The organism is Mesorhizobium sp. C372A (assembly GCF_030323245.1).
Classification (GTDB): Bacteria; Pseudomonadota; Alphaproteobacteria; order Rhizobiales; family Rhizobiaceae; genus Mesorhizobium.
Window position 1 is genome coordinate 519,044 of sequence record NZ_CP100475.1, and the last position, 56,189, is coordinate 575,232.

General features: G+C 61.4%; 52 protein-coding genes and 3 pseudogenes (1 of these 55 cut by a window edge). 28 read left to right on the top strand and 27 right to left on the bottom strand.

The genetic code is table 11. The features are described from left to right. Positions 1-39: 39 nt before the first annotated feature. From NLY42_RS02400 to NLY42_RS02420, 5 genes and pseudogenes are all read left to right on the top strand, one after another. On the top strand, positions 40-1,755 hold the full coding sequence (locus NLY42_RS02400; RefSeq protein ID WP_286440852.1) for a type I secretion system permease/ATPase: 1,716 nt from the start codon (positions 40-42) through the stop codon (positions 1,753-1,755). After that, positions 1,730-1,960: pseudogene (locus tag NLY42_RS02405) on the top strand (HlyD family type I secretion periplasmic adaptor subunit); the annotation flags it as partial. The gene NLY42_RS02400 and the pseudogene NLY42_RS02405, both read left to right, overlap by 26 nt. A gap of 369 nt (positions 1,961-2,329) precedes the next feature. Next, complete coding sequence (locus NLY42_RS02410) at positions 2,330-3,121, top strand: calcium-binding protein (RefSeq protein ID WP_023673926.1); 792 nt, start codon at positions 2,330-2,332, stop codon at positions 3,119-3,121. Between the two features lie 447 nt (positions 3,122-3,568). Beyond that, positions 3,569-5,104, top strand: a complete 1,536-nt coding sequence (locus tag NLY42_RS02415) for a type I secretion system permease/ATPase (RefSeq protein ID WP_502881992.1) — start codon at positions 3,569-3,571, stop codon at positions 5,102-5,104. Then, positions 5,091-6,404 carry an HlyD family type I secretion periplasmic adaptor subunit gene (locus tag NLY42_RS02420; protein WP_023755072.1) on the top strand — a complete coding sequence of 438 codons (1,314 nt, stop codon included), beginning with the start codon at positions 5,091-5,093 and terminating at the stop codon, positions 6,402-6,404. Before NLY42_RS02415 ends, NLY42_RS02420 begins: the two co-directional genes overlap by 14 nt. A gap of 1,881 nt (positions 6,405-8,285) precedes the next feature. Here the strand turns inward: NLY42_RS02420 and NLY42_RS02425 are convergent. The 3 genes from NLY42_RS02425 to NLY42_RS02435 form a co-directional block, all read right to left on the bottom strand. Then, on the bottom strand, positions 8,286-8,639 hold the full coding sequence (locus NLY42_RS02425; protein ID WP_156934600.1) for a hypothetical protein: 354 nt from the start codon (positions 8,637-8,639) through the stop codon (positions 8,286-8,288). 40 nt (positions 8,640-8,679) lie between these two features. Further along, on the bottom strand, positions 8,680-8,871 hold the full coding sequence (locus tag NLY42_RS02430) for a hypothetical protein (RefSeq protein ID WP_023672259.1): 192 nt from the start codon (positions 8,869-8,871) through the stop codon (positions 8,680-8,682). Between the two features lie 134 nt (positions 8,872-9,005). Continuing rightward, positions 9,006-9,215: a hypothetical protein gene (locus tag NLY42_RS02435; RefSeq protein ID WP_023756188.1), complete on the bottom strand. Its 210-nt coding sequence runs from the start codon at positions 9,213-9,215 to the stop codon at positions 9,006-9,008. 145 nt (positions 9,216-9,360) lie between these two features. On the opposite strand from NLY42_RS02435, the gene NLY42_RS31985 reads away from it, so the two are divergent. Together NLY42_RS31985 and NLY42_RS02440 are read left to right on the top strand one after the other, a co-directional pair. Beyond that, positions 9,361-9,474: a Y4oE-related protein gene (locus tag NLY42_RS31985; protein ID WP_502882206.1), complete on the top strand. Its 114-nt coding sequence runs from the start codon at positions 9,361-9,363 to the stop codon at positions 9,472-9,474. A gap of 524 nt (positions 9,475-9,998) precedes the next feature. After that, positions 9,999-11,040, top strand: a pseudogene (locus tag NLY42_RS02440) (IS256 family transposase); the annotation flags it as partial. Between the two features lie 581 nt (positions 11,041-11,621). On the opposite strand, the pseudogene NLY42_RS02445 reads toward NLY42_RS02440, so the two are convergent. Beyond that, positions 11,622-11,888: pseudogene (locus tag NLY42_RS02445) on the bottom strand (Crp/Fnr family transcriptional regulator); the annotation flags it as partial. Further along, the gene (locus NLY42_RS02450) at positions 11,857-12,009 is read right to left on the bottom strand and encodes a hypothetical protein (RefSeq protein ID WP_245263610.1); all 153 of its coding nucleotides are present in this window, start codon (positions 12,007-12,009) and stop codon (positions 11,857-11,859) included. The pseudogene NLY42_RS02445 and the gene NLY42_RS02450, both read right to left, overlap by 32 nt. Positions 12,010-12,371: 362 nt before the next feature. On the opposite strand from NLY42_RS02450, the gene NLY42_RS02455 reads away from it, so the two are divergent. Continuing rightward, positions 12,372-12,644: a hypothetical protein gene (locus NLY42_RS02455; RefSeq protein WP_023756182.1), complete on the top strand. Its 273-nt coding sequence runs from the start codon at positions 12,372-12,374 to the stop codon at positions 12,642-12,644. A gap of 660 nt (positions 12,645-13,304) precedes the next feature. Here NLY42_RS02455 and NLY42_RS02460 read toward each other — a convergent pair. The 3 genes from NLY42_RS02460 to NLY42_RS02470 all read right to left on the bottom strand — a co-directional run bounded on the left by NLY42_RS02460 (position 13,305) and on the right by NLY42_RS02470 (position 15,553). Further along, entirely contained in the window at positions 13,305-13,679 is a 375-nt protein-coding gene (locus NLY42_RS02460; protein WP_245260896.1) for a VanZ family protein, read from the bottom strand. 733 nt (positions 13,680-14,412) lie between these two features. Further along, positions 14,413-14,655: a hypothetical protein gene (locus NLY42_RS02465; protein ID WP_155922525.1), complete on the bottom strand. Its 243-nt coding sequence runs from the start codon at positions 14,653-14,655 to the stop codon at positions 14,413-14,415. A 664-nt stretch (positions 14,656-15,319) separates the two neighbouring features. Next, a complete protein-coding gene (locus NLY42_RS02470) occupies positions 15,320-15,553 on the bottom strand; it encodes a hypothetical protein (RefSeq protein WP_050591009.1) in 234 nt (77 codons plus the stop codon). 752 nt (positions 15,554-16,305) lie between these two features. Between NLY42_RS02470 and NLY42_RS02475 the strand changes: the two genes are divergently transcribed. Then, positions 16,306-16,491 carry a nuclear transport factor 2 family protein gene (locus NLY42_RS02475; protein ID WP_023756180.1) on the top strand — a complete coding sequence of 62 codons (186 nt, stop codon included), beginning with the start codon at positions 16,306-16,308 and terminating at the stop codon, positions 16,489-16,491. A gap of 68 nt (positions 16,492-16,559) precedes the next feature. Here the strand turns inward: NLY42_RS02475 and NLY42_RS02480 are convergent, their stop codons facing one another. Continuing rightward, positions 16,560-16,769: a DUF3072 domain-containing protein gene (locus NLY42_RS02480; RefSeq protein ID WP_031244790.1), complete on the bottom strand. Its 210-nt coding sequence runs from the start codon at positions 16,767-16,769 to the stop codon at positions 16,560-16,562. 242 nt (positions 16,770-17,011) lie between these two features. Here NLY42_RS02480 and NLY42_RS02485 point away from each other — a divergent pair, with 242 nt between their 5' ends. The 4 genes from NLY42_RS02485 to NLY42_RS02500 all read left to right on the top strand — a co-directional run bounded on the left by NLY42_RS02485 (position 17,012) and on the right by NLY42_RS02500 (position 19,077). Continuing rightward, positions 17,012-17,929, top strand: coding sequence for an NADP-dependent oxidoreductase (locus NLY42_RS02485; RefSeq protein WP_023827378.1), 918 nt, complete (start codon positions 17,012-17,014; stop codon positions 17,927-17,929). A 205-nt stretch (positions 17,930-18,134) separates the two neighbouring features. Continuing rightward, positions 18,135-18,365: a hypothetical protein gene (locus NLY42_RS02490; RefSeq protein ID WP_023669678.1), complete on the top strand. Its 231-nt coding sequence runs from the start codon at positions 18,135-18,137 to the stop codon at positions 18,363-18,365. Further along, a complete protein-coding gene (locus NLY42_RS02495; RefSeq protein ID WP_023756487.1) occupies positions 18,365-18,607 on the top strand; it encodes a DUF982 domain-containing protein in 243 nt (80 codons plus the stop codon). Before NLY42_RS02490 ends, NLY42_RS02495 begins: the two co-directional genes overlap by 1 nt. A gap of 185 nt (positions 18,608-18,792) precedes the next feature. Then, complete coding sequence (locus NLY42_RS02500; RefSeq protein ID WP_286489046.1) at positions 18,793-19,077, top strand: PilZ domain-containing protein; 285 nt, start codon at positions 18,793-18,795, stop codon at positions 19,075-19,077. A 397-nt stretch (positions 19,078-19,474) separates the two neighbouring features. Here NLY42_RS02500 and NLY42_RS02505 read toward each other — a convergent pair whose 3' ends face one another. The 4 genes from NLY42_RS02505 to NLY42_RS02520 all read right to left on the bottom strand — a co-directional run bounded on the left by NLY42_RS02505 (position 19,475) and on the right by NLY42_RS02520 (position 23,761). Continuing rightward, positions 19,475-20,221 (bottom strand): Crp/Fnr family transcriptional regulator, encoded by a 747-nt coding sequence (locus NLY42_RS02505; RefSeq protein ID WP_023703403.1) that lies wholly within the window; start codon positions 20,219-20,221, stop codon positions 19,475-19,477. A 1,261-nt stretch (positions 20,222-21,482) separates the two neighbouring features. Then, a complete protein-coding gene (locus tag NLY42_RS02510) occupies positions 21,483-22,670 on the bottom strand; it encodes a helix-turn-helix domain-containing protein (protein ID WP_023755075.1) in 1,188 nt (395 codons plus the stop codon). A gap of 167 nt (positions 22,671-22,837) precedes the next feature. Further along, positions 22,838-23,437: an SOS response-associated peptidase gene (locus tag NLY42_RS02515; RefSeq protein WP_023755076.1), complete on the bottom strand. Its 600-nt coding sequence runs from the start codon at positions 23,435-23,437 to the stop codon at positions 22,838-22,840. Positions 23,438-23,497: 60 nt separating this feature from the next. After that, positions 23,498-23,761, bottom strand: coding sequence for a DUF982 domain-containing protein (locus NLY42_RS02520; RefSeq protein ID WP_023669675.1), 264 nt, complete (start codon positions 23,759-23,761; stop codon positions 23,498-23,500). Positions 23,762-23,950: 189 nt separating this feature from the next. Here NLY42_RS02520 and NLY42_RS02525 point away from each other — a divergent pair, with 189 nt between their 5' ends. Continuing rightward, on the top strand, positions 23,951-24,409 hold the full coding sequence (locus tag NLY42_RS02525; protein ID WP_023669674.1) for a hypothetical protein: 459 nt from the start codon (positions 23,951-23,953) through the stop codon (positions 24,407-24,409). A gap of 91 nt (positions 24,410-24,500) precedes the next feature. Here NLY42_RS02525 and NLY42_RS02530 read toward each other — a convergent pair whose 3' ends face one another. From NLY42_RS02530 to NLY42_RS02540, 3 genes are all read right to left on the bottom strand, one after another. Further along, on the bottom strand, positions 24,501-24,710 hold the full coding sequence (locus NLY42_RS02530) for a DUF768 domain-containing protein (RefSeq protein WP_023755077.1): 210 nt from the start codon (positions 24,708-24,710) through the stop codon (positions 24,501-24,503). A gap of 28 nt (positions 24,711-24,738) precedes the next feature. Then, entirely contained in the window at positions 24,739-24,900 is a 162-nt protein-coding gene (locus NLY42_RS31770) for a hypothetical protein (RefSeq protein ID WP_023669672.1), read from the bottom strand. 185 nt (positions 24,901-25,085) lie between these two features. Further along, a complete protein-coding gene (locus tag NLY42_RS02540; protein ID WP_023755078.1) occupies positions 25,086-26,153 on the bottom strand; it encodes a hypothetical protein in 1,068 nt (355 codons plus the stop codon). Positions 26,154-26,233: 80 nt separating this feature from the next. Here NLY42_RS02540 and NLY42_RS02545 point away from each other — a divergent pair, with 80 nt between their 5' ends. Then, a complete protein-coding gene (locus NLY42_RS02545; protein ID WP_023755079.1) occupies positions 26,234-27,427 on the top strand; it encodes a cytochrome P450 in 1,194 nt (397 codons plus the stop codon). An 11-nt stretch (positions 27,428-27,438) separates the two neighbouring features. On the opposite strand, the gene NLY42_RS02550 is transcribed toward NLY42_RS02545, so the two are convergent. Then, positions 27,439-29,019, bottom strand: a complete 1,581-nt coding sequence (locus NLY42_RS02550) for a GH3 family acyl-acid amido synthetase (protein ID WP_023755080.1) — start codon at positions 29,017-29,019, stop codon at positions 27,439-27,441. Beyond that, positions 29,009-29,746 carry a hypothetical protein gene (locus tag NLY42_RS02555; RefSeq protein WP_023755081.1) on the bottom strand — a complete coding sequence of 246 codons (738 nt, stop codon included), beginning with the start codon at positions 29,744-29,746 and terminating at the stop codon, positions 29,009-29,011. The genes NLY42_RS02550 and NLY42_RS02555 overlap by 11 nt, the downstream gene beginning before the upstream one ends. Before the next feature lie 175 nt (positions 29,747-29,921). On the opposite strand from NLY42_RS02555, the gene NLY42_RS02560 reads away from it, so the two are divergent. Continuing rightward, positions 29,922-30,674, top strand: coding sequence for a pseudouridine synthase (locus tag NLY42_RS02560; protein ID WP_023755082.1), 753 nt, complete (start codon positions 29,922-29,924; stop codon positions 30,672-30,674). Between the two features lie 22 nt (positions 30,675-30,696). Here NLY42_RS02560 and NLY42_RS02565 read toward each other — a convergent pair whose 3' ends face one another. Both NLY42_RS02565 and NLY42_RS02570 read right to left on the bottom strand, forming a co-directional pair. Further along, positions 30,697-31,278, bottom strand: coding sequence for a histidine phosphatase family protein (locus NLY42_RS02565; protein WP_023681915.1), 582 nt, complete (start codon positions 31,276-31,278; stop codon positions 30,697-30,699). Positions 31,279-31,413: 135 nt separating this feature from the next. Continuing rightward, on the bottom strand, positions 31,414-32,748 hold the full coding sequence (locus tag NLY42_RS02570; protein ID WP_023681916.1) for a dicarboxylate/amino acid:cation symporter: 1,335 nt from the start codon (positions 32,746-32,748) through the stop codon (positions 31,414-31,416). A 232-nt stretch (positions 32,749-32,980) separates the two neighbouring features. Between NLY42_RS02570 and NLY42_RS02575 the strand changes: the two genes are divergently transcribed. From NLY42_RS02575 to NLY42_RS02585, 3 genes are all read left to right on the top strand, one after another. Continuing rightward, complete coding sequence (locus NLY42_RS02575) at positions 32,981-34,840, top strand: sensor histidine kinase (protein ID WP_023755083.1); 1,860 nt, start codon at positions 32,981-32,983, stop codon at positions 34,838-34,840. Continuing rightward, positions 34,837-36,186, top strand: a complete 1,350-nt coding sequence (locus NLY42_RS02580; protein ID WP_023669667.1) for a sigma-54-dependent transcriptional regulator — start codon at positions 34,837-34,839, stop codon at positions 36,184-36,186. Before NLY42_RS02575 ends, NLY42_RS02580 begins: the two co-directional genes overlap by 4 nt. 184 nt (positions 36,187-36,370) lie before the next feature. Next, a complete protein-coding gene (locus NLY42_RS02585; protein ID WP_032885862.1) occupies positions 36,371-36,718 on the top strand; it encodes a hypothetical protein in 348 nt (115 codons plus the stop codon). 17 nt (positions 36,719-36,735) lie between these two features. Here the strand turns inward: NLY42_RS02585 and ggt are convergent, their stop codons facing one another. The 3 genes from ggt to NLY42_RS02600 all read right to left on the bottom strand — a co-directional run bounded on the left by ggt (position 36,736) and on the right by NLY42_RS02600 (position 42,114). Next, complete coding sequence (ggt, locus tag NLY42_RS02590; RefSeq protein ID WP_023755084.1) at positions 36,736-38,475, bottom strand: gamma-glutamyltransferase; 1,740 nt, start codon at positions 38,473-38,475, stop codon at positions 36,736-36,738. Between the two features lie 136 nt (positions 38,476-38,611). Continuing rightward, a complete protein-coding gene (gene rhaI, locus NLY42_RS02595) occupies positions 38,612-39,904 on the bottom strand; it encodes an L-rhamnose catabolism isomerase (RefSeq protein ID WP_023755085.1) in 1,293 nt (430 codons plus the stop codon). Positions 39,905-40,011: 107 nt separating this feature from the next. After that, positions 40,012-42,114, bottom strand: coding sequence for a bifunctional rhamnulose-1-phosphate aldolase/short-chain dehydrogenase (locus NLY42_RS02600; protein ID WP_023755086.1), 2,103 nt, complete (start codon positions 42,112-42,114; stop codon positions 40,012-40,014). Between the two features lie 182 nt (positions 42,115-42,296). On the opposite strand from NLY42_RS02600, the gene NLY42_RS02605 reads away from it, so the two are divergent. From NLY42_RS02605 to NLY42_RS02635, 7 genes are all read left to right on the top strand, one after another. Then, complete coding sequence (locus tag NLY42_RS02605) at positions 42,297-43,100, top strand: DeoR/GlpR family DNA-binding transcription regulator (RefSeq protein WP_023755087.1); 804 nt, start codon at positions 42,297-42,299, stop codon at positions 43,098-43,100. A gap of 48 nt (positions 43,101-43,148) precedes the next feature. Next, on the top strand, positions 43,149-44,144 hold the full coding sequence (gene rhaS / locus NLY42_RS02610) for a rhamnose ABC transporter substrate-binding protein (protein ID WP_023669661.1): 996 nt from the start codon (positions 43,149-43,151) through the stop codon (positions 44,142-44,144). An 84-nt stretch (positions 44,145-44,228) separates the two neighbouring features. Then, positions 44,229-45,770: a sugar ABC transporter ATP-binding protein gene (locus tag NLY42_RS02615; protein ID WP_023736115.1), complete on the top strand. Its 1,542-nt coding sequence runs from the start codon at positions 44,229-44,231 to the stop codon at positions 45,768-45,770. Further along, positions 45,767-46,744 carry an ABC transporter permease gene (locus tag NLY42_RS02620; protein WP_023699531.1) on the top strand — a complete coding sequence of 326 codons (978 nt, stop codon included), beginning with the start codon at positions 45,767-45,769 and terminating at the stop codon, positions 46,742-46,744. Before NLY42_RS02615 ends, NLY42_RS02620 begins: the two co-directional genes overlap by 4 nt. Further along, positions 46,741-47,736 (top strand): ABC transporter permease, encoded by a 996-nt coding sequence (locus NLY42_RS02625; protein WP_023699530.1) that lies wholly within the window; start codon positions 46,741-46,743, stop codon positions 47,734-47,736. The genes NLY42_RS02620 and NLY42_RS02625 overlap by 4 nt, the downstream gene beginning before the upstream one ends. After that, positions 47,736-48,053 (top strand): L-rhamnose mutarotase, encoded by a 318-nt coding sequence (gene rhaM / locus NLY42_RS02630; RefSeq protein ID WP_023681927.1) that lies wholly within the window; start codon positions 47,736-47,738, stop codon positions 48,051-48,053. The genes NLY42_RS02625 and rhaM overlap by 1 nt, the downstream gene beginning before the upstream one ends. Further along, positions 48,050-49,426 (top strand): FGGY-family carbohydrate kinase, encoded by a 1,377-nt coding sequence (locus NLY42_RS02635; protein WP_023755088.1) that lies wholly within the window; start codon positions 48,050-48,052, stop codon positions 49,424-49,426. Before rhaM ends, NLY42_RS02635 begins: the two co-directional genes overlap by 4 nt. Here NLY42_RS02635 and NLY42_RS02640 read toward each other — a convergent pair whose 3' ends face one another. Beyond that, positions 49,427-51,253, bottom strand: coding sequence for an alanine racemase (locus NLY42_RS02640; RefSeq protein ID WP_023755089.1), 1,827 nt, complete (start codon positions 51,251-51,253; stop codon positions 49,427-49,429). Positions 51,254-51,399: 146 nt separating this feature from the next. On the opposite strand from NLY42_RS02640, the gene NLY42_RS02645 reads away from it, so the two are divergent. Next, positions 51,400-51,609 (top strand): hypothetical protein, encoded by a 210-nt coding sequence (locus NLY42_RS02645; RefSeq protein ID WP_023755090.1) that lies wholly within the window; start codon positions 51,400-51,402, stop codon positions 51,607-51,609. 7 nt (positions 51,610-51,616) lie between these two features. Here NLY42_RS02645 and NLY42_RS02650 read toward each other — a convergent pair whose 3' ends face one another. Then, a complete protein-coding gene (locus NLY42_RS02650) occupies positions 51,617-52,867 on the bottom strand; it encodes a D-amino acid dehydrogenase (protein WP_023669653.1) in 1,251 nt (416 codons plus the stop codon). 104 nt (positions 52,868-52,971) lie between these two features. Beyond that, positions 52,972-53,967, bottom strand: coding sequence for a UDP-glucose 4-epimerase GalE (galE, locus tag NLY42_RS02655; RefSeq protein ID WP_023703423.1), 996 nt, complete (start codon positions 53,965-53,967; stop codon positions 52,972-52,974). A 279-nt stretch (positions 53,968-54,246) separates the two neighbouring features. Between galE and hemA the strand changes: the two genes are divergently transcribed. Next, the gene (gene hemA / locus NLY42_RS02660; RefSeq protein ID WP_023703424.1) at positions 54,247-55,524 is read left to right on the top strand and encodes a 5-aminolevulinate synthase; all 1,278 of its coding nucleotides are present in this window, start codon (positions 54,247-54,249) and stop codon (positions 55,522-55,524) included. Between the two features lie 18 nt (positions 55,525-55,542). Here hemA and NLY42_RS02665 read toward each other — a convergent pair whose 3' ends face one another. After that, positions 55,543-56,189: the 3' portion of a pyridoxal phosphate-dependent aminotransferase gene (locus tag NLY42_RS02665; RefSeq protein WP_023669650.1), read on the bottom strand. The gene runs 520 nt beyond the window's last position; the window shows 647 of its 1,167 coding nt (coding positions 521-1,167); the start codon falls outside the window, past its right edge; it ends in the stop codon at positions 55,543-55,545.

Below are 56,189 nucleotides of genomic sequence, written 5' to 3' on the forward strand. Positions count from 1 at the left end.
GGAGACTTACGTGACAACCATTCCTTAAAGGATTCAGCTTTGAGACCCTTCCCTCTGACTTCCGCGATTTGGGGCATTGTGTTGATCAGCGGCGTGGTCAACGTGCTTGCGCTCATCTCGCCGCTGTTCATGCTTCAGGTCTATGACCGCGTTCTGGCAAGTGGCAGCGTATCCACGCTGGTGGGGCTCGTCGTGCTTGCTGCGGGGCTTTATGCGTTCCAATGCCTGCTCGACATTTTGCGCGCCCGCGTGCTGCTGCGGATTGGCGAGCGTTTCGATGGACAGTTTTCCGGACGCGTTCACGATGCGATCGTTCGCCTTCCGCTTTCAACGCGCATGCCGGGCGACGGCTTGCAGCCGCTTCGCGATCTCGACAATGTTCGCGGCTTCTTAGGTGGAAACGGTCCGACAGCGTTCTTCGATCTGCCATGGATGCTGTTTTATCTTGGCATTTGCTTCCTCCTTCATTTCTGGATCGGCATGACGGCACTTATCGGGGCGGTCGGTCTCACATCTCTGACACTCCTTGCCAACACTCTCTCGCAAGGGCCGATAAGCGATACCGTTGCCCACAACATGGCACGCAATGGTCTGCTGCAAGCAGCGCGTTGCAATGCCGAGGTCGTGCAAGCTCTCGGTCTTGGAAAGCGGATCGCTGCCCGATGGCAAAAGGCCAATGCCAAGTGTCTGGCCGCCAACCGGAAAGCTGGGGACGTGGCAGGTGGGCTGGGTGCCATTTCAAAGTCGCTGCGCGTGCTGCTGCAATCGGCCATTCTTGCCGTCGGTGCGTACCTTGTCGTCAGGGAAGAGGCTACGGCCGGGGTCATGATTGCCAGTTCGATCATGATGGGGCGTGCGCTGGCTCCGGTCGACCTCGCCATTTCAAGCTGGAAACCCTTCCTCATGGCGCGCCAGGGTTGGGCGCGGCTGGAGGACCTCTTGGAAAAGGTTCCTGAAACCGCTCCTGTTATGCTAATGCCTGCACCTGAACGCGAACTGCGCCTCGAAAGCGTGACAATCGTTCCGCCCGGCGAAAGCAAGCCGACGGTGACCGGCCTTGCGTTTGCCATTCAGGCGGGAAGCGCACTCGGGGTCATCGGCCCGTCGGGCTCGGGCAAGTCGACACTCTCGCGCGCCATCGTCGGCGCATGGACGCCGGTCGCCGGGAAGGTTCGCATCGACAGCGCAAGCCTCGATCAATGGGACCGGGAAGCACTAGGCCGTCACATCGGCTATCTGCCACAAGGTGTTGAATTGTTCGATGGCACCATTGCCGAAAACATCGCTCGTTTTGAAGATGATCCTGACCCTGAGGCTATTGTCGCCGCGGCGAAAGCAGCGGGCACGCACGAACTGATCCTCCGATTTGAGCACGGATACGAAACTCCGATTGGTGAGGCCGGATCGGCACTTTCCGCCGGGCAGCGTCAGCTTATCGGTCTTGCCCGGGCCCTTTATCGAGACCCTTTCCTTGTCGTGCTGGATGAACCCAATGCCCATCTCGACGCGGAAGGCGAAGCTGCAGTCGTTAATGCGATCGCCTCCGTGCGCGAGCGCAAGGGCATTGCGGTTGTCGTCGCCCATCGGCCGAGCGCCATCCGCGCCGTCGATTTGGTGTTGGTGATGGAAGGTGGACGGCAGCGATCATTCGGTGCGCGTTCCAAAGTCCTGAAGGCCATCGAGTCTACACAGGATCACGTGGCAGAGCGCGCTGACATGGAGGATCCCGGTGTCCGGCATTCATCAGAACAATGACGTTTCGAGTCCATTCGCCGGCACCTGGTGGCGGGCCTTCTGGCGAGCGTGATCTTTGTGGGAGGAGCCGGAGCCTGGGCGACCTTCACGAATCTCTCCGGTGCGGTTGTAGCGTCCGGACACTTTGTCGTCGTTTCCTAGTGAGAAGATACAGCACCCGACTAGCGGGGTGGTCGGAGAAATCCTGGTGAACCCGGCATTTCGTACTACCTGGTGCGCCTGTCGGTTCCGATCTCGGCTCGCGCGAACGCGCTCCCTAACGTTCCATTGCTCGCAATGGGCAGTGCCGGCGCGACTCGGCAACACAGCCCCATGCCCGTTCTTCCGAGGGCGGCCCAACCAGGACGACCGGTTGCCAAGTTTTCCTGGACCGTTCTTTGAGTGTGAATGTTCGGGCCGATTGCCTGGGGCGTGTCCCCGCCGCCTGCGAGCCCGCAACTGCTCAGCAGAAGGGCGAAGTGAACGAGAATGCATCCATTTCGTAAATGTATGCCTATCCAAGCAATCGATTTCTCCAATTGTCCGATGACGAATATGAACGACTCAGGCAGGGGCATCATTAGGAGTATTTTCAATGGCAAAGATTATCGAAGGTGGCCCGGGTTCCGAAACACTCCTCGGCACCGAGGGTGTTGACTGGATCGAGGGTTACCAGGGCGGTGACTGGCTTGACGGTCGTGGCGGCAACGACGAGATCTCGGGTGGCGCGGGCAGTGACCGAGCCATCGGCGGCGAGGGTAACGACCGCATCTTCGGCGGAGATGGCTGGGACGATCTCTCCGGCGACAACGGCCGCTTCAACGCGCGCGTCTCCGGTGAGGACAATGACAGGCTCAGCGGCGGACCCGGCCAGGATGTCCTCTACGTGGGTGACGGCCAGGACACGTTGACCGGGGGCAGCGACAGTGACACGTTCGTGTTCCAGTTCCACAATCCGGTGCCTGGGGTTGTCGGGTCGACGTCGGACATTACCACTATCACCGATTTCAACCCGGCGGAGGACAAGTTCGCCTTCGATGCGGTAGGCCTCTACAACGACGGTTTTGGCGCGAACTTCGTCAACAACGCCAGCATACAGTCCGGCTACCCGGTGAGCAGCTTCTACAGCGGTGCGGCGTCGGGTGCGAACGGCGAACACGTCGTGGTGATCACTGGTGAATCTTTCAACTCTGCTAATGAGGCGGCGAGTGCGATCTCCGGCGAGCACGCCGGCGACATCATTGTCTACCAAAGCAGCTACACTGACAGAGTTGCAACTCTGGCCTATGTCACCGCCGACGGCAGCGCGCACGAGTTCGCCCACCTGGGCGGTGTAGTCACCGTGGCCGACCTAGGCCTGACCGCGTCGGACTTCACCTTCGTTTGATCCAGAAAACCCATGCGGAACCGCGCCCGCCCCGCCCCCCCGGGCGGGCGCTTTCCCGTCCGTTTCCGCTACTTGCCATGGGCCGGGGCGCCTGGGAGCAGTCAGCGTGTACAGTGACGAAGCCCTGCGCGTCGCGCTGGTCGTGGACCGAAATCTCCTGAAGGTGTGGAGGCGGAAGCCTGTTCGGGCCCTTGCGGCCGACCACGATGAATCCCTTCCAAACCTTCAGCCGGACGGTGTTGTTGACGCGCTCCATTAAACGCCGGGACCAAACATATTCGGCGGGAGCACTGATCCTGAACCAGCGAGCGGATGCAGTCGGTTGCCGGTCGGGGAGCAATATAGGGAGCTGGGTCGCCAGCCTCCGGAGACTTACGTGACAACCATTCCTTAAAGGATTCAGCTTTGAGACCCTTCCCTCTGACTTCCGCGATTTGGGGCATTGTGTTGATCAGCGGCGTGGTCAACGTGCTTGCGCTCATCTCGCCGCTGTTCATGCTTCAGGTCTATGACCGCGTTCTGGCAAGTGGCAGCGTATCCACGCTGGTGGGGCTCGTCGTGCTTGCTGCGGGGCTTTATGCGTTCCAATGCCTGCTCGACATTTTGCGCGCCCGCGTGCTGCTGCGGATTGGCGAGCGTTTCGATGGACAGTTTTCCGGACGCGTTCACGATGCGATCGTTCGCCTTCCGCTTTCAACGCGCATGCCGGGCGACGGCTTGCAGCCGCTTCGCGATCTCGACAATGTTCGCGGCTTCTTAGGTGGAAACGGTCCGACAGCGTTCTTCGATCTGCCATGGATGCTGTTTTATCTTGGCATTTGCTTCCTCCTTCATTTCTGGATCGGCATGACGGCACTTATCGGGGCGGTCGGTCTCACATCTCTGACACTCCTTGCCAACACTCTCTCGCAAGGGCCGATAAGCGATACCGTTGCCCACAACATGGCACGCAATGGTCTGCTGCAAGCAGCGCGTTGCAATGCCGACTTGCGCCTGCAGGTGCAATCGGCCATTCTTACCGTCGGTGCGTACCTTGTCGTCAGGCAGGAGGCTACGGCCGGGGTCATGATTGTCAGTTCGATAATGATGGGGCGTGCGCTGGCTCCGGTCGATCTGGCCATTTCAAGCTGGAAACCCTTCCTCATGGCGCGCCAGAGTTGGGCGCGGCTGGAGGACCTCTTGGAAAAGGTTCCTGAAACCGCTCCTGTTGTGCCTATGCCTGCACCTGAACGCGAACTGCGCCTCGAAAGCGTGACAATTGTTCCGCCCGGCGAAAGCAAGCCGACCGTGACCGGCATTGCGTTTGCCATTCAGGCGGGAAGCGCACTCGGGGTCATCGGTCCATCGGGCTCGGGCAAGTCGACACTCTGGCGCGCCATTGTCGGCGCATGGACGCCGGTCGCCGGGAAGGTTCGCATCGACAGCGCAAGCCTCGATCAATGGGACCGGGAAGCACTAGGCCGCCATATCGGCTATCTGCCACAAGGTGTTGAATTGTTCGACGGCACCATTGCCGAAAACATTGCTCGTTTTGAACATGATCCTGACCCTGAGGCTATTGTCGCCGCGGCGAAAGCAGCGGGCACGCACGAACTGATCCTCCGATTTGAGCACGGATACGAAACTCCGATTGGTGAGGTCGGATCGGCACTTTCCGCCGGGCAGCGCCAGCTTATCGGTCTTGCCCGTGCCCTTTATCGAGACCCGTTCCTTGTTGTGCTGGATGAACCCAATATCCATCTCGACGCGGAAGGCGAAGCTGCAGTCGCTAAGGCGATCGCCTCCGTGCGCGAGCGCAAGGGCATTGCGGTTGTTGTCTGCCATCAGCCGAGCGTCATCCGCGCCGTGGATTTGGTGTTGGTGATGGAAGGTGGACGGCAGCGATCATTCGGTGCGCCTTCCAAAGTCCTGAAGGCCATCGAGTCTACACAGGATAACGTGGCAGAGCGCGCTGACATGGAGGATACCGGTGTCCGGCATTGATCAGAACAATGACGTTTCAAGCTCCATTCGCCGGCACCTGGTGGCGGGCCTTCTGGCGAGCGTGATCTTTGTGGGAGGAGCCGGAGCCTGGGCGACCTTCACGAATCTCTCCGGTGCGGTTGTAGCGTCCGGACACTTTGTCGTCGTTTCCTATGTCAAGAAGGTGCAGCACCCGACTGGCGGGGTGGTGGGAGAAATCCTGGTGCGCGAAGGCGATAAGGTAAAAGCCGGCGACATCCTCATGCGGCTCGATGCCACCCAGGCGCGCGCTAATCTCGCCATAGTCACCAAGCGGCTCGATGAGCTGGCCGCCTACTTGGCACGACTCGATGCTGAGCGTGACGATCTCGCGGAAATCCCCTTCCCGGACTGGCTACTCGCCCGAAGAGATGTTCCGGACGTAGCTTCGGCAATAGATAGCGAGACGTTGCTGTTCGAATTCCGCAGGCAATCCCGCGACGGGAAGCAGGCGCAATTGGCGGAACGCATTACTCAATATCACCACGAGATCGAAGGACTCAAGGCGCAGGAAATTGCCTGTGAAAAAATGATCGAGGTTCTCCAAAAGGAAATTGCTGTTCTAAGTGGGCTGCGCAACCAAGGCATTGTCTCGGACCAACGGTTGAACAGCCTGAAGATCCAGGTTGCCACTTTCGGTGGCGAACGCGGTGAGAAGATCGCAGATCAGGCACAGACGGCAGCCCGCATAGCCGAAACGCGCCTGCAGATCCCGCAGATCGATCAGGATTTCAAGTCGGAAGTGGGCCAGGAGCTCAGAGAGGTTCAGGCGCAGGTCGGGGAGTATGTTGAGCGCAAGGTGGCGGTTGAACAGGAACTGCGGCGGATCGATATCGTCGCGCCGCAGTCAGGCACCATTCAACAACTCGCAATTCATACGGTCGGCGGAGTGATCACGCCCGCCGATCCGATCATGCTAATCGTGCCGGAAGGCGACGATCTTGCGCTTGAAGTACGAATCACCCCGAAGGACATCGACCAAATCCAGCTTGGTCACAAGGTTGTGCTGCGGATGTCAGCCTTCAATCTGAGAACCACGCCGATATTGAACGGATATGTCAGCCGGATCGCAGCCGATCTGGCGACGGATGAAAAAAACGGCATTTCGTACTACCTGGTGCGCCTGTCGGTTCCGCAGGCGGAACTGACGAAGCTCAAGGGCCTGACGCTCGTGCCCGGTATGCCGGCCGAAGCGATGGTCCAGACGGGTGAGCGTACGGCGCTTTCCTATTTCGTGAAGCCGCTGTCGGACCAAATCAGTCGGACATTCCGGGAGGAATGAAATAACCCACAGGAATCTATTGTTGCCATTTCTGTTGGTTGTCCGCATGCTATGTGCGTGGTAAGATCTGAAAGCACAGACATTTCTACTTGCCTCTGGGCACCGCTTGTTTCTGTAATATTCAGCCCATGTTGCAACTGAGTATCCTTGGTTTCCAACGGTTTTTACTGGTGCGCGGCTGATGGACGCGACATGAAACGCGACATGAAAAACCCGCCACCAGCCGCAGCGGGCTGTTCGTTTCTCTTCTGCGGAATGAAAGTCAGTCAGTGCCGCGTGGCTGACATCGCCTCGAACATATCCCAAGCCGCATCTCGGTTTCGGTGCTTGCCGGATTGACGGCAGCATTTCTACTCGGCTGCACCGCTTCCGCATACGCTGATTGCTTGGGTGAAAGCGACTACAGGGTCTGCACAGATTCCTATTCCGGTAAAAATGGGGATCAACATGTGAGATCGTAGGATACCGAAGGGAATAACTATTCGATTGACACCGAACTCTTCGCTTTCCGAACGGAGGCCAAGAGATCACCAGTAGCGATAGCGAAGGAAACTCCACTCCATTCGCTCCTGGACAGACAGCACCGGAACTCATTCCGTGGACACTGAAGGCAACGAATGCACCATCACGCCATCAGGTACTATGATGGAATGCGGGGAATAGGTGCGATGCGATGAAGAAGTTCGGCGTCTTTGGCTGCACTGGTTGCGTAGCCGCCATTATCATAGGGTGGCTGCTCGGTGTGCGCATATTGGTAGTTCAACCGATCGGAGCCATTCCTGAGGGTGTAACTGCCATAGTATATGGGGTTCCGGATCTGCATCTCGTTGACAGTCCGGATGCCATCTGCCAACGAACCCAAGGGGGCGTCAGTCTCCTATGTAGAGGAATGACAGCTGCGGCAATTGCTAACCACGGCAAGATCCTTGCTCGGCTACCCTACAGCGAGATGCTTTTTCGTCTTAGCGGCGCTCTCGTTCTTGACCGGTAAGCCGGACGGCTTTCGATTTGCGCATATGTTGTTGTTGCACATCAGGGTATACTTGGAAGTGACACCAAAGCGTCGGGTTCAGCAGGGTTGCGCTGGGCAGCCCGGTCAGCCTCCGACACTTGCGGACGCTCCGTTATAAGACATTCCCTCTTCCTCTCGGGGGCGCGCGCGCCACTGTTCGACCCGCTCGTCGACCCATCCTACGGATGGAGCCCAGGACTTCGACTTGCTGGCCGTTTATGGACCGGCCGCTGGGTTGCTTTTCGGCATCGGCACACCAAGAAGCTTTGGACGCCTACGAGGTAGTGGCAGCTCGCTGAAGCGCCTAGCTCGCCTAATCACTTCGGATAAGATCGTCGTAAAGCGAGAGATATACGAAGCTCCGCCAAACGGGGGGTGCGGCTCGCAGCAGCAACAAATTTGCGTCAGGCTTCACGGAAGCTCTTGAAAAGATATGCCGAGCGCAAAGACCATACCCAGCCGTGGGACATGGCCGGTGCAGTTGGGGGTGCTTGTGGGGCTTAACCGCACCGGCCACTGCGGGAAGATATGAGACCCCCACTCCTCTGCCTAAGATATAGGCATATTAGCAAGCGAGCAAATTATCTCGCAATGCCACCTTGAAGGCTCAACCGCGAAGCCAACTTAATTCCGAGAGAGCGGACGGAACTGGTGAGCGCTTTGTCGAACCCCGGAAGCAGTGAGCATCTTTGGGCATTGGACCTTGCCGACCTGCGCAAGGAGTTTGGAAAGTTTCGTCAAGAGCGCGGGACAACGCCCCTTGAGTGGGACGAGCACACCGAAGCTGTTCGTTGAAGAACGACGGGAACGCCGCCGGGAACCGGATTTGTCCGAGCCGTTGGGGAATGGCTAGGCTAGCGTCGCGATCATCATTCACCTTCCGGCGTGGGGGTCTTGTTGTCAGCCTTCCAACGCATGCACACACACCCCCCGGAACTTTTGCCGGGTCGCCGTGTTCGTTGGTGATGACGAAAATTGTTGACCTTGGACCGCCTAAGCCCGGCAAGCCACATGACGCTGAATGGCCGGAGCATTTCCATGCGTGCCCCATCTGCGGCCAGCAGGTAGACCGACACGACTTCCGGCAGGTGATGTGGCACGAGCAGCCCGATCACGAGCCGCTCGATCTCAACCAATAAAAAGCCTGCCGCCCTTCCGGCCGCGCGGGCGGACGACAGAGACGTCACACCGCAAGCCTCACCAGCAATGGAACAATCGGCCATCACCGTCGCGGCCCTGAGGGTACCCAGCCGCAGGAGGGTCCTAAAGCCGCACAACCTTGTCGAGATGCAGGCGTATCCGCTGGCCTTCTGCGAAGGCCAGTGCGAACGATTCCAGGGCGAATGAGCGTGTAATTTCCTGGTCAGTTTCAATGATGCGGACGACCCATTCGCCACTGGCTCCGACCACTTCCACGCAAGGCGCGGCCTTGCAGATTGGCACCACGTTGCCCATCACGTCCTCCCTACGAAAAGCAATGGCGAGTCGACTTAAAACCGTCGTAGCCGGTAGATCAATAACAATTGCTTGTTCGGATCGGACGAACCAACCTGGATGGGCAATACGACCGGGGGCTAATGCCACTTCGGTCAGGCGAACCCTCCGGGGAACCTACCGTGAGATAACCTCTGCTTCAAGTCGTTGGCATTCAGGATGGCGCCCAGCTCTTCGGCATACTCCATGTCGGGAAGGTCGACAGATGGGTGGCCCGCTACAATAGCCGGGAGCCCGGTGAACACGTCGAATACCGTCCACGTCCCATCCGGTTCCTGCCTTTCGTCGTACCGCAGAGTTGCCATGAGGGGATCATATAGTCACCCTTAGGTGTTGGGAATATTTGGTCCACGGAGGCTCGCGATCCGGAGCGCTGATTTCGCCGCTTTGAAGATTGCCGATCTCGTCGACAGAGATCAGGCCGCTCAATCTGCGATCGAACTTTATGGGATGGAAGCACCGACCGCCGTGGCGCACTGCGCTTTGGAGGCGCATTTCGACGGTCGACCAGATGACTACCGCTTTTGGTGCGATGTCTTTCACCAACTGAGAAAACCAAACTGACGGAACTTTGCCGCAGCATCTTGTTCGGTCGCGCATGGCTAGAATAGCCGACCTTGGACCGCCTATCCCCGGCAAGCCACACCAACCGCAGGACTGTGACGATCGATTTCACGCATGCCCGATCTGCGGTCAGCAGGTCGACAAACGCGATTTCCGCCAGGTGATGTGGCACGAGCAACCAGATCACGATCCAATTGAACTGGATCAGTGAGGCAGGAACAACTTGGCAGCCTTCAGGGCCACGTCACACTAGGAATGAAAGCGCGGGCCGGACCCTTTGCCGCCGGCCGGCAGCGGTAAGGCATCCTCACGAGCGCTGCGGTGGACCAACTTTTCCATTTACGCGTTGTTCCTAAAGCAAATGAAAGGTCATGTCCCATCAGGTGGTGTAGCTCGGCGGTAGCGAAGCCGCTCACGAGCGCGCCGTTAGTAGCTCTGTAGCGAGCGAGCGGCGTGTGGGTGGTCATCGGCGCTTTCCGGTAGGGTTTGGTTGTTGACCCCAACCCATTTCGGAAGGACCACTGATGACCGACGACATGATAAACCTGCGCACGCTCGTGGAGAAGACCCCGGATGCCGATCTGCTGCGGGAGATGATCGGCTTTGCCGCCGAGCGACTGATGGAAATGGAGGTGGGCGCGGCCACCGGCGCCAGCTATGGCGAGAAGAACCCGCTGCGGCTCGCCCAGCGCAATGGCTAGCGCGACCGGGATTGGGAGACGCGGGCCGGCACGGTCGAGCTGCGCATCCCGAAGCTCAGGAAGGGAAGCTACTTCCCAGGTTTCCTCCAACCGCGCCGCATGGCCGAGAAGGCGCTAACCGCCGTCATCCAGGAAGCTTATGTGCAAGGCATCTCGACCCGGTCGGTTGACGACCTGGTCAAGCCATGGGTATGAGCGGCATATCCAAGAGCCAGGTCAGCCGGCTGTGCGAAGAGATCGACGGCAAGGTCAAAGCGTTCCTTGAAAGACCCATCGAGGGCGACTGGCCATATCTGTGGATCGACGCCACCTACCTGAAGGTGCGCCGCGGTGGGCGATCGTCTCGGTCGCCGTTATCATCGCTGTCGGCGTCAATGCGGACGGCCGACGCGAGGTGCTGGGCATGGAGGTCGGCACGTCTGAGGCCGAGCCGATCTGGACGGAGTTCCTGCGCAAGCTGACCCGCCGTGGCCTGCGCGGCGTCAAGCTCGTCGTCTCCGATGCCCATGAAGGCATCAAGGCGGCCGCCACCAAGGTGCTGTGCGCGACATGGCAGAGGTGCCGCGTCCACTTCATGAGGAACGTGCTGGCCCATGCCGGCAAGAGCGGGCGCCGCGTCGTCGCCGCTTTCATCGCCACCGCCTTCGCCCAGGAAACGCCCGGGGCCGCAAGTAGGCAATGGCGCGCCGTCGCCGACCAGATCCGGCCGAAGGTGCCCAAGCTGGCGACAATCATGGACGACGCCGAGCCCGACGTGCTGGCCTACATGACCTTCCCCAAAGAAGATCGCGCCAAGCTCCACTCGACGAATCCGATCGAACGTCTCAACGGCGAGATCAAGCGGCACACCGAGGTCGTCGGAATCTCAGGCCGAAACGATTGTCAACCAGAGGCGCTGAGGGAGCTATACCTCACGTTTGAGTGTTGCTCTTGCGCAATAGCTAAGTCGGCAAACGAAAGAAGTCGCTCGGCTTTCAATAGCCGGGCGCTCTTGCTCATGGAACAATCAGACTCAGCGCGAGTTTGAATGCGACGATGAGCAAAGATTACGCAATACAATCATCCGTTTGTATCGAAATGGCACGTTCGCTCCGATCATGTCTGGCGGAAGAGCGAGCGCTCATGCATCATTTCCGGGAGGAACTCACCTCGGTACGGAGTGACAGTGTTTACTCCCGCCAGGACCGCATCAGATCCGAACAGCAAAAAGCCCCTGCCGTGGGGCTAGGGCTTGATGGGATGGCCCGCGCCTGCTTCCGAGGCTGCGCGGGCCGACCATGACGAGTGAGGGACGCATCTTGGTCACCGGCACGGACCGCTGAAGAACGAGCCGGTTGTAGCCAAACAGCCTCAGAGCGGGAATGTTCCCGCCTGACGCAAAAACACCCGTGGCTCAGCCGGCGGGCTCTGTTGCAGGGGCACTGTGCACGCGGGCGGCGTCTGCCGTCAATGCAGTTTGCCGACTAGCCGAGCGTATTCGGCTTCAGCCCTGCCATATGACCCATCAGCCAGCGCAATTAGACGCGCGCGATCAAGAATGACTACCTCTCCTCGCATTGAGCGTATCAGACCTTGGCCCTCCAAGGTTTGCAGCGCTATGGTGACGCCGGGCCGCCTGACACCGAGCATAACTGATAAGAACTCGTGCGTAATCGCAAAGCTGTTCCCGTCGACGCGATCATCACACATCACCAGCCATCTTGAGAGCCTGTCGACTATGCCGCCTGCTCGTCATCCGCCGCGCAGCACGCGCCAGATAGACCAACAGGGCGTAACTAAGCGAGGCGAGCGCCGCCGCTGCCATGCCAGTGACGCCCAATGCGCCGAGGCCCATCAACTTCCACAGGGTCACCTCGGCAGTGGCCGCCTCACCCCGGTCATGTCTTCGCTGAAGGATTTCACCGCGTCTTCAGCCTTGGCAAAACGCTGCACCAGCTTGTCGGTCTTGGCGTACATCTTCGATCGGCTGGCGGCTGGGCGCTGCTCGGATTGCTCGTAAGAGAGCGCGGCTCAAGCATCGCTGTCGTTTAATGTCGCGCCGGATCTCGGTTGCGTCTCGCTGAACGCCCTCCATGGACGCCCTTCATCGTTGGGCCACCATCTTGTTGTTTGAATAGCCGCCTTCGTGCGCGAGCACTTTGGCAGGCGCTTTCTTTTCGCGCGAAATTGCCACCGTTTTAAAGCGGGAGGGTCGGGATGCAGGTTTTCGATGACATCGAGGCGCTGCTGGATGCGGGTGAAGCCTCGACGGCACTTAAGGAAGTGCTGGCGCTGGTGCATCAATTTGGGCCCGGGTCCAATGTCTTGGCGGGCGCGGTCGGTGACCTCATTATTGACCTGTCGACGCTATCATTCGTCGCCGATGCTTACGGAGGCCGCATCGCAGAGGCGGCGCGCATCTTGGCCCGAAAAAGACTATTGAAAATCAAGTTGCTCGCACCTCGTCAAAGCGTTGAAGCGGTCAGCTAGAGATTGGTGGTCGCTACGAAAAACGTGTAGACCTGCTCGGTGCTCCGACGCATCGAAACCTCTCGCCGTCATCGGTTCCGTACGGACGAAAGAGCCGCCTGACCCTGCGACCAGATGAAAGCTTGGACTTGCGGCAGACCGCAAGCAGTTGGAGCTTGAATTGCCGACACACTCTCAGGAACCGTTGCCGGGATCGCACTCCATTGGTCGTCGGCCCAGATCCGGCGCGCCTCGCTTAAGGTGCCGGTCGAATATGGCCAGCTTCTCTTCGTAGCCGAGCCGCACTCTGGACCTGCAGCTATCGCATTTGAAACCGGCAATCGTTTTCAGCCAGGATCCCCTTCTCACCATAGGGCGTGAACAGGAGGGGCATTGGAATTCTAAAGGTACGTCGCGCAGTTCATTTGATAGAGGCACTGTGCATGTTCTCCTCAGCGGCACGGCCACTGCAACAAAGTAGAAGGAGAAATGTTTCCGGCTTCGGCCATTTGCGCGAAAGAATCGGACCTAAGTCTAAATGGTGAGCGGCCTGAAACCCCATTCGCCTTGCTATCGGCCTTTGCGTCGGAAATTGAAATAGCGAGGGTGATCGAAGGCGGCCCGGGCGTGAGGCTGGCAAGTGGGGCCAAGACGGCGGCGGTAAAGCGGAGCCTGTGGCGATCAAATAACCGGTTCGCCCAGAATCTCGTTCACCCAGCTCATAGTTCTCAGCCCGTATGCCATTCCGGCGCAGTCGGCAAACCAGTCGAAGACACTCATGTCACGCCCTGTGACGCATTGAAGGATTTCGATCGCTGCGCCCGTTAAAGCAAGTAGAACCGCCAGCCGGACCACCTGTTGGGGCCAGCCGAGGCTACCCAAAGCCGACAAGGTGGCGAACGCGGCGGCGTGGTTGAGCTTGTCGTGATGAGACGTAAAGGCCAATCCGAGGGCGTGCAGCAAGTGGTCTGGCAATAGCGCGAGCAGCAGGACGACTGCCAACGTGGAGAGAAAGGCAGCCCTTGCCATGCTCTGATAAAAGCTCGACTGCGGCAATCTATTCGTAGCACTCCCGGTTCCTAGTTCTCGCTTGCCATACTGGTGCAGTAGGCAGAGCTCCAACCTGCATCTGAGCTTCGAGCGCGAACAACTGGCATGCTTAACAGGCCTCCTGATGTCATCAGGAAGTTCCATGAAACAGCCTATGTCACTCTGGATGGTTCCATAGGGCGCTGCGAATGTCGCCCTCCATTGTGATGAGGCCGAGGGTTTCCTGCCGAAAAGGCGCGGCGGAATAGGCGAGCCATTGGTACCGCTTGCGCCCAGGTGCGATGCGTATCGTGCTGGGCACGGCTGGGCTGGAGCGGAACTCTTTCCAGCCTTGCCCGGCTGTCTTTTGCACCCTGATGTTGGGCAGCCGGGCCGACTCCCTTCTGAATTCAATTATCGTCGGCGTGGCGGCTAACAGACGAAACCGTTATTTAGTCTGGTCATCCCTGCCTTGGTGATCTCGCCTTTACAGATTCCAATCCTGGACGCTAAGCCAGCAGCGGCCACTCGCTGCTGTCCAATCAACAAGCCCCAAACATCAGGTCGCGCTTATATACAAAAAAGCCGGCCACCTTTCGGCAGCCGGCCAGTGCAAACAAGGAAGGGAACGTTGCACTGATGGGGCAGTGCACCGTCCGAAGCGTTTCCAGGCGACAATGTTCCACCGATGAGAGAACAAAGAAGGCTTCACCGCCAGCGCACATCCCCTTAGCCGCGCTGTGTTGCCGTCGCCTAGTGTCTAAAGGCCTTTGACCAGCCACGGATCGGTGTCGTATCCGAGGCGCGGCTTTTCCGGCGTTCCACCGGCCGGCAATTTGGCGGTTCCGGTCGGCCTGCAGTCCAGCTCGAGCACCTGCTTCTTGGCCGAGTGCTTCGTAGAGCAAAGGTCCGTGGCGTCACTCACCACCACCTTCTTCTCCTTGGCAACAGCGACACCAGTCCCAGCGATCACGATCGCCGCGCAAAACACAGCAACTCTCATCATACTCCCCACGTTGTGCCTCCCCAAAAAGGCTGAGCCTGACGTTACGGCACATTTAAATTAGCGCAAGCGAATATTAGCTGCCTAGTCCCTTCACATCGGCTCTGGTCGCCTCCCCCTTGCTGCCGGCGCCTTGCGATACCGGCAGCGCGATATGGTAGGATGGGCGCATGCCTGCTCATGATCGGAGGGCCGATGTTCATGACTTGAGCTCGACATGGCAGAGGACTGCAACCGTCAAGTTTCCCAGGTCGTCGTGGCGATGAACGATCGCGTCGAGGATCGCTTAATAAGCGGCGTTTACTAGGTTCCGCTGGTCTAGCCCTACGCGATCACACCATAACCACGTGATGACAAATCAGCCATGTGTGTGGCGCGGCGGGCCTGTTCCGCTTGTGGCCGGCGCCTACCCACCCGGGTTCCCCAACCATGGCGTCGGCCATTTTCGTTCTCTCAGCGATTATAAGCCTTTGCTATAGGCCTATGTGTTGGCTGGATGGTGAGATCGCTGTTAGATCGCCTCGTTCGTTTGGATGTTTCGCTGGCGTTGGCAGGAGGCGCATATGTTCGCCAGCCGGCGGATACCACACCGCCCCACCGGTCAGGCCCAGCGCGCCCGCTGCAAAGTCCCGCAGACGGCTGCTGGGCCGCTGGCGGGCAGCGGCTACTTGCTGACGATCCAATCCACCAAGCCAGTTTCGATCAGCTCGAACCAATCGTGCACCAGGGCCTTGGCTAAATCGCGCCATTGACACTCAGGCGTACGGGAGACGGCAACAGTAGAAGGGTCGGCATCTTCCCAGCCTCGCGCCACGTCATCGCGATGACGTTGACGAAGGCGCATCAGCAAGGTGGCCGTAGTGGCCGCTTGAGCGATATCTATGGGCGTTGCAACCATCGCAGCCTCCCTCAAAGCGATGGCAAACCCCTCACTAGTAAGCCCGCTCAGACTCTCTCTGCAATCAAAAAAAGAGTTGTCCTCGCTCCCTGTTCTGTCATCGCAATGAAGGACGACATCTTCGAGCACCCGCAGCACACCTGTCGCATGGAAAAAGCTGTAGGCGTTTATAGGTGCTTGGGGAATCCGCCGTTTGTTTGCGTTGTGGAGCGGGACAAAGCAAGTTACTCACTCAGGCTGGCTACCGTGAAGCGGGGCACCAGCCCGACTTCCACGCGTTGCCGTGGGAAGCTGAACACAGGGCCGTCAAAGAAAGGCAAGGTGGACGCGACGGCGCTCGCTGAACGCATTCGGGAGCCGGCTGCGTCGCGTTCACACCCGGCGCTATGTCGCTTCTAGGCCCGCTCTGTCGCTACTTTGTGCGCAGCATATTGTGGGAACTCTGCCTCGGCCCACGCACTCAGTGGCTGACCAGAACGAGCGCATCATCGGCCTAACCGTTTAGGCTGTAGAATTTGTGTGTGCGCTCGTATCGAGATGCAGGTGATGTCGCAGCCGAAACGCGCTGCTTCCTTCTCGATCCGCCCCATCAGTTTGGCGCCGATACCAGCACTGCGCATCTCGGCGTCGACACCCACATGGTCGGCCTACGCCCACTTTCCGCCCATACCCGGTTTGCTGATAGAGCGGGTAGATAGCCGCGATCTCTTCGAGCTCCATGGCTGAGTGTCGATGCCTATGTCGGCGAGGTGATGAGTGCGACCTTGCCGCCGAACACCAGCCCCAACTGGGCAGTCGCATCGCTCGACATTACGGGCGATGCAGCTACTGCGAAGGTCGAGCACGAATTTGGAACCACAAGGTTCACCGACGATCTTTCTCTGCTCAAGATCGCAGGAGAATTGAAGATCCTTAGCAAACTCTACCACCTCCACTAATACGACCGTCCAGATCAGAGGCCAAATACCGCAAAACTGACCAACCTGTCGTAGGTCTCCCAGCGCCTTTAGAGCTTGAGCTCAGTCCTTAGCGCGTCGATTCGCTTCGAGGCCTCGGCTTTGCTTAGATCTTCGGCGTAGCCTCTGTCGTCGCCCGCCTGCTCACATAATGTTTTCAAGTAGGAAGCTTGCGACGGAGTCATTGGCTCGTCTCCCGTCGTCCATTCGTCAGGATCCTTGCTGATAGCTTCGCCTTTGGCTCGGGGTGTAGTTTGCATGACGCTCTCCATGTTGGGAACGGCACAACGTATTTGATCTGCTTTTGTTCCACATGCTTGAAGTGTCTGAGATTGCGATGGCAGGGGTGTTCACGAACGCAAGTTTACCCGTGCTGGAAGAATCCGACGAGATTGCTTAGCTTCCGCTCGCGGTCGCCAACGATGAACTCAACGCCAACTCTGCGCGAGACATCGAAGACCCTCCGCGCCCGCAATTTACCCCAACGGTGAGGAGACGCCCAATGAAAGCAATCGTAGCGACGGACCAGACTGCAGGAACGGCCGGGATGAAGTTGGTGGAATTGCCCGAGCCTCGGGCGGCAATTAACGACGTGGTCGTACAGGTTCATGCGGCAGGATTCGTCAACACCGAACTGGAGTGGCCCTCGACGTGGGCCGACCGAGCCTTCCGTGACCGGACCTCTTCGATCCTCGGCCACGAACTGGCTGGTGTGGTCACTGCGCTCGGCTACGGCACTACGGGGCTTTCTATAGGTCAGCGGGTGTTCGGCCTCGCGGACTGGCATCGCGACGGCACCCTCGCCGAGTATGTTGCCATGGAGGCCCGTAACCTCGCGCCGCTGCCCGGCGATGTCGACTTTACGGTGGGCGCTAGCCTGCCGATCTCCGGCCTAACCGCATGGCAGGGGCTGTTCCAGCATGGCCGCATCAAGGCCGGGCAGAGCGTTCTCGCGCATGGCGCTGCCGGTGCCGTCGGTTCGATGGTGGCGCAGCTTGCCAGGGAGGCCGGAGCCTATGTGATCGGCACCGGGCGGGCCGCCGACCGCCAGAAAGCGCTCGACTTCGGTGCAAATGAATTCCTCGACCTCGCAAAAGACACCCTTGAAGATGTCGGCGGCGTCGATCTGGTGTTCGATGTCATCGGCGGCGATGTCCAGAAGCGATCCGCAACGCTCGTCCGGGCCGGAGGTATCCTTGTCACAGTCGTCGGACCAACGGATATTCGACCTGCAGACGGCCTGGCGGTTGACTTCGTCGTCGAGGCTGATCGAGCCCAGCTTTCTGAGATAGTGCAGCGGATCCGCGATGGACGACTGCGGACGAACATCGGCAAGGTTTCGAGCTTGGATGATGCCATCGGCACCTTCAACTCAACGGACCGACGCGCGGGCAAGACCGTTGTCCGCGTTCGTCCGTGAGAACTTGGGAGAGAGGCGGGCCCTCGCTCCTTATGGTCGCGTCGGCAGCTGACACGGTGAGGTGCAAATCAGCGCCTGTCGCGGGATTTAGCCATCGTAGGGCGGTGTTTGCGGGAACCTACTTTGTACGTTTCCGACTCTTGCCTTTTTCGGAAAGTGACCCACAGAATAGCTGATTGAGGTTCTATCTCTCTGGGAGGATGGGATGGACATTCAAGCACCTGTTCGGCCTACGCAGCAAACGGCCAAGGAGCTGGTCCGCGAGGTCCTGTTGGGCTCTCAACCCGGCGACATTATTTCCGTCAAAGCGACCATTGTAGCGGTCCGTGAGCGCGGCGGCGATCTTCTCGAAACTGACTGCCAGTTAGTCGAAATGATCGTCAAATCAGCCTCCGTTTGGGGACTGTTCATCGCCTTTGACGTTCGAGAGGCGTGATGCCCCACCGTTGGTTCAACCCTCCGGTTTATGTGAAGACTGAGCGCCCGGGGCTTCGCCTTGGTGTCAACCGGGTTGATGCCGCCGCCGAGGAGCTCCTAAAGTGGTCCAATCGTGGCCCCAAGTGGCGGCTGCCGGCCGAGGCTTGCCTATCTGCGATGGATGGCAAAATGCCGGGTAATGACTTCCGGCTGCTGTTCGAAGCCGCGGCCGATGAAGAGGAGATGCTGCTGCCGGATTAACAACGCTATACGACGAGCCCATTCGGGTCTGTTCGCGTTGCGAATTCACCGGCGTAACGGGCATTTATGCTGTCCGTCTCCGTCGTCAAACTTTAAAGTGAGACACTAACGAGCGACGACCTAGATGGACAGTTATTCGCCGGTGCGCGTACCATATAGGGCCGCGGGTGACCGATGGAGGTCACATGGTTGATGAAGAGCATCGCCGCGAACGGAGGCAGCGGGTGCTGAAAGGCGCCTCAATCATCAGCGGAATCACAAACTCCGAGATCAGTTGCACCATTCGGAACCAAAACAGTGGCGGAGCTGAGCTCAAAGTCCCGGTGGAATCGCGTGTCCCTGAGCGGTTCGTGGTTTACGTGCCGACCGACGGCGTTGCCTACCAGGCAGTCCTGCGGTGGCGCAGGAACGACCGAATTGGGGTTCAATTTATAGGAACGTTGCCAATGCCGCGTCTTCACTATGGCTGAGCTTGTGCCCGGGATGCACAGACCGGGGAATTGGACACTCTCCGGCGCTCGGCACGTGTTCCATGGCAGTCGCACTTTAGAGATTACCGCCCGGCGAAACTTCGCTTCAGGTCGACACGGTCAGAAGGCTTACAAAATCGCGGGAATATTCCTCGTCCAGATATTCAGCCGGAGCGCCCCACGCCTCGGCTGGTTGGCCAGTGAACGCGTCAAACACCGCTCAGGTTTCGTCGAGTCCCTCCTGAGGTCGAATCTTTGAGAAGCCATGCCGTCGCTAGGTAAGTCTGCGGTCCAGTTCTCAAGCGGTGATCGACATTCCTGTTGGAGTGCGGGTTCTACAGGAGATTCGGTTTTGAGGATCGCGAGGGCTCAACGGATCATGAGCGACCCAGCAGGATCAGAAACCGGCACCCGTCTGCGCAGCCCTTTGATGAAGATAGGTAGAGTCAAAATCTGCGGCGCGAACGAGCCCTGCCCAGTCGGTCGCATGAAAACGCGAGCCAACGGTGGATATCAGACCGTCGCGTCTAAGGTCCTGAAGCACTCGGTTCACGTGCACGGTAGAGAGGCCAAGTGCGTCGCCAAGTGCAGCCTGCGTTATGGGGAGATAGGCCACATGATCTTCAATGCGGCCTACCGAGCGAAGGCGAACAATGAGTTCGCAAAGAATGTGAGCCATACGCGAGTAGGCGTCGCGCCTACCGACGTTGGTGACCCACTCTCGATAGATCGCCGCATCGATCACAGTGGAGCGCCAAAACACTCTCGTCATCGAAGAGTGCTGGTCGCAAACGGCGCGAAGTTCGTCGTGCCGCATGAAGCCCACCCTAGCGGGCATCAGAGGGGTGAAAGTGCAATCCATGACCGACAAATGCAAACCATGCAGGTCGGGAATGTCGCCCGGAACAAAAAAGGAGGAGATTTGACGCTTCCCCTCCCCGGTTAGTTTGATCGACCCTATTAAGCCTTCAAGAACGACGAACGAAAGGCTCGGCTTATCGCCCTCGCGCAGAATGTCTTCGTTGGCCTGATATCTCTTCTCCTGAATCGAGATGTTCCCCAAGGTCGCAATGTCTGATTCTGCGAGTTCCGAGATGGCTTGGAGCTTGCGGATCAACATTTTGAAAGAATGATCATGTGCCATCAAGAACCTGTTCGTGTTTGCTCCCAACTTTTAGTTGGCGCTAATGTTCCCGCTGCCTAGAGGAGACGAAGGCCAATGGTCAGTGCGTCGATGATGCGCGCAAAGTTCAGCTGTCCTCAATCCTTTTCGCCTGCCGCAACCTGTTCGAAACGGCTGGATCACAACCTGCTTTCCACCGGATTAACGAGTGCTATTGCGCGCCAGGAACCTTAAGAGTTCGCAGCCGTTCAACTGTTGGGGCGCACGAAGCAGGCTTTCAATGTCATCGGGTTCCGTGCTGATCGTGGAGACGTCGAGAACTCTCTCCGGGAGGCCGGGTTCGAGGTGGTCGCCGGCTTAAAAGGGCCTTCAAGCGATTGCGACTTTCGATCGTGAGCCGGAGCGAGTTGTGGCTCTCCTGACAGATATCAGACTTGGGGACGGCCCAAGCGGGTGGGATGTGGCCCGGCACCTCCGAGGCGCCGATCCTACTATGCCAGTTATATGACAGCGTTGGTCGATGCCATGGCCTGCTACGCAATTGACCGACATCAAATCGACATCCTGTCTTCGGCTGCGTTGAATTGGAGTTCGCCTTCACCAAGGGCCAAATCGCCAAGGGCGGTATCAGGCACTGGCGCGAGATCATCTCTGCCGCCATGCGCCTGCAAAGCCAGAATGCACTGGGCCAAGCTGGGCTGCTGGTAGGACGAGACCGTCTACTACGCGTCGACGGAGCACCTATGAAGTCTAATCCGATCGACCTCGACGACTACACCGGTCCGCCGCAGAGTTACCTGTTATTGCTGCCTCACTGGTCAAGCAACATGAGGAACGGCTGGCCGCGCTTTTCGCTGCGCCGCGTCCACCCTACAAAGCGGTGTATGGGCCAAGGTCTCAGGACCCGTAAATAGCCACCTGTTCTTCGCACGATGTCGGCTTTCAGAAACCGCCTAAAGCGATCCCGATATTGAGCGCAATGGCCATCCGTTCTGATTAAGTCGTCTTGGCCAGCCGTGGTCTTCACTCGACCCGGCATGATGAGGTATGACCAAGAAGGATGTAGACTAAACCGGAAGAGACAAGGTACAGGTGCAAGGCATTGAGAGAAATAGCAGGAACCGAACCAATCCACAGGAATATTTTGTTGGTATTTATGTTGGTAGCAGATGCGGCTAACATTCCCCTAAGTATCTGAAAGCAAAACGGGATTTTCTTCACTTGAATTCCGCCTCTGGGCACCAGTTTTCTCTGGGTCCATTCCGGACACATAGGTTACGGTTTATATCGGAGACATGGGTAACACTTTTGGCCCGAAGGGGTTTTGGAGTGGTTCGAGCCTGCATGTCTCATCATCGAAGTAGCCCAAATCATAATCCATGAAGGAAGCCAGCCAGATATGGTCCTCGACCTGTTTGATGCCGACGGTCTGGCCGGCAAAGACGAGGCTGAGGTTGATCTTCTTGCGATTGTAGCAGATGCGGCCGCAGGTGGTGACGGTGACGGCCTTGTCGTGAAACGGATAATCGAGATCCGGCAGGCCGGCATAGATGCGCGGTGACGGCGTGTAGCGCTCGGCTGGACAGGCCATGTCGAGCGCCTGATGTGGGCGTTCTGAGTTGAACTCATTGATGAAGTCATCGAACCTGGCCTGCTGCTGCAGGAAATTGGAGCCAGCCGGTTTGGTGGTTTCCTTCTTGAGAGTCAGGTGCATGCGCTCATGGCGCCCGTTCTGCTGCGGACAGCCCGGCTGGATGCGCTCGATGTCGATGCCCAGGCGCAGCCACCAGACCGACAGTTTGCTGAGATTGAACAGCGCGTTTGGGCTGGCAAAGGGAACGCCATTGTCGGTCCTGATGGCGCTGGGCAGGCCGAACTCTTTGAAAACGCTCTCGAACACCGTGAAGGCATAGGCTTCCTTGGTAGTCGACAACGCCTCGCAGGCGATGAGATAGCGGCTGGCGAAGTCGGTGATCGTCAGCGGATAGCAATAGCGCCGATCGGCGAGCATGAACTCGCCTTTGTAGTCGGCACACCACAGATCGTTGGGCCGATAGCCGTTTGAAAGTGGTGTTCCCATCGCCCTGTTGCGCCTTCGCTTGCGGCGCTCGACCAGGCCATGGCTGTCGAGAACCGCATGCACCGTCGAGATCGCAGGCCGGTGAACGTCAGGATACAGCCGGGCCAACCGTTCGCGTATCTTTGGCGCACCCCAGGTCGGCTTGTCTTGCTTGAGGCGCACAATCAGCTTCTCGATTTGAAACGGAAGCTGATTGGCGTGGCGGTAGGGTCGGCGTGATCGATCCGTCAGCCCCTCAAGGCCACTGTCATTGTAGCGTGTGAGGATCTTGTAGCCGGTCTTGCGCGAGATATCGAACTCACGGCAAAGCACCGCCATCTTCTCGCCGTCCAGCAGCCGGGCAATGAACTTCAGCCGCTCTTCCATGACGTTACACTCCTTCCAAGGCACCTTGCTCTCCTTGCAAAGGGCCGAAAGTGTAACCCATGTCTCCGGAATGAACTGTCACCCATCTCTCGGGAAGGGCACTGAACATCAAGGGCTTGACTTCCTGGCGCCGCACCGACGGATTCCTGATTTCGGCCTGCCGGCTGTGCCGGCAAGCCTGCGCAACCGAGTTATGAACTTTCGGGGCGCACGGTCTCCACGCGCAGCGAGCCGGCTGGAAGCGGCTGCAGCAGTTCGGGTTCCGGCTTCGTCAGACTGAGCCAAGCCGCCCAATCGCCGGGCCGAAGCACCACGACGTGCCGACTGTGATAGGGCGCAATATCCGGTCCAGGCTCGGTTGTCAGCATGGTGAAGGTTGGCGGCTTGTTGCCGGCAGCTTCACGCCAAAGCCCTGCGATGGCCATGAACGGCGAGCCGTTGAGCGTGAAGCGATGCTTTGCCTTCGGATACTTCGTGCCCGTGAACTCGAAGAAGGCGGATGCCGGAACGAGGCAGCGTTTGCTGCCGGCGAATTGCCTGCCTTCGGAGCGGAAGTTGAACACTGGTCCGCCTTTCGGGCCGGCCGGCGGAAATCCAAACGTCATCGACGTCAGTTCAACGACGCCAGTGTCGCCGGCGGCGCGCATGATCGGGGCTGGATCGTTGATATGGATGTCATCAACCCGCGGCAGGTCAAGTTCGGTCTGATGGGTCGGGATCTCAAGTGCCAGCGACTCCAGCATCCGGCAATATTCAGCCCAGAGAATATGCTGCTCATAGTCGTTGCACATGGAAGGCTCCCGACCGGTCTGCCAGTTTACCTCACGCCAAACAAAGAGGCGATGGACCGCTCAACCCTCGCGGTCGCGCTCGACCAGTATATCGGCCTCGATCGCCGCGTTGACGAAGGCGGCGCGGGCATAGCGCGCCTCTTGAAGGCCTTCCAGAACGCCAAGGCAGGCTTTGCGGGCGGCGACGTGATAGCCGCCTGTCTTCACGGGCCATCGGTTCATCAGGATATCGGCGGCCTGCGCGACACGCTCCACCTTGTAGATCTTGTTTCTGGATCTGCCGAGCGCCACGCGAACCGGCTCATCGAAATGCTGATCTTGCATGCTTCCCCTCCCGAACGCGATCGCGAGTCAATTCGGGGAGGCAAGTTCGGTTCCACGGGAGCGATCTGCCAACGCAATAAACCCGCCTTCTGAAATCACTTTGCGCGCATCGGCCAAATGGCGGATTTGATTTGCTTGGTGATCCCCTCTCCCTGGGGCAAACTGCCTGCCGGGGCTGCAGGAGGAGAAATGCGAGCACGCGCAGCTACGATCGGCGATCTCGAAAGTGTCTTCCGCGATCTGTCCACGCGGATGTCGGACGAGTATGTGGCCGCCGGCAAGGACAGCAAGGTCGCCTACGACAATCTGATGATGAATTTGAAGGAAGGCCGGGCGCACGCGCTGGTCGAGGGCGACAAGACGGTGGCGATCGTCGCCTGGCACGAGAACAGCGACGCCGCCGACACGCTGTTTGCCGCGCAGGAGGGTTTCTTCAGCGCCGCGACGGTCCGCTTCTGCAGGCGCCACATCCGCCACATTCAGGCGCTGGCCGGCAACCTTCCCATCCACTCGCGCAGCTGGCTGCAGCGGGCCGACGTCGGCAAATGGTTCCGTGTCATCGGTTATGTCGAACGCGGCCGAGAGAACGGCGCCACTGTGTTCGAATTGCCGCCGGCACGGGGAGCGTCAGCTGCGCGGGCTGCCTAGGGCTGCGCACCCACGGCTGCCATCACGGAAAAGCCCACCGCCAGGATGGCGATGGGCCGATATTCGCCTGCGATGGGCTCATATCGGGGGCTCAGATATCGGGCTGATCGAGTGCCTCGAAAATCACCCCTTCCAACGAACCGAACTCCTCTTCGATCTCGCTGATCTCAAGGCCTAAATGCCGAGCATCCAGGGCAGCTCGCGTGGTTAGGGTTCGAGCCGTTGCCTTGTCGGCAGGCAGTTCGCCCGGCAGGTGCTCGTGGATCCAGCCCTGCAGGAAATCAACGCCGCGCTCGCTCATCGATTTATCCCTTCCGTTATCTGGGGGATCATTCCCCCAGAATGACCCCAGAAGCGACGATCTGAGCCGTCAGGCTGGTGAGCCTGCCTCGCTTCACGAGCGTCGGCTTTTGGTAGATTTTCTTCATGGCGGTGCCTTTCGCGACAAATCGCTCGTCGGCAACAACGTCCGTCGCGGGGCAGCGTTCCATGGCGGGCTGTCAGGTCGCGCCAAGCACCTCCCAGGCCGAACCTCAGCTTCAGGCGGGTCCCGGACCGCCGGCTGGGGATCGACCCAGAGCAAGATCCCGAAAAGTGGAATCCGGTTTTCGGAAAAGATCATGCTCAAACTAGAAGATAGGGCTCCATCCCGATTTCCATCGGGATGGACCGGGCTCTAGCCGCGAAACCGGTTTGCCAAGCGCTTCTTGAGCCCGCGCAACGACAGGCTTCGCCTGAGGGAAAACCAGGCGATGCGCCGACGCACTTTGCGCATGGCATCGGCGTGGATTGCGTCAACGCTGCGGCTTCCGTCCCCAAGCTTCAGTGGCGGGGCGGATGATGCCGACCGGATGATGCCCTGCAGCGCCTTTGCGTGCAGATCGGCGTATCGGCCGTAATTGGCGCCCGCATCCCAGCCGGGAGGCCGCGCCAGGACGGTCGGGTTGTTGTTGATCTCGAAGGTCTGAATGCGGCCGTCGATCATGCCGTAGTCGATGCGGCCATAGTCGATCCCGGCTAGCGCGAACACCCCCTTGATCTCGGCCGCGTGCGGATTGTCAGCGACATAGGCGCGGCTTTCAGCCCTGTCCGCCTCAGTGAAGCGGGTGCTTGGAAACTTGATGTACCAGTTCTCGTTGATGAAGCAGTGCTGCGGATAAATGGTAGAACCGACCTTGTAGGCCGAATATTTGCGGAAGCGCCCATCGGCCGAGGGGGCGGCGCCATATTCGACGATCATCAGGTCCGGATCATGCCGGATAGGCTCCGGCAGGGCGGCGATTGCCACTTCCAGCGCTTGCGCGCTGTCCAACAGTCCGGTCAGCGGCGGATCGTGCCGGCTTTCCCAGCGCACGAACACCGGAAAGCGCGAAATGGCCTGGCGCTGATCGAGGCGATGGACATCGAAACCGTTGAGGCTGGCTCCGTTCAACCGCTTCAGCAGGTCGAAGCGGCCAAGCGCCTTGGCGGGGTTGTTCAGCAGCAACAGGCCGGGATCCTGGGCAGCGACGCTGTCGAACAGGTCAGTCGCCGCCTGCATCTGAATCGGCGTCAGCCTTTCGAAATCGGTAAAAATGAACGTTCCCGGCGCGACCGAGCCAAGACTGCCGGTCTCTTCATAAGGGATTATCCGCAAGACATCGCCAAGCCCATGCGGGTAATAGCCAAGGAACACACCTATCGTGTAAGCGTGCTGGCGGGTACAAAGGTAATAGACCGGGCTGAAGCCCGCGGCAACGGTCATGGCCATGACCCTGCCCGCCGGTCATAGTTCGACGGGTGGTTGTGATTCAGGGTGAGGTAACGGGGGTTATTCACAAGAAAATGCATGGAGAATTTCCATCGGCCGACCACAGCTGGCGGCAAGTACGCGCCGGTTGCTTCAATGGTTCTACAGACATCTACGCGATCTACGATGAGATGCGCCAGCAGGCGCCTGTTTGGCAGGCGCCGTGGGGCGACGTCTACGTAACGAAATACGATCTTGTTTCGGCCTGTCTTGTCAACCGGCAGCTGTCGCATGTCCCGCCGAGCGGCGAAGCCGATACCGGCCGATCAGCCATCAATGACTGGCTGATGTATCAGGAGGGACGCGCGCACGCCGCCATCCGGCAAGCCCTGCAGCAGCCCTTTGTGGGCAACGGCACGGCAGTGCTGGCGCCCGTGGTCGACGAGGCCATCGACCAGCTCGTTTCAAAGGCGGATCTGTCCGGCACGGTCGACGTCGTCGCCGCCTTCACGCGCGCGGTGCCGGAACGCATCATCGGCCGGCTGCTCGGCGTTCCAGCCGAAGACATGCCGATGCTGCGCGCCTGGTCGGCGTCGATCCGCACCATCCTCGACACTGGTTTCGATGACGCCTTCGGCTCGGCGCCGAACGCCGCCCACGAAATGTCGGCCTATTTCGCCGAGCTGTTGCGCAGCCACCTTGCCGGCTCCGTAATGCCGCCGTTGCTGGTCGGATTGCCGGCGCTGGTCGATGCCGTCGGGCTGACGGTTGCCGGCCGCAACATCGCCTTCCTGGCTTTCGCCGGGCACGAGACCACCGTGCATCTGCTTGGCAACATGCTGTTCCATCTCGCCCACGCGCCCCCCCAATGGGCTGCCTTGCGGGCCGATCCGCATCTAGTCGCCACTGCGGTTGCCGAGACCCTGCGGCTTGAAAGCCCGGTTCAGAAAATCTGCCGCTGGCCGCTGCAGCCTATCGAACTGAACAATCAGCCGATCGATAAGGAGCAGATGGTCGTCCTGCTCGTCGGCGCAGCCAATCGCGATCCGGCCCGGTTCAGCCAGGCCGAGCGCTTCGACATCAGCCGTTCGGGCAAGCAGAACCTCGCCTTCGGCCGCGGCGCCCATGTCTGCATCGGCAAGGCGCTTGCCGAAATGGAGGGAAAACGGCTGCTGGAGGCAGTGCTCCGTCGCTGGAGCAGCATCGAACCCGCCTCTGGACAGCCGACATGGATGGACAATTCGTCGATCCGCGGGCTGGAATCACTCGTCTTGCGGCTGGCTGCCTGACCGGCGCGGGGTCAAGCCCCGGTCGCCTCCAGCGCGGCGATGAGCTCACTGTCGGCCTGCCGCAACAGCACCGGCGCCTTCATCCCCGCAATGCTTATACCGCCTTTCAGGCGATGGCGTTTCAGCCGGCCATAGAGATCCTCGACCGGCGTCGCCTGGACAGGGCCAAGCTGGCCGATCCGGCGGGCATATTCGTATTGCGGGTTGGCGGCGAGTTCGGCATCGAGCTTTTCGCTCCATGCCGCAGCGGCCGGTCCGGCTTCGACGAAGAGACGGTAGTGCGGATGCGGCTCTGTTGCCGCAACGACCAGCGCATAGGCCTGCTGCCGGCCAAGCCTGATCTTACCGATGCAATGAGCGACGAATGCCTCGGTCAGCTTCTCGCCGCAGAGATCGGAGACCATGCCGGCGCGACCGACGAATTGCAGACGCGGCGTGTCGCCGTCGAAGCCGACGACCTTCACCATGTCCTGCGTGTCATAGCGATAAAGGCCGGAGCCGGTGGTGACGATCAGCCGATAGGCCTGGCCGATCTCCAGCCGCCAGGCAAAATGGCTGGTGCCGCCATCGTCGACAAATTCGAAGAAGCCGCTTCGCGCGGCAAGGATCGATCCGGGACCGTCGCCATAGGGAAATGAAACGGCGGCTTCCGTCGACATCAACCCTTTCGACTGGATGAAGGCGGCGGGGAACAGGGCCTGCAGTTCGGCGGCGAAACCTTTGCTCGAGGCATCGGTCCAGCAGCTGATCGTATCAAGCCCCGGCCAGATCGCCGACAGGTCGCCTTGCGGGCTGGAGAGCGCTTTCTCCACCGTTTCGATACGGGCGCGGAGCGCGACAGCAGGGAGCGTTGCCGCCAGCATCGAGGCCAGTTCGGGCAAAAGCGTCGCAATGTTGCGCCGCATCGCGCGCAGGATTTCGGTGAAATAGGTAGGGCTCCACACCCAGACCAGGGCAAGATCCTCGCAGGCCAGAAGATGCAGGCAGGTCTGCCGCTGCCAGCTCTCGAAATCGGCGAGCAGCCGCAGCTCCATGGGCACGGCAGACAGGGCGATCAGGCTGTCGCGCAAGGCGCCGAAATAGGCGAAAGGCACGGGGCTGCCGACCCGGTGCACGCCGATGCGCTGATCCAGCGACCGGCCGACGGGGCTGAGCGCGAAATAACTGCGGCCTCGCGTGACGCCGGGCCGGCGGCGGATCAAGTCGGCAAGCCAGGGATAAAGGCAGTCGGTGAACGATCTCAACCCGGTGTCGGTATAGGGGATGTTCTTGGAGCCGCCCGAACTGCCGCCGGTCTGCTCGATGAACCGGATCGGCTCGGTTGTCAGCACCCCATCCTCGCCGCCGATCGCCCGGCCGATGTAAGGCTGGAGCGCGGCATAGTCGGCGATCGGCACCAGATCGCGAAACGCTTCCGCCGAACGGATTTCAGCGAACCGGCGGTCCTTGCCGAACGCGGTCGAACCATTGGCACTGATGAGACCAGCCAGGGTGCCGCGCTGGGCCGTTTCGACGCCGCTCAGCCCGGCGCGGAACCCGGCGTCGGTAGCCGCGGTGAGATCGGCAATCCGCGACCAGGCGTCAATGACCATCCGCCAGGCCTTCGGCAAAGCTGGTCGCCCCGTAACGCCTCAGGTTGGCGATGTCGAATTCGGCCAGGCAGGCAAGCTCGACACCACGAAAATGCCAGGGATTGGCCTTGAGGAAGAAGGCCGCGTAGCGGTTGCGCGCGGCGGTTTCCTCGACGCCTGCCCATTCGTGCCGCAGATGCCCATGCGACTGGCCGAAATCGATCAGCCCGGTCTCGGGATTGAAATACTGTCCATAGCGCACTGCGGCGATCTCGTTGCGTATCCGCGCCAGACCGCTGGTATCTCGTCCGTCGATCGAGGGAAAGAAGTCGCGGAAAAAATTGGGCAGGATGCGGAACGTGCGGTGGCCCATCATGATGGAGAACCAGAACAGCCGGCCCTCGCCGATCCTTGCCTTGACGGCGCCGGCAGCGCGAAACCAGGCGCGCAGCAGCACCGGATCGCCCCAGCGTGAGGAATCCAGAACCGTGTCGCCGGAAAAGAGATAGTGAACCGTGTCGTCGGCAATCTCCTGGCTTCCGACGAAAATGGTCGAGAAGCCGATGATCTCGTGCCGGCGTCGGATAAGGACGACGACCTCTTTTTCAGCGAGATCGCGGTCGAACCGGTCGCGATCGGCAGCATCGTAGTATTTCTCGTAAAGGCGGAACATCTCGTCACGATCGTCTTTGCTGAGATCGCGCACCGGCATCGTTCCGGATTCGGTCGAACCGGCGTCATGCGCCACGGTTTTCCCCCGTCAATCGATGCCATGCGTGCGACATACGGGACAAGGCAGCGACACTTCAACCGAAAAATGCCTTCGATCCACGGTAAATGATCCCACCAATTGTCGGCAGGTTGCGAAGCCAATGCGGGGCGTGGCATTTGTCGATGCCGATCATTGGGATGACAAGCAGGACATGGCAAGGCCGCCAGACATCGTCCGACAACAGGCCGCGAGCGCAGGCGTCAGCCTCAACCGGGCGCTTTCCAAACTCGGCCTGTGTTCGCGCAAGCAGGCCGAGCTGCTGATCGCCGAAGGGCGCGTGCGGGTTGGCGGCAAGGTGGTGCGCGATCCGTCGCTGCGTGTCGATCTCGACCGCGACCGCATCGCTGTCGACGGCGAGCAGATCGTCGGCGAGGCAAAAGTCTACCTGATGATCAATAAGCCGCGCGGACAGGTCACCACGCGCGATGACCCGCAGGATCGTGGCACCGTCTATGACTGCCTGGTGGAACTGGAGTTGCCTTTCGTGTCGCCGGTCGGCCGCCTCGACAAGGCCAGCGAAGGCCTGTTGCTGATGACCAACGACACGCGCTGGGCCAACCGCCTGCTCGATCCGGCCTCGCATGTCGCCAAGACCTATCATGTCCAGATCGGCACCGCGCCCGACGAAGCGATGCTGGCGCGCTTTCGCGACGGAGCGATCGTCGACGGCGAACTGCTGACCGCAAGTTCGCTCGAACTGCTGCGCAGCGGCGGCCGCACTGCCTGGCTGGAAATCGTGCTCGACGAGGGCCGCAACCGCCAGATCCGCCGCCTGCTCGGGGCATTCGACATCGAGGTGCTGAGGCTGGTTCGGGTGGCGATCGGCGGTTTGCAGCTCGGCGAGCTCGCCAAGGGCAAGGCGCGGCATCTGACATCGGAGGAATTGGCGGTGCTCGCGCGTTAAGAGGCAGGCTTGCTGAGAAACACTACTTCTGGTTCCACCTGCGTATCACCGGCTCGCTCAGATCGTGCTCATAGCCGAGGATGCTGAGGCTCGCGGTATCAAGCACGAAGTGCGCACCGCCTTCGGGTGGCAGACCGAGCCAGCGCGCGGCCAGCACGCGCAGGAAATGCGAGCTTGAAAACACCAGCACATTGCCCTCGATTGCCCGCAGCCCGGCGATGATCCTGTCGGCCCTGGCACCAACATCCGCTACCGACTCGCCGTCGGGACAGCCGTCATGGAACAATTGCCAGCCGGGGCGCTGCACAAGAATCTCCTTGGTCTTAACGCCCTCATAGGCGCCATAGTCCCATTCCTGCAGGTCGTCCTTCTTGACGGCAGCAGCGCCGAAGCCGGCAAGCGTGCAGGTGCTGAAGGCTCGCTGCGACGGGCTCGACCACACCGCCTGGAAGGACAGATCCTTGAGCCGGTCCGCCACGCCGCGAGCTGCCGCCTCGCCCTTTGCCGTCAACGGTATGTCGGTGCGGCCGGTGTGTTTTCCCGAAGCGCTCCACTCCGTCTCGCCGTGACGGACGAGGTAGATTTCGGGGTACGGATTGCTCATGCGCCGGCCTTTCGGTTTTACGTCCGCACCCTACCCGGGAGGGCCCGGCCAGCGCCAGCCACGTGCAGGCGGAAAAGGAAAGGCCGCAACCGAATCGGCTGCGGCCTTGTGCTCAAACGTCAGTGCCCGGAGCGGTCAGGCGGGCTGCAGATCGCCCGACAGCGCCAAGTCGGCTTCCTCGGACAATGTGCCGGCCATGGCGGCGGCGAACTTGGTCTGGTCGAGTTCGCCTTCCCAGCGCGCCACGACAATCGTCGCCACTGCATTGCCGACGAAGTTGGTCAGCGCCCGGCATTCCGACATGAAGCGGTCGACCCCTAGGATCAGCGCCATGCCGGCAACGGGTACCGTAGGCACGACAGAGAGCGTGGCGGCCAGCGTGATAAAGCCGGCGCCGGTGATGCCGGCGGCACCCTTGGAGCTCAGCATGGCAACCAGCAGCAGCAGAATCTGGTCGCCATAGGTGAGCGGCGTATCGGTCGCCTGGGCGATGAACAGCGCCGCCAGCGTCATGTAGATGTTGGTGCCGTCGAGGTTGAAGGAATAGCCGGTCGGGATGACCAGGCCGACCACCGAGCGGTTGCAGCCGGCGCGCTCCATCTTGGCCATCAGGCCGGGAAGAGCGGCTTCCGAGGACGAGGTGCCGAGCACCAGCAGCAGCTCTTCCTTGATGTAGCGGATCAAGGCGAGGATCGAGAAGCCGTTGTACCAAGCGACAGCGCCGAGCACGACCAGCACGAAGAGCAGCGACGTCAGGTAGAAGGTGCCGATCAGAAAGGCGAGGTTGGCAATCGCGCCGATGCCGTATTTGCCGACGGTGAAGGCCATGGCGCCGAAGGCGCCGATGGGGGCGGCCTTCATCAGGATGGCGACCAGGCGGAAGATAGGCGAGGTCAGCGCCTGCAGGAAATCGACGACCGGGCGGCCGCGCTCGCCGACCAGAGCGAGAGAGATGCCGAACAGCACCGAGAAGAACAGCACCTGCAGGATGTCGCCTTGCGCGAAGGCGCCGGTGATGGTGTCGGGGATGATGTTGAGCAGGAAGCCGACGATGGTCGTGTCATGCGCCTTCTCGGTGAAGGTGGCGACCTTCGAGGGGTCGAGCGTCGCCGCATTGATGTGCATGCCGGCGCCCGGTTGGACGACGTTGGAGACGACCATGCCGACGACCAGCGCCAGGGTCGAAAAGACCAGGAAATAGATCATCGCCTTGCCGGCGACGCGGCCTACCTTTTTCAGGTCGGAAACGCCGGCAATGCCGGTCGTCACCGTCAGGAAGATGACCGGCGCGATCACCATCTTGACCAGCTTGATGAAGGCGTCGCCGAGCGGCTTCAGCGAAGCACCGAGTTCGGGATAGAAATGACCGAGCAGCACGCCGGCGGCGATCGCCGTCAGGACCTGCACGTAGAGATGACGATAAAAGGGTAGCTTGCCGCGCGGTTCGGCGGCAGCGAATGCTGGCTGCATGACGTCCTCCATGGCGCCCCGATCGAAAGCTCGACCTCCCGGGGCAGTTGTTTTCCGCAGCCTTGCGACTGCTGTATCGGTGATTGCAACTGCCGTGCCAGACTGTGCGGTATTACCGCAGCCATTGATTTTGTTGGGTATTTTTGTCGACCGAGCTGGTGCCCCGCAACCGCAAGTGCGGACATCCGCATGATCGAATTGTGCTTTGTGCGAAATCATGCACAAATAGGGGATGCTGCAACGCCCTGCCGCGGTCCTGTCGCCGACGCCCGAGCAACTCGGCAAACGCGCGCGTCGCGCCTGGCTGCTGTTTGCGGCGATCGCGCTGGTGATCGTTGCCACGGCGCTCACCGGCGCCGGCCTCTACGCGCGCCGCGCCGAGGTCGCGGCACTGGCGGCGCAAGGCCGCACCGATGCCAATCTGAAGGTAGCGTTGCTGCGCGCCGTGCTGGAAAGCCCACGGGCGCTGCCGCTGCTCTTGTCCGAGGACCAGCAGGTGCACGACGCCCTGCAGAACAAGGGCGCTGTCACGATCGACGTGCTCAACCGCAAGCTCGAAGGGCTGGTCTCCGGCACCAAGGCTTCGGTGCTTTACGTCACCGGCGTCGACGGGTTTGCGATCGCCTCCAGCAACTGGCGCGAAACAACCAGCTTCGTCGGCAACGACTATGGTTTCCGCGCCTATTTCTCCGGCGCCATGCAATCGGGAACGGCCGAATATTTTGCGCTGGGCAACATCAGCAAGCGCCCGGGCCTCTACATTTCGCGTCGCGTCGGCAATGCGGCGGCACCGCTCGGCGTCGTCGTCGTCAAGATGGAATTCGACCAGCTTGAAGCCGACTGGCATGAGGCCAACCGGCCGGCCTATGTCAGCGACGACCACGGCGTCGTGCTGATCACCAGCGTGCCGTCCTGGCGCTTCATGACCACCGCGCCGCTGACCGGCCCGGTGGCTGCCGCCATCCGGAGCAGCCAGCAATTCGGCAACGCGCCGCTGATCCCCTTGCCGATCACACGCCCCGAGGCATTGAGCCCTGACGTGTCGATGGTGCATGCGATAACACCGGGCGGCAGCGATGCCGAATATCTCAGGCTTTCGACACTGGTCCAATCGACGCCATGGCGGCTCGATTATCTCGTGCCGGTCGAAGCGCCGATCGCGGCTGCGGTGCGTGAGATGCGGCTGCTGGCGCTGGGCGTCGTGGTGCCGTTGCTGGCGCTGGCCGGCTACCTCCTGTGGCGCCGTCAGTCGGCGCAGATGCGCATCGCCGCCGAACAGGCAGCGCGCATCGAGCTCGAGCGCCGCGTCGTCGAGCGTACGCATGACCTCAGCCTGGCTCGCGACCGGCTGCAGGCCGAGATCACCGATCACCGCAGCACCGAAGCCAAGCTGCAGGTCATGCAGCAGGAATTGGTGCAGGCCAACCGTCTTGCTACCCTCGGCCAGGTTGCCGCCGGCGTCGCGCATGAGATCAACCAGCCGGTGGCGACCATCCGCGCCTATGCCGACAATGCCCGTGTGTTCCTGGAGCGCAAGCAGACCGCCTCGGCCGAGGAGAACCTTGGAGCGATTGCCGCGCTGACCGAGCGCATCGGCGGCATCACCGAAGAGTTGAAGGTCTTTGCCCGCAAGGGGCGCACGGCAGCCGAACCGGTCGAACTGCGCGGCGTCATCGAGGGCGCCGTGGTGCTGCTCAGAAGCCGCTTTGCCGGCCGGCTGGACGCGCTCGATATCACGCTGCCGCCGGTAACGCTCAAGGTGATGGGCAACCGGCTGCGGCTCGAACAGGTGCTGATCAACCTGTTCCAGAATGCGCTGGAAGCGCTGGACGGGCGCGACGGCGCCAGGGTGCAGGTGTCGGCCCAGGAGACGGCCGACGGCGTGGCGCTTGCCGTCGCCGACAATGGGCCGGGCATTTCGCCTGCCATCCTCAAGTCATTGTTCACGCCGTTCAACACCTCGAAGGAAAAAGGCCTCGGGCTCGGCCTCGTCATCTCGCAGGACATCGTCGCCGACTATGGCGGACGCATCGAGGTGGCGAGCGACCAGGCCGGCACGCGCTTTACCATTCACCTCGCCAGGGCAGCATGATGGACACCGCACCGGTCGTATTGATCGACGACGATAGCGAATTGCGGAGGGCCACGCGGCAGACGCTGGAACTCGCTGGTTTTTCCGTCTCGGCCTTTGCGGTGGCGAACGAGGCGCTGGCCGGGCTCGACGCCAATTTTCCCGGCGTGGTGGTGTCCGACATCCGCATGCCCGGCATTGACGGCCTGCAGCTCTTCGACCGCGTCTTGCAGCTTGATGCCGACATTCCGGTAATCCTGGTCACCGGGCATGGCGACATCGCGGTTGCGGTCAAGGCGATCAAGGATGGCGCCTACGACTTCATCACCAAGCCTTTCGCCGCCGACCGGCTGGCGCAAAGTGTGGCACGGGCGGCGGAAAAGCGCCGGCTGGTGATGGAGAACCGCGCCTTGCGCGAAAGCGCCGAACAGGCGCAGGACGGCCTGCCGCTGATCGGGCAGACGCTGGCGATGGAGCGATTGCGCCGGACGCTGCGGCAAATCGCCGATACCGATGTCGACGTTCTGGTGACCGGCGAGACCGGCTCCGGCAAGGAGGTGGTGGCGAGCCTGCTGCATCGCTGGAGCCGCCGCGCCAGGGGCAATTTCGTGGCGCTGAATTGCGGCGCGCTGCCGGACACGGTCATCGAAAGCGAGCTGTTCGGCCATGAGGCCGGCGCCTTCACCGGCGCACAGAAGAAGCGCATCGGCCGGATCGAGCATTCGAGCGGCGGCACGCTGTTCCTCGACGAGATCGAAAGCATGCCGGCCTCGACCCAGGTGCAGATGCTGCGGGTGCTGGAAATGCGCGAGGTGACGCCGCTCGGCACCAATGAAATCCGGCCGGTCGACCTGCGCGTCGTCGCCGCCGCCAAGGTCGATCTCGGCGACGCCAGCCGGCGCGGCGCCTTCCGCGAGGATCTCTACTACCGGCTCAATGTGGTGACGATCTCGATCCCGCCGCTGCGCGAACGCCGCGACGACGTCGCCCTGCTGTTCTTCTACTTCGCCGAGCGTGCAGCCGGCCGCTTCCGCCGGCAAATGCCAGCCGTGCCTGCCTCAGTGCACCGCCATCTGAGCCAGCACGACTGGCCGGGCAATGTGCGTGAACTCGCGCATTTCGCCGAGCGTTTCGTGCTGGGACTCGAGGAAGCGGCGCAAGCGCCACCTTCCGCCCCGGCGGAGCCGGATGACGCCAGCTCACTGCCGGAACGACTGGAACGCTATGAAGCCAATGTCATCCGCGAGGCGCTTGGCCGCAATGACGGCGATGTCCGGCGCACGATTGAAGCGCTCGGCATTCCGCGCAAGACCTTCTACGACAAGCTGCAGCGGCACCGCATCGTGCGCAGCGATTTTTCCAGGTAATTCATTTTCCAGGTATTCAGGCGTGTGGACCCGAAAGCAGGGTAGATTTTGTGAACCGGCGCAAAAAAACCGTGGCAAGTCGGCATCAGAAAGTGTTGAAGACCGCATCGGCGGCCTTCGGCACGGCGCGATCCGGTTGCGCTCGGCAGATGTTGATGATTTGTTGCCGGTCAGCGGAGAATGAATGATGCGAGAACCTGTCGGTCAAGATGAATATGGATCGACCAACCCGTTCGATCCGGACGATCTGACGAATTTGAACGCGATCGGCCCGGCCATGGGCGGCGGCAACGACTTCGAGAAATACGCCGTTGCCGTGATCATCGTCTTCGGCGCGCTGATCATTGGCGGGCTGATGGCCGCTTCCATGACCTTTGGTCACCGGAACGGCTTCCTGTTTGCGCTTGGCGGCGCAACCGCGGCCTGGATATCGGGCAATGCGCTGCTCCTCGACCGTCCCCGCATCTACGCGGCGTTCGTCGTGATCGCGGCGCTGATGCTCGTCGGGTCGACGCTTACGCTCGTCCTCTGATCAATCTCTTGTTTTGATCAGTAGCCAATCGCCTCGCCGGATGCGGCGCGGCTGTCGATGGCGCCGTTGTAGCGGGCGCCGCCGCCCTTCTCGATTTCCGCCAGGCTCTTGCCGCCGACAAGAATGCCGGCCGCCTGACCCCAGGTAGAATCCGCGAGATCGAGGTGGTAGCCCATGCCGGCCAGCAGTTTTTCAGTGTCGGGCGACAGGCCGAACGGTTCGACATAGATCGTGTCGGGCAGCCATTGATGGTGGATGCGCGATGCGTCGATCGCCTCCTGGATGTTCATGCCGTGGTCGATGACGTTGACGATGGCTTCCAGCGTGATGGTGATGATGCGCGAGCCGCCGGGGCTGCCGATAACCATGAACGGCTTGCCGTCCTTGGCGACGATGGTCGGGCTCATCGAAGACAGCGGCGTCTTCTTCGGCTGGATGGCATTGGCCTCTCCCTGGACGAGACCGTAGAGGTTGGGCACGCCGGGCTTCTGGGTGAAATCATCCATCTCGTTGTTGAGCAGGATGCCGGTGCCGTCGGCGACCACGCCGGCGCCGAACGAACCGTTCAGCGTATAGGTGACCGCGACCGCATTGCCGTCATCGTCGATGATCGAATAGTGCGTCGTTTCCTTCGACTCGCCGAAGCCCTTCGGCATCAAATCCTGCGAGACGCCGGCGCGGAACGGGTCGATCTTGTCGCGGGTCTCCTTGGCGTAACCCTTGTCGAGCAGTTTCGAGACCGGATTGTCGACGAAATCGGGATCGCCGAGCGCCGAGTTGCGGTCCACATAGGCGTAACGCATCGCCTCGACCATGACATGCACCGTCTCGGCCGAGCCGGCGCCAAGATAGGACAGCGGGTAGCCCTCCAGCACGTTGAGGATTTCGCAGATGATGACGCCGCCGGAGCTTGGCGGCGGCGAGGACGTGATCTCATAGCCCCGATAGGTGCAGCTCACCGGTTGCAACTCGCGTACCTTATATTGCTCGAAGTCTGAGTTGGCCAGAATGCCGCCCTTGGCGCCGCTCGCCTTGACGATGGCGTCGGCGATGGCGCCTTTGTAGAAGGCGTCGGCGCCTTTTTCGGAGATGGCGGCGAGCGAGGCTGCAAGATCGGGCTGGAGGAGACGCTCGCCGGCGCCATAGGGTTTGCCGTCCGGCTTCAGGAAGATGGCGGCGGCGGCAGGGTCCTTCGCCAGCCGTGCGGCATTGCTTGCGAATGAAGCAGCGTCGCCCTGGTCGAGGATGAAGCCATCCTTGGCATAGGCAATTGCCGGCGCCATCAAATCCTGGCGTGGCAGCGTGCCATATTTTTCACGAGCCATCTCGAACCCTGCCACGGAACCCGGTACGCCGACCGCGAGGTAGCCATCAAGGCTGGCGCCCTTCACCGGATTGCCGTCCTTGTCGAGATACATGGTCTTGGTTGCCGCCAGCGGCGCGCGCTCGCGGAAATCGAGGAAGGTCGATTTGCCGTCCTTGAAGCGGATGGTCATGAACCCGCCACCGCCGATATTGCCGGCATTAGGGTAGACGACGGCGAGCGCATAGCCGACGGCGACCGCCGCATCGACGGCATTGCCGCCCTTCTTCAGCACCTCGACGCCGGCTTCCGACGCCAGATGCTGGGCGGTGACGACCATGCCGTGCTCGCCCTTCGCAGGTTGAGGCGATGCGGCATGGAGCGCGCCGGATGGCGCGAGCGCAATTGCGAGCGAAAGGGTGACGCCAATCAGCGTCCGGCGGGTCAAGGGCATGGCGGTGCTCCAAGTGCGGTGTGCCTAGAAGAGCTACATGGAGCGGCCGAGTCCATCATCAATATGAGCTAACACATATTGGTGTTCGCCTGGCAGAGGCAAGCTAATCTCCCCCCGTGGTGGAGATTAGCCAATCTCAAACAATCCCGCCTGACCCGCCCACAACCGCCGGCCGTTCCGCCGCGACCTTCGCCCGGTAGCCCGCCGCGCGATATGCGGCGACTGGATCAATGGCGCCGCCTGTGTTCAGCCGCGCCATGGCAAGGATCGGCTCGACATCGGTGCGGTAGGCAGCTTTTAGCGTCTGCGTCGCCATCAGCGCATCATTGCCGTCTTGGAAACCCTCGAGCGCCTTGCGGTCGACCAGCAGCGCCTGCGCATAGGCGCGCTGCACCTCGACTGCCGACAGCATCAGGCTTTCGATCGGGTCGGTGACGTTGTGGCTCTGGTCGAGCATGTGAGCGGGATCGAAACCCTCGGCGCCGGAAAGCTCGGCATCAACCAGTTCGTTGAAGACCAGGAACAGCCGATAGGGATCGATCGAGCCGGCATCGAGATCGTCGTCGCCATACTTCGAATCGTTGAAATGGAAGCCGCCGAGTTTCTTGAACTGGATCAGCCGCGACACGATCATCTCGATGTTGACATTGGGCGCATGGTGGCCCAGGTCGACCAGGCAGTAGGCCTTGTTGCCCAGCTCCTTGGATATGAGGTAGTTAGTGCCCCAGTCCTGCACGACCGTCGAATAGAAGGCCGGCTCGTACATTTTGTGTTCGGTGAACAGCTTCCAGTCGGCGGGCAGTCCGGCATAGATCTCCTTCATCGCGTCGAGATAGCGCTCGAAGACTTTGGCGAAATTGACCTGGCCGGGGAAATTCGAGCCGTCGCCTATCCACACCGTCAGCGCTTTGGAACCAAGCGTCTTGCCGATCTCGATGCATTCCAGATTGTGCTCGACTGCCTGCCGGCGCGTGCCGGCATCGGCATGCGACAGCGACCCGAACTTGTAGGACAGTTTTTGGTCCCTGGCATCCGAGAAGGTGTTGGAATTCATGGCGTCGAAGCCGAGGCCGAAGCGCGAGGCCGCCTGCTTCAGCCGGTTCGGATCGGTCTTGTCCCACGGTATATGCAGCGAGACGGTCGGCGTCGCCTGCGTCAGTTGGCTGATGACGGCGCAGTCCTCGATCTTGTCGAAAATGTCGCGCGGCTCGCCGGCGCCGGGAAAACGGGCAAACCGCGTGCCGCCTGTGCCGACGCCCCAGGACGGAATGGCGACGGCGAATTTCTCGACCTTGTCGCGGATGGCATCGATGGCGATGCCGCGGCGGTCGAGGCGTTCGGCGAGAGAGGCGTAGTCGCGCTCGAGGTCGGGTTTGCGCTGGGCGTTGTGGCTGGAGACGAGATCGGCGGCGATGATGGTTTCGGACAAGTGCTATTCCTCCCAATGCGTTCAGTCAGCGCTGCCCCTCATCCGGCCCTTCGGGCCACCTTCTCCCCTTATAGTGACGGGGAGAAGAGACGCGCTCCGCTCTTAACTCAGCGCGTAAAGCTCTGCGCGTTGCCGGCGTCGACGTTGATGATGTTGCCGGTGGATTTGGCCGACATGTCGGAGGCGAAGAAATAAATCGCTTCGGCAATGTCTTCGGGGAACACCGAGCGCTTCAGCATCGAGCGCGAGCGGTAGTGTTCTTCCAGATCGTCGGTCGACATCTTGTAGGCGGCGGCGCGCTGTTCCTTCCACTCGCCGGTCCAGATTTTCGAGCCGCGCAGCACGGCGTCCGGATTGACGACATTGACCCGGATCTGGGCTTCCGCGCCTTCCAGCGCCAGGCAGCGGGCGAGATGGATTTCAGCCGCCTTGGCGGTGCAATAGGCGGCGGCGTTGGGTGACGCGGCAAGACCGTTCTTGGAGGCGACGAAGACGGCATTGCCGCCGATCTTCTGGGCCCGGAACAGCCGGAAGGCTTCGCGCGAGACCAGGAAATAGCCGGTCGACAATATGTCCATGTTCTTGTTCCACAGCGCCAGCGTCGTCTCCTCGATCGGCGCCGAGGAGGCGAGACCGGCATTGGAGACGAGAATATCAATGCCGCCGAACTCGACGGCTGTTTCGGCAAAGCCGGAGACGACCTGCTCCTCCGCGGTGACGTTGATCAGCACCGGACGGACGAAGTCCTTGCCATAGGCTTTCGCCAGTTCGTCGTTGGCGTTGGCAAGTGCGGTCTCGTCGATATCGGCCAGCACGACGCAGGCGCCTTCGCGCAGCAGGCGATTGGCGGTGGCGCGGCCGATGCCGCCGGCGCCGCCGGTGACCAGCGCGATTTGGCCGGCGAGCGACTTCGGCTTCGGCATGCGCTGCAGCTTCAAATCCTCGAGCAGCCAGTATTCGATGTCGAAGGCCTCCTGCGCCGGCAGGCCGACATAGGACGAAACGGTCGAGGCCCCGCGCATGACATTGATGGCGTTGACGTAGAATTCGCCAGAGATGCGGGCGGTGGCCTTGTCGCCGGCGAAGGTGAACATGCCGACGCCGGGCATCAGGTAGACCACGGCGTTGGGGTCACGGATCGGGGGCGAGTCCGGATGCTTGCAGCTGTCGTAATAGGCCTGGTAGCCGACACGGTACTCAGCAATATCGTCGGCGAGTCGGGCGATAACGGCTTCGACGTCGGGCTTCGCTGGGTCGAACTCGATAACCAGCGGGCGAATTTTTGTGCGCAGGAAATGATCCGGGCATGAAGTGCCGAGCGCCGCCAGCGGGCGCAAATCCCTGGAGTTGACGAATTCGAGCACGGCGGCGGAATCGTCGAAATGGCCGAGCTTGTGGCTCTTCTCCGAAATCAGGCCGCGAATCCTCGGCATCAGTCTCGCCGCGATGGCGCGGCGCTCAGCGGCGTCGAGCGATTTGACGGCTTCGCCGCCGAAGATGGCGAGACCCTCGGAGCGGCGCTCGAACCACTCGATCGCCTGGTTGATGACCGAGATCGTCGTCTCATAGCACTCCTTGGGTGTGTCGCCCCAGGTGAACAGGCCGTGGCTTTCGAGGATGACGCCCTTGGCTTCGGGGTGTTCGACGCAGAATTTCTCCAGCCAGAGGCCAAGTTCGAAGCCCGGCCGCTTCCACGGCAGCCAGCCGATGGCGTCACCGAAGATCTCCTTGGTCAACGCCTTGGAATCCTTGGCCGCGGCAATCGCGATAATGGCATCGGGATGCATGTGATCGACGAACGGCTTCGGCACATAGGCGTGCAGCGGCGTGTCGATCGAGGCCGCGCGCGGGTTGAGATTGAAGGTGCAGTGGGGAAGATAGCCCACCATCTCGTCCTCATGCGCGACGCCGCGATAAAGGCCTTTCAGCGCCTGCAGTTTGTCCATGTAAAGCGTGGCGAAACCGTCCAGCTTGATCGAGGCGCTGTCGCCGCCCGAGCCCTTGACCCATAGCACTTCGACTTCGGCGCCGGAGAGCGGGTCCTTCTGCCGGATCTTGGACGAGGTGTTGCCGCCGCCATAATTGGTGACACGCTTGTCGGAGCCGAGCGTGTTGGAGCGATAGACCAGAAGCTCAGGCTCGCTCAGCCCCTTGGCTTTAGCATCGTCCCAAAGGTTGGCAAGGCGCGAGCCGGAGCGCTTGTCGAGCATGATTATCCTCCCTGGACGCAAAAGGCGCGGTCCATTTTGCCGGAAATGTCTACGCAAGCATCTCGGTTGTCAATCATAAACGATCAAGATCGATCATATTGCACTGCACAATGAAATTATATGAGCGGAAATGATTGACACTGGTGGTTTTCTAGTGCCTCATGACCATGCAGGGAGGAACCATGCACGAAAAAGAGCGCCACAGGATCATTCTGTCCGCCGTCCAGGAAAAGCCTGTGGTGACGGTGCAGGAGATGGTCGACCTGACGGACTCCTCCGAGGCGACGATCCGGCGCGATATCGCGGCTCTTCATGTGCAAAAGCGCCTGCGTCGCGTGCGTGGCGGCGCCGAGGCGATCTCGCCACCGCAGTTCATCGGCCTCGCCGGCCGGCCCTTTTCCGTCAACGAAACGCTTAACGCTTCGCAGAAGCGCGCGATTGCGCGCGAAGCGGTGGAGCTGTGCAAGGACGGCGAACCGATCATCATCAATGGCGGCACCACCACCTTCCAGATGGTGCATTTCCTGACCGGACGCCGCATGCCGATCTTCACCAATTCGTTCCCCATCGCCGAGCACCTGCTCAAGCATTCGAAGAACACCGTCATGCTGTCGGGCGGCACCATCTACCGCGAGCAGAACATCATCCTCTCGCCCTTCGACAATGACGTGACGCGTAATTTCTACGCGCGCCGCATGTTCATGGGCGCTCAAGGGCTCGGGCCTCTTGGCCTGATGGAAGGCGACCCGCTGCTGATCCAGGCGGAGCAGAAACTGATCGACCAGGCCGACGAACTGGTGGTGCTGGTCGACTCATCGAAATTCCGCCAGCGCTCGAGCCTGATCCTGTGCGGGCTCAAGCGCATCGCCACCGTCATCACCGATGACGGCATCGAGGATCGCGAAGCCAACATGCTGGACGCCGCGGGTGTGACGCTGATCGTCGCCCGCAAGTCGGCAAAGGAAGAATCCTCGCTGCAGGCCTGAGGCCAACCGCAGCGACGATGGAATGCAACGCTCAAGGGAGGAAATACGATGAGCTTTCTGAAGAAATTGATGGTGACGGCCGCGTTCTCGGCCGCCATGTTCGTGAATGCCGCCTATGCCGAGAACGTCAAGATCGCGCTGGTGGTGAAGTCGCTCGGCAACGGCTTCTTCGACGCCGCCAATAAGGGCGCCGAAGAGGCGGCCAAGGAACTCGGCGATGTCGACATCATCTACACCGGCCCGACCAAGGCGACCGCCGAAGCGCAGATCGAAGTGGTCAATTCGCTGATCGCGCAGAAGGTCAACGCCATTGCGATTTCGGCCAATGACGCCGACGCGCTGGTGCCGGTGCTGAAGAAGGCCATGGAGCGTGGCATCACCGTCATCTCGTGGGATTCGGGCGTCGCCAAGGAAGGCCGCCAGCTGCATCTCAACCCGTCCGACACCGGCCTGATCGGCGAGACCATCATCAAGCTGGCCGCCGACTATCTGCCGGAAGGCGGCGAAGTCGCCATTCTGTCGGCTTCGTCGACCGCGACCAACCAGAACGCCTGGATCGACGCGGCCAAGAAGATCCTGCCGGAGAAATTCCCCAAGATCAAACTCGTCGCCACCGTCTACGGCGATGACGATTCGGCCAAGAGCACCGACGAAGCCAAGGGCCTGCTGAAATCCTATCCGAACCTCAAGGCGATCATCGCGCCGACCACCGTCGGCGTCGTTGCCGCTGCCCAGGTCGTCACCGACGCGAACCTGATCGGCAAGGTCAATGTCACGGGTCTGGCGCTGCCGTCGGAGTTCAAGAAGTTCATCGACAACGGTTCCAGCCAGGCGGTTGCCCTCTGGAATCCGATCGACCTCGGCTACTCCGCCGTCTACCTCGCTCATGATCTGGCGGTGAAGAAGGAAGAGGCAAAGCCGGGCGCAACGCTGTCGATCGGCCGCGTCGGCAAGGTCACGCTCGATGACAGCAACTCGGCTGCGATGGCTCCGCCCTTCCAGTTCGACAAGTCCAACATCGAAAAGTTCTCCAAGATCTATTGATCTCGGACGTCTCGGACCAAGCGCGGCGGGACCAAAATCCCGCCGCGACTTTAAACGGACCTTGTTTCAGGGCTTGATACGGATATGGACACGACAGCCCAGCACGGCATTGCGAAGGAGGAGCCCACGGGTCCTGCCCCGCGCCTGACGCTGTCCGGCGTCTCCAAAAGCTTTCCCGGCGTGCGCGCGCTGCACAATGTCAGCCTGTCGCTTTACCCCGGCCAGGTTACGGCGCTGATCGGTGAAAACGGTGCCGGCAAGTCGACGCTGGTCAAGATCATGACCGGCATCTACCAGCCCGACGCCGGCACGATCAGCATTGACGGCCAGGCCGTCACCCTGCCCAGCGCGCATGCCGCCTTCGGCCACGGCGTCACCGCCATTCATCAGGAAACCGTGCTGTTCGACGATCTGAGCGTCGCCGAAAACATTTTTCTCGGCCATGCGCCGCGCACGCGGCTAGGCACCATCGACTGGCGCACCATGCGAAAACACGCGCGCGAAGTGCTCGACACCATGCATGCCGGCCATATCGACGCCGATGCGCGGCTGAAAGACCTCGGCATCGCCAACAAGCATCTGGTAGCGGTTGCTCGCGCGATGTCGATCGATGCGCAGATCGTCATCATGGATGAGCCGACCGCAGCCCTTTCGATGAAGGAGATCGAGGAGCTTTTCCTGCTGATCGAATTCCTCAAGGAGGAAGGCAAGGCGATCCTGTTCATCAGCCACAAGTTCGACGAGATCTATCGGATCGCCGATCGCTACACCGTGTTCCGCGACGGCGAGATGGTTGGCGAGGGCCTTATCAAGGATACCGGCCAGAGCCAGATCGTGCGCATGATGGTCGGCCGCTCGGTCGATCACATCTTTCCGCAACGCAAGGCCGAGATCGGCGCGCCGGTGCTGTCGGTCGCTGGCCTTTCGCACCCGACCGAATTCAACGACATCGGCTTCGAACTGCACAAGGGCGAGATCCTCGGTTTCTACGGCCTTGTCGGCGCCGGGCGGTCAGAGGTGATGCAGGCGATATCGGGCATCACCCGCATATCGGGTGGAACGATCACGCTGGAAGGCAAGACGATCACGCCGAAATCGGCGGCGGATTCCATCGAAGCCGGCATCGTCTACGTGCCGGAGGAACGCGGCAAGCAGGGCGTGGTGATCGGCCTGCCGATCTTCCAAAACGTCTCGCTTCCCTCGCTCAAGCGCACCTCCAAATCCGGCCTGCTGCGATTGTCGGACGAATTCGCGCTCGCCCGCTCCTACACCGAGCGGCTAGACCTGCGCGCCTCGTCGCTGAGCCAGGATGTCGGCACGCTGTCGGGCGGCAACCAGCAGAAGATCGTCATCGCCAAATGGCTGGCGACGGCGCCCAAGGTGATCATCCTGGATGAGCCGACCAAGGGCATCGACATCGGCTCCAAGGCCGCCGTCCACGGCTTCATGGCCGAGCTCGTCGCGCAGGGCCTGTCGGTGATCATGGTGTCGTCGGAACTGCCGGAGATTCTGGGCATGTCCGACCGCGTCGTCGTCATGCGCGAAGGGCTGGTTGCGGCGGTCTACGATAATAAGGGGCTGGACGCCGAAACGCTGGTCCGGACGGCAGCGGGGATCGCGGCATGAAGGCTCTCCTGAAATTCCGCGAGATCTGGCTGGCAGCGGCGATCGTCGCTTTGATTGCTCTGATCTCGACGCGCTTCCCGGCCTTTGCCGACCCCGGCAATCTCGCCCAGGTGTTCAACGACACCTCGATCCTGATGATCCTGGCGCTGGGACAGATGGTCGTCATCCTGACCCGCTCGATCGACCTGTCGATGGCCTCCAACCTGTGCTTCACCGGCATGGTGGTGGCGATGCTGAACGCCGCGCATCCGGCGATCCCGATCCCGCTGCTGATCGTCATTGCGCTGGCCGTCGGACTGGTGCTCGGCGCCATCAACGGCCTGCTGGTGTGGCGGCTGAACATCCCTTCGATCGTGGTGACATTGGGCACGCTCACCATCTATCGCGGCGCCACCTTCGTCCTGTCCGGCGGCGCATGGGTCAATGCCGACAAGATGAGCCCTGAGTTCATCGGCTTCCAGCGCGCAGCTTTCCTGGGCATTCCGGTTCTGTCCTGGATCGCCATACTGGTCATCGCGCTGTTCTTCGTGGTGATGACGCGAACCGCGCTTGGCCGTTCGATCTATGCCATCGGCGTCAACCCGACGGCGTCGGTCTATGCCGGCATCGATGTCGGCCGAACCAAATTCATCGTCTTCTGCATTTCCGGCATGATCGGCGGGCTCGCCGGTTATCTCTGGATTTCTCGTTATGTCATCGCCTCGGTCGAGGTCGCCAACGGCTATGAACTCAACATCATCGCCGCCTGCGTCATCGGCGGCATTTCGATTGCCGGCGGCATCGGCTCGGTCGGGGGCGCGGTGTTAGGGGCGCTGTTCCTCGGCATCATTTCCAACGCGCTGCCCGTCATCAACATCTCGCCCTTCTGGCAGATGGCGATTTCAGGCAGCGCCATCATCCTGGCCGTCGTGCTCAACGCGCGTGGCGAACGTCAGCAGGGGCGGATTATCCTGAGGAAAGCGGAAGCGGCATGACCGACACCCCCGCCCCGCGCCACATTCCCGACCGGCTCGACAAGCCGCTCTCCTCGGCGATCTTTTCCTGGGAGGCGCTGCTGGTCGTCGTGGCGGTCGCCATCTTCGCCATCAACAGTTTCGCCTCGCCCTATTTCCTCGACGCCTACTCCCTGTCGGATCTGACTTTCAATTTCACCGAGAAAGGCCTGATCGCCTTCGCGATGGCGCTGCTGATCATTTCGGGCGAGATCGACCTGTCGGTCGCCGCCATCATCGCGCTCGCCTCGACCATGATGGGCATGGCTGTGCAGGCCGGCGCCGACACGCCGGTGCTGGTGGCTATCGGCATCGTCGTCGGGCTCGGTTGCGGCGCCTTCAACGGGCTCCTGGTGACAAGGCTCGGCCTGCCCTCCATCGTCGTCACCATCGGCACGATGAGCCTGTTTCGCGGCATCGCCTTCATCATCCTGGGCGATCAGGCCTACAAAGGCTATCCCGAGAGTTTTGCTTTCTTGGGCCAGGGTTACGTCTGGTGGGTGGTGTCGTTCGAACTGGTGCTCTTCCTCCTCGCGGCCGTCGCCTACTGGTTCCTGCTGCATCGCACCAGCTTCGGCCGCCGTGTCTTTGCCATCGGCAACAATCCGGTCGCGGCACAGTTTTCCGGCGTTCGCGTCGGCCGCATCAAATTCATCCTGTTTTGCATGACCGGACTGATGGCGGGCATCGCCTCGGTGCTGATCACCTCGCGGCTCGGCTCGACGCGGCCGTCCATCGCGCAGGGCTACGAGCTTGAGGTCATCACCATGGTGGTGCTGGGCGGCGTCAGCATTCTGGGCGGCTCCGGCAGCATTGTTGGCGTCGTGCTCGCCGCCTTTATCATGGGGCTGGTGACCTTCGGCCTCGGCCTGCTCAACGTGCCCGGCATCGTCATGTCGATCTTCATCGGCCTGCTCTTGATCTTCGTCATCGCGCTGCCGATCGTCTGGCGACAGCTGCGTGGTAACAGCTGATGCCTGAGAAATACGCCTTCAAGATGCAGCTCAAACCCGGCATGAAAGCCGAGTACAAAAAGCGCCACGATGAGATCTGGCCGTCGCTGGTGGCGCTGCTGAGAGAGGCCGGCGTCGCCGATTATTCGATCCATCTCGATGAAGACACCAACATCCTGTTCGGCGTGCTGTGGCGGCGGGACGACCATGGCATGGCCGACCTGCCGAAGCATCCGGTGATGCAGCGCTGGTGGGCGCACATGGCCGACATCATGGAGACCAGGCCGGACAACCAACCGGTGGCCATCCCCCTGGAAACAATGTTCCATATGGCATGAGTGCGCTGCGCCACATCGCCGTCATCGACATCGGCAAGACCAACGCCAAGGTGGCGCTGGTCGATCTCGTCACGCTGAGCGAGGTGGGGTTGCGCCGCATGGCGAACGCGCCGCTGCGACAAGCGCCCTATCCGCATCACGATGTCGAGGCGCTGTGGACGTTTATCCTCAACAGCCTTGCCAGCCTCGACCGCGAACAGCGTATCGACGCGATTTCGATCACCACGCATGGTGCGACCGGCGTGCTGGTCGACGCCTCGGGCGAGCTGGTGCTGCCTGTCCTAGACTATGAGTTCGATGGCCCCGACAGGTTGGCGGCGGAGTATGATGCTGTTCGTCCGCCCTTCGCCGAAACCGGTACACCGCGCCTGCCGGTCGGTCTCAATCTCGGCGCGCAATTCTTCTGGCTTGAGAAGCGTTTCCCCACCGAATTCGCCAAGGCCGCCGCGATGCTGATGTATCCGCAATACTGGGCGCTGCGCCTGACCGGCGTTGCCGCCAACGAGGTGACCTCGCTCGGCTGCCACACCGATCTGTGGAGCCCTTGGGAGGCGGACTTTTCCTCGATGGTCGACAGGCTGGATTGGCGCAGGCTGATGGCATCGGTGCGGTCGGCCAGGGGCCAGCTCGGCCCGATCCTGCCGGCGCTTGCCGCGCGCACCGGGCTCGATCCGCAGACCCCGGTTTTCTGCGGACTGCACGATTCCAACGCCTCCCTATTGCCGCATCTTCTGTCCGACGAGCCGCCCTTCTCGGTCGTCTCGACCGGCACCTGGGTGGTATCGATGGCGGTCGGCGGCAGAGAGATTGCGCTCGATGCTGCGCGCGACACGCTGGTCAATGTCAGCGCGCTGGGCGACCCCGTGCCCTCGGCGCGTTTCATGGGTGGCCGTGAGTTTTCCCAGCTGACCAACGACAAGCCGCAGGACTGCAGCGGCAGCGAGGTGCTGGCCGTTCTGACAAAAAAGATGCTGCTTTTGCCTTCTACCCAGCAGGGATCAGGACCGTTCCCGCACCATGCCGCGGAATGGCTTGATGCCGAGGGCATCAGCAAAGGCGAGCGGTTCGCCGCCATTTCCTTCTATCTGGCACTGATGACGGCGACCTGCCTCGAGCTGATCGGCGCCGACGGCCCGACCACCGTGGAAGGACCGTTTGCTCGCAACCGGCTCTTTGTCGGCATGCTGGCGGCAGCGACCGCGCGCATCGTCATCGCCTCCGAGGCGGCCACCGGCACCAGCATCGGCGCGGCACTGCTCGCATCCGATCAGCCAGTGACGCACGGCAAGGGCGAAAGAATTGAGCCGCAGACCGACCCGGTCTGGGCGGCCTATGTCACCGCGTGGCGCGCGGCAGTCGACGCGCAAGGCTGATCACAAAATCCGCTTCCCAAAGGCCGACATGACGAAGTTGACGGCGTCGGCGCCGATCCGCGGCTCCAGACCGGCGGTCAGCCCGGAAACATCCATCGACAGCAGACCGCCGGACAGCGAGATCGCCTCCATCGCCTGATGCGTCTCGCGCACCGTCAGCCCGCCCGAGCCCGCAGCCCAGCCGGTAAATTCGGTCGCCGTCGGCGAATAGCTGACGTGAAAGCCCTGCGTGCCCGACGTCGCGATGCGGATCGCCTCATGCATGAGGTCGCGCATGCCCATGGCGTCGATGTCGGTCATGGTGAAGGCCGAGACACGCGAATCCTTGAGCACCCTTGCCTCCGCCGGATCGGCATGGCGCAGGCCCACGATGACGATATTTTCCGGCGACAGCTGCGGCTGCAGCGCGCCGGGCTTGTGGTCGAGACCGAGCGCGCGGGCCAGCACCGAGACTTCAGGCATGTCTTCGGCCTCCTCGTCCTCGGGCATCAGGGCGGCGAGGGAATCGATCCAGATCAGGCCAAAGGAATGCGTCGCCCGCGCCGTTGCGGTCAGCGCCTTGTGGGCGATACGGCGATCTGCGCCGGCGGCGAGACGGACGAGGCCCGAGGGCGGCCGCTCGACGTCGGCGAGTTCGACCACGTCGAAATTCATTGCCTCCAGCCGCGCGCCGGTTCCCTCGCGGGCGATAATCCCGCCGGCTTCCGGTTCGGCCGAGATCGACACCATCTTGCGGCCGGAGAAATCCGCGACGTCGTGCATCGGCGCCTTCTCGACATATTCCGAGGTCATCGCCAGAAGCATGGCGCCATAATTCATGCGGAAGGCGACGCGGTCGCCGACGGTGGGTCGCGGATCGGCATCCTGCACATCGAGCAGCAGATGGTCGCTGGAAGCGCCGAGCACCCTCACCCCTTTGGCGATCGGCGTCAGCCCTTCCACCAGCACGTCCTCGCGGCCTATATTGGCGATGGCGCGCAGCCGGTCGCCCTCGTCGGCAAAGACCGGCTGGTTGCCGAAGGCGTCGTAGCCGGATGTGCCGATCGGCCGCGAAGGCTTGAGTTTGACCTCGATGATGTCGCTGGTCAGCCGGCAGGCATCGGGTTCGAGTTCGGGCCACGGCACGTCGCGAAAGGTTTCGACACCGCCTTGCAGGATCGCCTCGCCCACGCGCAGATTGTTGATGCCGGGCGGCAGCTTGCCTTCGAGCAGCAGCGTCAGCGATGACGAGGCGCCGCCGGAAATGAAGTCGAGGCTTTTGCCGGACAGGCGCTCAGTCTTGTAGGCATGGGCGACGAGTTGGCCAAGGTTCTCCGGGGTCGGCATTATGGCGCCGAAGCAGCCGAGATTGGTGCCGATGCCGGCGATGCGCACGCCCTTGAATTCCAGGATCTGCTCGACGGTGGGGATCAGGTCGCTTGGCCAGATGCCTTCGCGGAGATCGCCGAGATCGATCATCAGCATGATGTCGTGGACGCGGCCCATGCGCTCGGCAATGCGCGATATCTCGCGGATGGTGGTCAGTTCCGACTGCAGGCTGATGTCGACGGTGCGCACGACCTCCTCGACGCGCGCCATGGGCGGGCTGCGCAGCAGCATGACCGGCGCATTGATGCCGCTGTCGCGCAGCCGCCGAATGTTCTCAAAACGCGATTCCGCGATGCCGGCAACACCGCCGCGCAGCATGGCCCGCGCCACCTGCGGCATGCCGCATGTGCCCTTGGTGACACCGAATACCTTGATATCAGACAATGCGCAGCGTTCGACGATGGTGCGGGCGTTGCGCTCGATGCGGCCAAGGTCGATAGCGACTTGCGGTCCCGACATTTCGTCACTCAGGGTTTGTAGAATCTGTCAGTCAGATGCATCTTCCAGATCGTCGTACGATATTTGTCAAACTTTGCGCAGTGACGGTCTCAATGTTGGAAACCAGAGCAATTGTATGTGGGCACGTCTTTCGATCGGAGAGGCCGGTGACGCTGGTCGTTCATCATTTCGATGGTGAGTGGCAACTGACCTGCGGCGAACATGATCACCCCGCGGACTGCGGAGGTTTCGAAGTTATCGGTCTCGGCCATTTGACCGCCAGGCAGGAAAACTTGGCACAGATTGGCCAGCTTGAGCGCGGATGGCTTGCCGAATGGGTGCACGACGAATGGACTCCATGCCAACACGACGACTAGAGCTCCCTCAGTTCCCGTAGACCAGCCCTTGCGGGTCGATCTCCGGCTTGCGGCCGGCGACGAGGTCGGCCAGGAACTTGCCCGAGCCGCAGGCCATGGTCCAGCCGACATGGCCGTGGCCGGTGTCGAGGTAAAGGTTCTTGTATTTCGCCTTGCCGATGACCGGCACCGAGTTGGGCATCATCGGCCGCAGACCTGCCCACAACAGCGCCTTCTTCTCGTCGAAAGCGCCAGGGAAAAGGTCTTTGCCGGTGCTCAGCATGGACTTGAAGTCGCTGGGCTTGAAGCTGCGGTCGAAGCCGGTGAACTCGGCTGTCGAGGACATGCGCAGGCGGTTTCCGAGCCTGGAGTAGCCAACCAGCCGGTCCTCGTCGGCGCCGCCCATGGTCGGTCCCTTGCTCTCGTCCTCCAGCGGGATGGTCGCGCTATAGCCTTTAACCGGATAGACGGGCAGGTCGATACCGTAGCGGCGACCGATCAGGCCGCTCTCGGGGCCCATGGCGATGACGACGGCGTCGCCCGTCACCGGGCCGGCCGATGTCATGACCGCACGTACCCAGTCGCCCTCTATGTCGAGCCCCTCGACCGTGGTGTCGAACAGGAATCTGACGCCAAGCTTTTCGGCAGCATAGGCGGCGAGCCCGTCGACGAATATCCTGGAATCCCCGGTCTGGTCGATCGGCGAATAAACGCCGCCGGCGATCTTTTCCTTCACGCCCGCGAGCCCGGGCTCAAGTTCGACCAGCCGGTCGCGGCCCACGATCTCGATCGGCAGGCCATGCTTCGCCAGAAACTGGTAGTTGTCGGTGCCGGTGTCGAGGCTGTGCTGCGAGCGGAAGAAATAAAGAATGCCCTTCTTGCGCTCGTCATAGTGGATGCCGGTGGCGTCGGAGAGCGCGTTGATGCAGTCGCGCGAATAGAGCGCCAGGCGCAGTTTGACCTGGCTGTTGGCGCGCAGGCGCGCCACCGTGCACTGGCGCAGGAAGCGCAGGCTCCAGGCGAGGAAATAAGGATCGAAGCGCAGCCTGACCTTGATGCCGAGATCATGGTTCCAGAGCGCGCGCAGGAAGGTCTTCAGCGCCGCTGGCGAGGCCCAGGCGGTGGCGTCGCCCGGCGACACCAGACCGGCATTGGACTGGCTGGTGCCGCGCGCCGGCGCCGGATGGCGCTCGATAACGGTGACCTCATGGCCGTCGGCGGCCAGATAATACGCGGCCGCGGTGCCGACAACACCGGCTCCAAGCACCGTTATCTTCATGCCACCCCCCAAATCTCTTCGCGGCGCAGCGCCTCCACGCCGCATCGCCAATGCCTTCAATAGCGCTTCGCCGCGCGCCTTGCGAGCCCTCGGAAGTGCCCGGCTCAGCCCCGCGCGGAGTTCTTGCCGGTGAGGATACGCTCCCAGGCGAGCGCATCGGCGACGATCTGGTCGAGGTCGTCGCGTTGCGGGGTCCAGCCGAGTTCGGCGCGTGCAAGGTCCGAATTGGCAACCACGGCGGCGGCGTCGCCGGGGCGCCGGTCGCCCATCTTGACCTCGAAATCCCGGCCGAAGGCGCGCCGCACGCTGTCGATGACCTCGAGCACCGAATAGCCGTGGCTGTAGCCGCAATTGGCGACGAGGCTGCCGCCGCCGGCGCGCAGGCGCTGCAGCGCCAGCCGGTGCGCCGCAGCCAGGTCGCTGACATGGATATAATCGCGCATGCAGGTGCCGTCCGGCGTCGGATAATCGGTGCCGAACACCTGCATGAAGGGGCGTTTGCCGAGCGCGGTCTCGCAGGCGACCTTGATCAGATGCGTGGCGCCAGGCGTCGACTGCCCCGTCCGGCCCCTGGGATCGGCGCCGGCGACGTTGAAGTAGCGCAGCGCCGTGTAGCGCAAGGGATGCGCAAGCGCTGCATCGCGCAGCATCCATTCGCTCATCAGCTTGGACTGGCCGTAGGGCGATTCCGGCGCCAGGCGGGCATCCTCACGCACCGGCTCCAGGCCGGCGCCGCCATAGACGGCGGCGGTCGAGGAGAAGATGAAATGCGGCACGCCCTCGCGCACCGCGGTTTCGATCAGCGTGCGGGTCTTGGAGGTGTTATTCTCGTAATAAGCGAGCGGGTCGGCAACCGACTCCGGCACCACGATGGAACCGGCGAAGTGGATGATCGCGTCGACTTTGTTCTCGCGGATGATCTGGCCGACCAATTCCCTATCGGCGACATCGCCGACGACAAGCTTGGCTTCCGGCGCTACCGCCCACTCGAAGCCGGTGGAAAGGCGGTCGAGAACGACGACGCTCTCGCCGGCATCCAGCAGTTCCCAGACCATGTGGCTGCCGATATAACCGGCGCCGCCCGTTACCAAAACCGTCATCCGTGTCCTCTTTTACTCATGATTTATCGGAAACTGTCTCAATCACCGCCTTACTGGAAAGCCTGCGGCAAGGCCATTAGAAACGCCTGAATGTTAAATCCGTAACAGTCTCACCGGCCTGTGGCATCGTACGGAAACAAAATTGATCCACATCAAGGGAATAGGCCACGATCTGGCATCGTTAGGAACAGGCTTGGGGCGTGGCATTTTGACCAAAACGGCCCGGTGGACGACGAATGGGCCAACGATTATGATCCCGCGCAAAACTGGGAAGGCGACATGAACTATCAGCGGTTCTTCGAGGAAGCGATCGATCAGCTCCACGCCGAGCGGCGCTACCGGGTTTTCGCCGATCTCGAGCGCATTGTCGGCAAGTTTCCGCGCGCTATCTGGCGTTCCAACGGCCGCGCCGAGGAAATCACCGTCTGGTGCTCCAACGACTATCTCGGCATGGGCCAGAACCCCGATGTCATCGCCGCTTTCCAGAACGCGGCCGGCAAGATGGGTTCGGGCGCCGGCGGCACCCGCAACATTTCCGGCACCTCGAACCCGTTGGTCGAGCTTGAGTTGGAACTGGCCGACCTGCACGACAAGGAAGCCGCGCTCGTCTTCACCTCCGGCTTCGTCTCCAACGAGGCCTCGATCTCGACCATTGCGCGGCTTTTGCCCAATTGCCTGATCATTTCGGACGAGCTCAACCATGCCTCGATGATCGAAGGCGTGCGGCGCTCGGGTGCCGAAAAGAAGATTTTCCGCCACAACGACGTCGCGCATCTCGAAAGCCTGCTGCAGGCGGCGGGCCGCGAACGCGCCAAGCTGATCGTGTTCGAGAGCGTCTATTCGATGGATGGCGACATCGCGCCGATCAAGCAGATCGTCGAGCTCGCCGAACGCTGCAACGCCATGACCTATATTGACGAGGTCCATGCCGTCGGCATGTACGGACCGCGCGGCGGCGGCATCACCGAGCGCGAGGGGCTGGCCGACCGCATCGACATCATCGAAGGCACGCTGGCCAAGGCATTCGGCACGCTGGGCGGCTATATCGCCGGCAACAGCGCCGTCATCGACGCGGTGCGCTCCTATGCTCCGGGCTTCATCTTCACCACGGCGCTGCCGCCGGCCGTCGCCGCCGCCGCCACCACCTCCATCCGCCACCTCAAGCGCTCGCAAGCCGAGCGCGATGCGCAACAGCGCCAGGCGTCGCGGACCAAGGAGGTTCTGTCTGCAGCCGGCCTGCCGGTGATGGAATCGCCGACACACATCGTGCCGGTGCTGGTCGGTGACCCCGAACTCTGCAAGATGGCCAGCGACCGTCTGCTCGGCGTGCACGGCATCTACATCCAGCCGATCAACTATCCGACCGTGCCGCGCGGCACCGAGCGGCTGCGCATCACCCCGACGCCGTTCCATACCGATGCGCTGATTGCGGGACTTCAGGACGCGCTGATCGAGACATGGGATGCGCTCGGCATTCCCTACGGCTCCGCCGGACGGCCCACTGTCGCCAAGAGCGACCGGATTGTGCCGCTGCTGGTGCCGAAGTCGGGCGGCTGAAGCCGCCGCCCATTTATCTCAAACCGTCCTCATCCATCCCGCCAAGCGATGTGCCGCTTCCTCGAGCTGGTCGAGGCGGCGGTGGAAGCACAGGCGCAAAAACGCCTCTCCGCCAGGGCCGAAGGCGGTGCCCGGCGCCAGGCCGACATTGGCCTTGTCGACGATGTCGAAAGCAGCCCGGCGCGGATCGGTGATGCCGTCGACCGTGAAAAACAAATAGAACGCGCCTTGCGGCACGGTGAAGCGCGCTTTGCCGGTTGCGCCGAGAATATCGCAGACCAGGTCGCGCGCTTTCCTGGCGCGCTCCACCTGCTCGACGATGAAGGCATCACCGTGGTCCAGCGCCGCGACGGCGCCGCGCTGCATGAACTGGGCGACGCCTGAGGTCGAATACTGGATCAGATTCTCGAACACCTGCTGCAGCTCGGGATGGGTCTTGATCCAGCCGACGCGCCAGCCGGTCATCGCCCAGTTCTTGGAAAAGGAGTTGACGAACAGGATGCGGTCTTCCGCGGTCGAAATGTCGAGGAAGGACGGCGCACGGCCGTGGCCGTAGTGGAACAGCGAATAGATCTCGTCGGCGATGATCCACAGGCCCTTTTGGCGGGCGAGATTCAGGATCGCCTGCAGCGTTTCCTTATCGGCCGTCCAGCCGGTGGGGTTCG

Excerpts from the sequence above, each read along its gene's own strand:
- NLY42_RS02410 (WP_023673926.1), top strand. The coding sequence starts at position 2,330 with ATGGCAAAGATTATCGAAGGTGGCCCGGGTTCCGAAACACTCCTCGGC.
- NLY42_RS02425 (WP_156934600.1), bottom strand. The coding sequence starts at position 8,639 with ATGGCCGATTGTTCCATTGCTGGTGAGGCTTGCGGTGTGACGTCTCTG.
- NLY42_RS02430 (WP_023672259.1), bottom strand. The coding sequence starts at position 8,871 with ATGGGCAACGTGGTGCCAATCTGCAAGGCCGCGCCTTGCGTGGAAGTG.
- NLY42_RS02435 (WP_023756188.1), bottom strand. The coding sequence starts at position 9,215 with ATGGCAACTCTGCGGTACGACGAAAGGCAGGAACCGGATGGGACGTGG.
- NLY42_RS31985 (WP_502882206.1), top strand. The coding sequence starts at position 9,361 with ATGGAAGCACCGACCGCCGTGGCGCACTGCGCTTTGGAGGCGCATTTC.
- NLY42_RS02450 (WP_245263610.1), bottom strand. The coding sequence starts at position 12,009 with ATGGGCCTCGGCGCATTGGGCGTCACTGGCATGGCAGCGGCGGCGCTC.
- NLY42_RS02455 (WP_023756182.1), top strand. The coding sequence starts at position 12,372 with ATGCAGGTTTTCGATGACATCGAGGCGCTGCTGGATGCGGGTGAAGCC.
- NLY42_RS02465 (WP_155922525.1), bottom strand. The coding sequence starts at position 14,655 with ATGAGAGTTGCTGTGTTTTGCGCGGCGATCGTGATCGCTGGGACTGGT.
- NLY42_RS02470 (WP_050591009.1), bottom strand. The coding sequence starts at position 15,553 with ATGGTTGCAACGCCCATAGATATCGCTCAAGCGGCCACTACGGCCACC.
- NLY42_RS02475 (WP_023756180.1), top strand. The coding sequence starts at position 16,306 with ATGAGTGCGACCTTGCCGCCGAACACCAGCCCCAACTGGGCAGTCGCA.
- NLY42_RS02480 (WP_031244790.1), bottom strand. The coding sequence starts at position 16,769 with ATGCAAACTACACCCCGAGCCAAAGGCGAAGCTATCAGCAAGGATCCT.
- NLY42_RS02485 (WP_023827378.1), top strand. The coding sequence starts at position 17,012 with ATGAAAGCAATCGTAGCGACGGACCAGACTGCAGGAACGGCCGGGATG.
- NLY42_RS02490 (WP_023669678.1), top strand. The coding sequence starts at position 18,135 with ATGGACATTCAAGCACCTGTTCGGCCTACGCAGCAAACGGCCAAGGAG.
- NLY42_RS02495 (WP_023756487.1), top strand. The coding sequence starts at position 18,365 with ATGCCCCACCGTTGGTTCAACCCTCCGGTTTATGTGAAGACTGAGCGC.
- NLY42_RS02500 (WP_286489046.1), top strand. The coding sequence starts at position 18,793 with ATGGTTGATGAAGAGCATCGCCGCGAACGGAGGCAGCGGGTGCTGAAA.
- NLY42_RS02505 (WP_023703403.1), bottom strand. The coding sequence starts at position 20,221 with ATGGCACATGATCATTCTTTCAAAATGTTGATCCGCAAGCTCCAAGCC.
- NLY42_RS02515 (WP_023755076.1), bottom strand. The coding sequence starts at position 23,437 with ATGTGCAACGACTATGAGCAGCATATTCTCTGGGCTGAATATTGCCGG.
- NLY42_RS02520 (WP_023669675.1), bottom strand. The coding sequence starts at position 23,761 with ATGCAAGATCAGCATTTCGATGAGCCGGTTCGCGTGGCGCTCGGCAGA.
- NLY42_RS02525 (WP_023669674.1), top strand. The coding sequence starts at position 23,951 with ATGCGAGCACGCGCAGCTACGATCGGCGATCTCGAAAGTGTCTTCCGC.
- NLY42_RS02530 (WP_023755077.1), bottom strand. The coding sequence starts at position 24,710 with ATGAGCGAGCGCGGCGTTGATTTCCTGCAGGGCTGGATCCACGAGCAC.
- NLY42_RS31770 (WP_023669672.1), bottom strand. The coding sequence starts at position 24,900 with ATGGAACGCTGCCCCGCGACGGACGTTGTTGCCGACGAGCGATTTGTC.
- NLY42_RS02540 (WP_023755078.1), bottom strand. The coding sequence starts at position 26,153 with ATGACCGTTGCCGCGGGCTTCAGCCCGGTCTATTACCTTTGTACCCGC.
- NLY42_RS02545 (WP_023755079.1), top strand. The coding sequence starts at position 26,234 with ATGCATGGAGAATTTCCATCGGCCGACCACAGCTGGCGGCAAGTACGC.
- NLY42_RS02550 (WP_023755080.1), bottom strand. The coding sequence starts at position 29,019 with ATGGTCATTGACGCCTGGTCGCGGATTGCCGATCTCACCGCGGCTACC.
- NLY42_RS02560 (WP_023755082.1), top strand. The coding sequence starts at position 29,922 with ATGGCAAGGCCGCCAGACATCGTCCGACAACAGGCCGCGAGCGCAGGC.
- NLY42_RS02565 (WP_023681915.1), bottom strand. The coding sequence starts at position 31,278 with ATGAGCAATCCGTACCCCGAAATCTACCTCGTCCGTCACGGCGAGACG.
- NLY42_RS02570 (WP_023681916.1), bottom strand. The coding sequence starts at position 32,748 with ATGCAGCCAGCATTCGCTGCCGCCGAACCGCGCGGCAAGCTACCCTTT.
- NLY42_RS02575 (WP_023755083.1), top strand. The coding sequence starts at position 32,981 with ATGCTGCAACGCCCTGCCGCGGTCCTGTCGCCGACGCCCGAGCAACTC.
- NLY42_RS02580 (WP_023669667.1), top strand. The coding sequence starts at position 34,837 with ATGATGGACACCGCACCGGTCGTATTGATCGACGACGATAGCGAATTG.
- NLY42_RS02585 (WP_032885862.1), top strand. The coding sequence starts at position 36,371 with ATGATGCGAGAACCTGTCGGTCAAGATGAATATGGATCGACCAACCCG.
- ggt (WP_023755084.1), bottom strand. The coding sequence starts at position 38,475 with ATGCCCTTGACCCGCCGGACGCTGATTGGCGTCACCCTTTCGCTCGCA.
- NLY42_RS02600 (WP_023755086.1), bottom strand. The coding sequence starts at position 42,114 with ATGCTCGACAAGCGCTCCGGCTCGCGCCTTGCCAACCTTTGGGACGAT.
- NLY42_RS02605 (WP_023755087.1), top strand. The coding sequence starts at position 42,297 with ATGCACGAAAAAGAGCGCCACAGGATCATTCTGTCCGCCGTCCAGGAA.
- rhaS (WP_023669661.1), top strand. The coding sequence starts at position 43,149 with ATGAGCTTTCTGAAGAAATTGATGGTGACGGCCGCGTTCTCGGCCGCC.
- NLY42_RS02615 (WP_023736115.1), top strand. The coding sequence starts at position 44,229 with ATGGACACGACAGCCCAGCACGGCATTGCGAAGGAGGAGCCCACGGGT.
- NLY42_RS02620 (WP_023699531.1), top strand. The coding sequence starts at position 45,767 with ATGAAGGCTCTCCTGAAATTCCGCGAGATCTGGCTGGCAGCGGCGATC.
- NLY42_RS02625 (WP_023699530.1), top strand. The coding sequence starts at position 46,741 with ATGACCGACACCCCCGCCCCGCGCCACATTCCCGACCGGCTCGACAAG.
- rhaM (WP_023681927.1), top strand. The coding sequence starts at position 47,736 with ATGCCTGAGAAATACGCCTTCAAGATGCAGCTCAAACCCGGCATGAAA.
- NLY42_RS02635 (WP_023755088.1), top strand. The coding sequence starts at position 48,050 with ATGAGTGCGCTGCGCCACATCGCCGTCATCGACATCGGCAAGACCAAC.
- NLY42_RS02640 (WP_023755089.1), bottom strand. The coding sequence starts at position 51,253 with ATGTCGGGACCGCAAGTCGCTATCGACCTTGGCCGCATCGAGCGCAAC.
- NLY42_RS02650 (WP_023669653.1), bottom strand. The coding sequence starts at position 52,867 with ATGAAGATAACGGTGCTTGGAGCCGGTGTTGTCGGCACCGCGGCCGCG.
- galE (WP_023703423.1), bottom strand. The coding sequence starts at position 53,967 with ATGACGGTTTTGGTAACGGGCGGCGCCGGTTATATCGGCAGCCACATG.
- hemA (WP_023703424.1), top strand. The coding sequence starts at position 54,247 with ATGAACTATCAGCGGTTCTTCGAGGAAGCGATCGATCAGCTCCACGCC.